The following is a 57,671-nucleotide window of genomic DNA, read 5'->3' as shown; positions in this document are numbered from 1 at the left end:
ACTTATAAATTCGGAAAAGCTTTTAATACAAGGCCTGAAAGAGCCCGCAGGAATATTGAAGGGCTTTAGGGTCTTATCACTACAGGAGTACCTACTTTCACAACATCATATAACTCATTCACATCTCCATTCTTCAGGCTAACGCAACCCAGCGTCCAGTTAATACGTTGTTCCACATAACTATCGCGGATACCGGATGCGTATTCCACACCATGGATGCCGATGCCGCCGCCAATGTCTGCTCCTCTTTGAATGAGGCCCTGGGCCTGGCGTTGCTGGAATTTTTCGCGTGATTCAATGTTGGGGTAATCCAATAGCAGGAAGCGGCTCCAGCGATTGTCGTAACGTTTGGCGAGGATGCGGAATGTTCCATCCGGCGTGCGGCGATCGCCCTGTACATATTTATCCCTTGTATCCCCGTTGCCGAATACTACTTTATAGATCTTAATCAAAGTAGCATCTTCATACAGATACATGCGGTAATCACTTTTGTCTACGAGCAGAAACACTTTGTCTACATCTATCCGCGCGGGGTTGAGCCTAACGCTATACAGATCATTATTATTGTGCTCAAAGGCAAACAGGGGCAATAAGAAAAATAAAAAGCAATAACGCCACATTGTAGTTACAGGATTTCAGAATAGATTAACGGCAGGCAGAATGCGAATATTGTGTTAAAAAAAATAGAGACGCAATATTTGCGTCTCTATTCCTATTGTTTATATCAACAAATTAATATCCGAATATTTCTTCCAGCGTTACTTTCTGTACATCACCATACTTTTTCAGGTCATCCAGTTTAATGCGTTTCTCAGACGCCAGGATGCAGTATGAATAAGGCTTTCCGGCAATATTCTGATCATGCAGGCGTTTCACATCATCAAAGCTCAGTTTGTCCACGCTTTCGTATACTGATTTACGGATATCCGTATCCAGCCCCAGTTTCTGAGCACCCAGGTAGCTGAAGATAATACCATCCTGCGTGATACGTTCTGTTTCAATATCTTTTTTCATACTGCTGCGCGCAGTTTCAAAAGATTTGTCTGCTTTAGGGATGGTGGTCAGCAGTTCATTCATGCCTGCAATGGCTTCATTCACTTTATCTGCCTGGCTGCCTACATAAGCCAGTACCGCATAACGGTCTGTTTTTTTGTTAGGTGCTGCATAGAAAGCATAAGTAGAATAAGCCAGTGCTTTAGATTCACGGATGGTCTGGAACACAATAGATCCCATGCCTCCTCCGAAATAAGAGTTGAAGAGGTTCACTACAGCTGTATTGGAGGGATTGAACACATCTCCGTTACGCACCCAGTTCACTTCTGCCTGCACCATATCATAATCTGCAAACAATACCTTATTGCTGGCCTGTACCGTTTTCTCAAACTGTTTTGCCGGCATGTCTGCCTTAAATGCAGCAGGTTGCTGATGCAGTTTCTGCACAGCAGTTGAGGCTGTTGCCAGGTCCTTAGGCCCGTAGTAAATGATGGTGTGTTTATAGTTCGGCAGTTCGTGCAGCAGGTCTGTGAGTTCCTGTGCTGTTAACGCATCCAGTTCTTCTTTGCTTAGCTGATTATTGAACGGGTTTTTTGCCCCATATGTTGCGTAAGACCGCAAACCGCTCATGATCTGCCCTTTATTCAGCTTCATATCTGAACGGGACTTCGCGATCCTGTTCTTGAAACCGGCCAGTGCTTTTTCATCCGGCTTGCAATTAGTGATCAGGTGATCAAACAATTGTACCGCCTTGTCGAAGTTCTCCTGTAAACCGGTGATGGTAACGGTTGTTTCTTCTGATCCGGCAGAGAGGTTAAAGGAACAGGCAATATTGTAGAATTGCTTGCTGATCTCTTCGGAGGAATATTTGTCCGTACCCAGGAATTGCAGGTATTGCGCGGCTATCGGGAGTTTTTTGTTGCTCCAGCTGCCCATGTTGAAACGATAGTAAAGACGGAACAGGCCATTGTCTTTATTCTGCACATATAACAGGTCTGCATTGCCAACCTTTCCTTTCTGGATGTCTTTATCATAATCCAGCCAGAGCGGCTTTACAGGTGTTTCAGGAAGAGCGGCTACACTCTTCAGGAATTCGGACTGTGCATCGCGGTTCACTTCTACAGGTGTGATCGGCGGTTTCTCTACCTTTTCAATATTCTTATCTTCCCCTTTACGTTTGTACAGCAGTACGTAGCTGTTGTTCATGTACTTATTCGCAAAATCAACGATCTGTTGTTTGGTGACTTTGCCCATATCTTCTACATAAGAAACATCATACAGCCAGTTTTTACCGGCGTGTTTAATGTAACCATCCATGAGGCTGTTAGCACGGTTGCCGTTGCTTTCCAGGCCTTGTATCTCGTAGAGTTTGAAGTTATTAACGATAGCGGTGATGAGGGATTCATCAAATTCACCTTTCCGGAGGATGTCCAGCTGGCCCAGCAGCAGGTCTTTTACTTCATCCAGTGTTTGCCCTTCTTTGGCGCGGCCGCTTAAAGAAAATACGGTATAGTCTTTCCAGGGCAGTGTGCTTACACTGGCACCCAGTACTTTTTGTTGTTTGTTCAGGTTGAGGTCCATCAGACCTGCTTTACCGTTGGAAAGGATCTGTGAGAGAACGGTGAGCACAACTGCGGATTTTGTATCCAGTGCACCGGGCATGCGATAAGCCAGGTTTACATTTTCCGCATCCGGGCCAAATACTTCCTTCACGACCGGTTTGGTGATCGGCGCTTCGGCAGGAGCTTTGTATTCCTTCACGGGTTTGGTTTTCATATAGCCAAACTGCTGGTCGATACGTTTGATCACGTAATCAGGATCAAAGTCGCCAGCGAAAACGATCGCCATGTTATTAGGCACGTAAAATTCATTATAGAACTGCCGGATGGCCTTCAGGGAAGGGTTCTTCAGATGTTCTACGGTTCCGATGGTGGATTGCTGCCCGTAATTGTGGGTTGGGAATAAATTGAACAGCATGGCCTCATACATTTTGCGGCCATCATTGTCCAGCCCACGGTTCTTTTCTTCATACACGGCTTCCAGCTCAGTATGGAAGATCCGGAAAACGGGATCGCGGAAACGCTCTGCCTGCACTGCCAGGAACTTATCTACTGCAGTGGAGGGAATATCTTCTTCATACACAGTTTCCTCTACCCAGGTATGGGCATTGGTTCCCTGTGCGCCCATATTCGTCATCATCTTATCGTACTCATTGGCAATGGCGAATTTGGCTGCAGCGCCGGACATGCTGTCTATTTGTTTGTAGATGGCTTTACGCTTTTCTACATCTGTGGTTTTGTTGTAAGTGTCGTACAGGCCTTCCACCTTATCAAGCAGGGGTTTTTCTTTAGCCCAGTCCAGGGAGCCGAACTTTGTGGTGCCCTTAAATAACAAGTGTTCCAGATAGTGTGCAAGGCCGGTATGGTCTTTAGGATCACTGTTGCTACCTGCGCGTACACCTATGAGGGTTTGAATGCGGGGGTCCTTTTTGTTGACACTCAGAATAACGGTAAGGCCATTCTTCAAAGTGTAAAAGCGTGCCTGCATTGGATCTCCGGTAATGTACCGGTAGGTATAGCCGCCAGATGTGGCGTCTTTCCACTGGTGCTTTTCCTGGGCTGACATTTGCAGCGTTGCGGATAGCAACAGCAATAAAATAAGGGAGGTTACTCTCATACAGTTGGTTTAAAAATTGATCATACCAAATATAAAAAATGCCAGAGGACATTCAACGGCCTGAACGTAATTTTTCTGCACCCGAAAGGATGAGCGGAGGAATTTGGGGATGGGGGATATTATCTTAAGATCATATTTCCTGCATAAACACGGCTGTTGTGTACAGGCCCGGGAGTGGTCAGAAACAGGGTATCTGTTTTTACATATAATACATGGTAATGGTTTGTTACATATAGGTTGTGATCTCCGCGGTAAGACTGGAACAGGCTGTCCGGGAGATATACCAATGCTTCGGAGGCTTCAGGAACAGGAAGTTGTGCTTTGCTGCCGGGGATGGACGCAGCAAGGTTTTCCACGGGTGTGGGGTTTTCCGGTAACCTTAGATTAGTGGCATGCATGAACACGATGAAAATCACTACAGCTACAAACGTCAGGATAGATCGCATACTTTTTTGGATTTGGTTGTGTACAGTTTTATAGGATAAAGGAAATGAGGAGAATGTTACCCCCTGCCTTTCAAAATTCATCCAGGTAATAAATAAATAGAATATGCTCGTTACTTTTTGCTCATTAAAATCCGTTGAACCGGAACCCTACAGAAAAGGGATATTGTTCCAGTCCATAGTCATGTAAGGGCGTGAGGGCAAAGTTACTATATAGTTTAATAGGACCATATGCTAATTCACCGGTCAGGCCTAAACGCCATTTATTCAGGCTGAAATCGTCTGTGTGCCTCACTTTGCCTCTTTCAGCACTCACTTGTTTGGTGCGTGATTTGAGCAAATATCCGCCGGAAAAGCCCAGGCTCATTTCAAAAGAGCGGCCGGGACGGGCAGGATTAGAGTTAAAATTCAGCATCACGGGGATGGTCAGGTACTGTGCAAACAGCTTGTTTTTGGAAAACCCTACTGAATCACGGATGATAGTGGTGGGATAACCAGCTACATAGGTGATATTCCGGGCAAACCGATAGTTATTCATTTCTACACCTAAAGCATAGATAAGGTTCAGTTTATGTTTATGAATATTCAGGCGTTGCATCAACACCCAGATATTAAAATTGATCGATTTACCAGTGATGAGTTTAAACTCTGAAGGTGTTAATGGCTGACTGGCACTACGTGGCGCGAATTTATTGAGTGCAAGGCCGGAATAGTCATAACTGCCATCCGCAGCAGAAAGATTGGGATAATATTGTTGCTGGTTCTGCGGGTAGAGGGACATTACCATGGCGCCGGGATAATTACTCTTGTCCCTGTAATTATTAAATCCCACATCAAATACCAGCCATTTGGTATGGAGGTTCTTTTTCAGTTTCTGACGGGCATACCCAGTATCCTGGTAAGCTCTGAAAATGCTTTTTCCTCTGGCGTCTTTCCCCTTCACAATAACCAAACCCTTGATCTGTATGGTATCTATAGATTCATGCTGAGCAAAAGCGCTGCCCATTGCAAGGATCATTGTAAGAATGGTGAGTAAAAATTTTTGCTTCATATGACTGTGCCGTTTTACCGGTTCGTTATTTATTTCTCTTTTTGGCAAATAACCTTGCCACGTTGGTTACCTTGTCCAGCACTTTGCTTTCCAGCCCGTTACCGGTAACGGACATGATCAGCTCGCCGGGCTCAGCAGCTGCCGGTGCCGGGGTTGCCAGGGGAGCGGATGTACCTACTTCTATGGAAGGGCGGTTTACTGCTACCTCATTACCCGGGATCTGTTTCAACTGTTTTGAGATGTCTGCTGCAATTACTGCATTATTATCGTGCTGTTCTGTTGGAACGTTTGTAAGGTCTATTGTTTTGTTCGCAGCCGGGGCAGTGTTTGCAGCCGGAGCTTTACTTATAGTTGCCCTGGCTGTGTTTGCGGCTGCCAGAACGGGCGCTTTTGCCGGAGTTGTGTTTGCCGTTGTTTTTTCCAGCACTTTTTCCTGCTTAGCTGCCTGTGGTGTTTCTTTAGGCGTTTCTCTTGGAACTGTAGCCGCAATTACGGGTTCCGTAGTTGTTTCCACAGCTGCTGGCGGCGTTTTTTGTGTTCCCGTTTGTTTAACGGCTGCTACGTCTGTTTTTGTTGCATCTGATAATGTAATGAAGAATAATGCCCCGGCCATAACAGCTGCTGCTGCTCCCCACCAGTAGGCAGGGCGGATCACTGTGCGGTGGCTGGTTTTGCGGTACAGTACAGACTTGTTCTCAAAACGTACTGCGGTATCTGCCTGTAATTTAGTGGCCTGCCATACCTTTAAGTCCTTTTCTACAGCCGGGTGCCTGGAAACAAATTGTTCAAAAGCATCCTTTTCCTGCTGATTCAACTCCCCATCTATATAACTTAAGAGATGGCTTTCGTAATTCTGCAGGCTTATTTCACTACCACGGTAAAGAGAAGCTTTGCTATCGAACACAATGGCTTCCGGCTGAAGGCGGGTGGACAATAAAATTTCCAGTTCTGCCCGGAACTGGGGGTACTTCTCCAGGAAGTTTTCCAGTGCCAGCACCTCTTCGGCCTGCAGTTCACCGTCTACATAACTGTAGAGGTAATCTTCGTAGTTTGATATGTTGATGTCTGTTGACATAAAATGCTGATTTTGAATACCTTTTACCTAAATCACGTTTTCCATCTTAACCAGGTATTCCTTCAGATGCGCCCTTGCGCGGTGCAGATAAACCTTTACCTGTGAAGGGTTTAAGTGCATAATTTCTCCAATCTCCTCGTAGCTGTATCCCTCATAATCTTTTAGCAGGATCAGGGAACGCTGTACATCACTTAGCCGGTCCAGCGCTTTTTCTATGATACTACGGGCATTATGTATCTTTTGTTCAGAAACCTTTGCTTCTTCTTTGAATTCCTCCACCAGCGTGATCCGCTTCACTTTCCGCACATGATCTATCATATTATGGTACGCTACGGTAAACAAATAGCTCTTGGCCTTCTCAAAAGGCACATCACTGCAATGTTTCCATAATATTTCAAACGCGTTCTGTACTACATCCCGGGCATCTTCCGTGTGCTCAAGATTTTTGACAATGAACCGGAAGAGGTTATCGCTATACAGATCTACGCATTTGTTGTACTCCTTTTCCGTCATCCGGCGCTATGGCTTTTGAGTGCGAATTTCCGACATTTTGTTTAAAGTGCTCCTTCCCGGAGCTCCGGAAAGCAAAAAAGCCCTTTTATAGCCAGCTCCATGACAATATTTCCACTATTGGCAGCCTTCTGATAACCTCCAGGGCAGAGTGGCCTTCGCCATTCTCCCAAGGGGTCCCTAAACCGGGCGAAAACGCTGTAATAGCCACTACGGCCATTATCAGCAATCCAAAGCAGGTCAGGGGTATCCAACGGATCAGTGAGCGTACAGTACCTTTCGTCATATTTTACCGTCTATGATAATTGTATGACGCTGGGCGACTGATAAATGTTACACATCGGTCAAACTTTTTATCATTGCGGAGATTCCCCCTTTTTACCGCTGAATTACTAGATACATTTAAACCCCTAACTTTGTTAGGTACAGCTAAAAACACTCGCTAACATGAACCAAAATTTCATCAAACGATTACAACAGGAGCTGGATGAAATACAAACCGCCGGCCTGTTCAAGAACGAGCGGATCATTACTTCCGAGCAGGGCGCCGAGATTAAGGTGGGCGGCAAAACTGTTATTAACCTTTGCGCCAACAACTATCTTGGCCTCTCATCCCACCCTAAAGTAGTGTCTGCCGCCAAAAAAGCGATAGACACACATGGTTACGGGATGAGCAGTGTACGTTTCATTTGCGGTACCCAGGATATTCACCGGGAACTGGAAGAAAAGATCTCCAAATTCCTGGGCACAGAAGATACCATCCTCTATGTAGCAGCTTTTGATGCAAACGGCGGGGTGTTTGAACCCCTGTTCTCAGAACAGGATGCCATCATTTCCGATGCTTTGAACCATGCTTCCATTATTGACGGGGTACGCCTCTGTAAAGCGCAGCGTTTCCGTTATGAACATAATAACATGGCAGACCTGGAAGCAAAACTGCAGGAATCCCAGGGAGCGCGCAGCCGTGTGATCGTTACGGATGGCTCTTTCAGCATGGACGGTACCATTGCACAATTAGATAAGATCTGCGACCTCGCCGATAAATATAATGCCATTGTGATGTCAGACGAAAGCCATTCTTCCGGTTTCCTTGGCAAAACCGGCCGTGGCACACATGAATACCGTGGTGTGATGGGCCGTGTGGATATTATCACAGGCACACTGGGTAAAGCTTTGGGTGGAGCATCCGGAGGTTTTACCAGCGGCAGCAAAGAAATGGTAGATATGCTGCGTCAGCGCAGCCGGCCATATCTCTTCTCTAATTCCGTAGCCCCCAGTATTGTTGGCGCCTCCATTGCTGTATTGGATATGCTCAGCGAAACCACTGAACTGAGGGACAAACTGGAGTTCAACACTAAATACTTCCGTGAAAAAATGACGGCAGCAGGCTTCGACATCAAACCAGGCGATCACCCGATCGTTCCGGTAATGCTCTACGATGCCAAACTCAGTAAAGAGTTTGCCGACAAACTTTTACAGGAAGGCATTTATGTGATCGGATTCTTCTACCCCGTGGTGCCAAAAGGCCAGGCCCGGATCCGTGTGCAGCTCAGCGCAGCACACAGCCAGGAACATCTCGACAAAGCGATTACCGCCTTCACCAAGATCGGACGGGAACTCGGTGTTATCAAAGAACCTGTGGCCATATAAGATTTATTGAACAGAAAAGGCTCCGATCTGATCGGGGCCTTTTTTTATTCCCTTCATCGCTTACTTTTGCAGGACTTAAAAACAGAAACAGATGAAAACGTTCGGCCTGCTATTGCTTTCTGCTACCTTATGGCTCAGTGCCTGCTCCCCTAACAATGTGGAAGATGTCAAAAGCTGGGAGAAATATTTTACACAACACAAGCTGGAAGGCTGCTTTATGCTGTTCGACAATGGCCAGGGTACTTTCAAAGTCTACAATATTGACCGTGCTAAGGAACGCTTCCTGCCGGCCTCCACTTTTAAAATCTTCAATTCCCTGGTAGGACTGCAAACCGGTGTGATCAGTGATACCAGCATGGTTATACAATTGGATAGTGTTCAGCTCACTATGGCAGAGGCTTTCAGAGCTTCTTCCGTTCCCTATTACCAGGAAGTAGCCCGCCGCATCGGAAAAGATACCATGCAGCGCTGGCTGGATTCTGTACAATATGGTAATCGCAAGATCAGCCGCATAGATTCTTTCTGGCTGGATAATTCCCTGCAAATATCCCCTGATGAGGAACTGGGTTTTGTAAAACAATTGTATTTCAATCAACTCCCCTTCCAGCAGAGGGTACAGGAACTGGTGAGTGCAGTAATGCTGCAGGAAGTAACGCCTAAATATAAACTGGCCTATAAAACCGGCCTGGGCACATCAGGAGCTAAGAACATTGCCTGGATCGCCGGCTGGATCGAGGAAAACAAACACCCCTGTTTCTTTGTGCTGAACTTTGAAACAGAAGATAAGAGCCTGGATATCCGCAAAGTAAGGATGGAAATACTCCGAAACATCCTGAAGGAAGAAGGTTTTTTTGAAGGCAAAAAATAAAGGCCCTGTTAAAAAACTCCTAAATCCTTTTATAACATCCTTGTAATACGTTATAAAAAAATTATTTTTGACTACTTGCCCCGGCAATGACCGGGGTAAGTTATTTTAACCATGTTAAGATTTCAACATACAGAATACCTCTGGGCATTTGTGCTCCTGATAGTACTGGTTCTGGCTTTTGCCTGGGTTACCTGGTGGAAACGCAGGTCTGTACGCCGTTTAGGTGATCCCGTAATGGTGGAAAAGCTCTTCAGTGGCTATTCCCGCCGCCTGTTTACAGTCAAATTCCTATTGCTTTTCATTGCATTCTTCTTTGGCGTGATAGGCCTGGCCAACCTCCAGAAGGGGAGCCGTGTTGAAAAGATCACCCGCAAAGGGGTGGATGTGATCATTGCACTGGATGTGAGCAAAAGCATGCTGGCCACGGATGCCAAGCCGGACAGGCTTACCCGTGCTAAACAACTGGTGATCAAACTCATGGAGAAGTTGGATAACGACCGCGTGGGGATTGTGGTGTTTGCCGGGAATGCATATCTGCAAATGCCACTGACAATAGATTATTCTGCTGCACGGATGTACCTGGGCAGTATTTCTCCTGACCTCATTCCCAAACAGGGCACTGAAATAAACGAAGCCATCCGTGTAAGCGATGAGGCTTTCAATAAAAAAGAACGCAAACACAAAGCCCTCATTATTATTTCTGATGGGGAAGATCATAATGAAGGCGCTATCGCCGAAGCCAGGAAGGCCTTGGAAAATGGTGTGGTGATCAATACCGTGGGTATTGGTTCCCCTACAGGATCTCCATTGCCAGACCCTGAAAACGGTGGTGTTAAAAAAGACCGTGAAGGTAATACCGTGATCTCCAAACTGAATGAAGATGCGCTTAAATCCCTTGCTGCTGAAGGAAAGGGAATGTACCTCCACATGATGAACAATACAGATGAAGTGGTGGACGCCCTGGCTACCAAAATAGACAGGATGGAGCAGAAAGAATTTGGAGAAAATGTGTTCACCGATTATAACAGCTACTTTCAATATTTCCTGGGCATCAGCCTCGTCCTGATCCTGCTGGAATTCTTTATACCGGAAGGCAAAAAGAAAAAAGCAGAAGAACTGCCCGGACTTAAAACTGCGCAAGCCAAATGAAACAGCACTTTTTTCATATAGCAGTTGCCGTGCTTTTATTCAGCACAGGGGCAACATTTGCTCAGGAAGGCACCAATAAACTGATCCGTAAAGGGAACGATCAATATAAAAAGCAGCAATACGCTGATGCGGAAGCCAGCTATAAAAAAGCGCTGGAGAGAAATAATAAATCGGTTGAAGGGAACTACAACCTCGGCAACTCTTTATACGAACAAAAAAGGTTTGATGCTGCCCGCGCACAATATGCCAATACCTTAAAGGTAGGTGGAAAGAAAGAAGTGAAAGCGGACGCCAATTACAACATCGGCAACACATTCATGGAAGACAAAAAGTGGGAGGAAAGCATCAAGAGTTATAAAAATGCCCTGAAAGCCAACCCGGCTGATGAACAGGCCCGTTATAACCTTGCTTACGCACAGGCCATGCTGAAGAAGCAACAGCAGGAAGGCGGCGGAGACGATAAAAAAGATAATAAGGACAAACAGAAAGACAAGCAGAAAGAGAATAAAGAAAATAAAGACGACCAGAAGAAGGACCAGGATAAAAAAGAACAGGAGAAGAAGGAGCAGGAGAAAAAGCAACAGGAAAAAGAACAACAGCAGCAACCTCAGCCTAAACCCAGTAAACTAACGCCGGAAGAAGCAAAACGTTTGCTGCAGGCCCTGGCACAGCAGGAAAAGAAACTGCAGGAAGATAAAATGAAGAAAGTGAAGGCCAGCCCGGGAACAGTGGAAAAGGACTGGTAATTGATCGGGCGCATTTAAAAAGGCCTGGTGATTATTATTTCATTGTGAACAGATTACTGCCATAAACCGCCCAGGCATAACTAACAGCAGGCTGCCTCCGTAATAGAAATCCCCCATACACAAAGCAGTATGGCATCACCTCATAAAAAAACCGCCCAGTACAAAACAGGGCGGATTCTCTTACTTTCCTTTCCTTTTTAAATAAAAAACGCGTTTGATAAACGCGCCCTAAAAGCTTGGTTTCCTTTTAACGAGATGTAAAAGTAGTGACCATTTAGGCGCTATGTTTGGACAAACAGACGATTGGCTGGTACTATTTGAACATTGTGTCCCTGAACTCATGGGGAGAGGTGGAAGTATGCTGCCGGAAAAAGCGGCTGAAATAAGCCGGATCCTCAAACCCCAGTTCATAACAGATCTCTTTTACGCTCCTGTGGCTAAATGCCAGTTGCCGCTTGGCCTCCAGGATCAACCTCGCACGGATCATATCTGTAATGGTTTTACCAATTGCCTCCCTTGTTATCTCATTTAACCGCTTGGCAGTAAGCGCAAAATGTTTTGCATAAAAAGCCGCCTGATGCTCCTTGCGGAAATGCTTTTCCACCACCCTCCGCAACTCTATGATCCGGGCATCATGATGTAACAGCGCAGGGGAATTTGCCACATTATGTTTTTTCTCCCGCTCTGCCAGTAAGAGAAAGGCATTCAATAAGTGTTTGATCACACTACTGCTGCTCCCTTCCAGCTGAATGGATAATTCCTCCCGCATTAAGGTGATCAGCATGGAAAAATTGGCTGCCGTGGCATTACTAATGCGTATGGGCGCATACTCCTGTGTATCATCGAACAAAGTGGTAAAATCGTACAAGGATTCACGGTCGTGTTTATTGCTGAAGTAGAATTTCTCTGTGAAAGTGATGCTGAAACCAAACATGCCATTCTCCGGCAATTGATGGATCTGGCCGGGACGGAGCAGAAAGATCATTTGATCCTCCATATCATATGTCACAAAATCCACCACATGCTCCCCTTTGGCTTTGGTCAGCCAGAGGATCTGAAAATCGTGATGCCGGTGCGGCTGGCCTGCCAGGTCGCTATGGAAGTGTTCCACTTCAAAGATACTGAATTGGCCTTTTAGTGGTAATTTCTGATAGGGTATGGTATCCACGGTTTTGTTATGGTGCATCATATGCTGTTAAAAAAGCCGGTTACAAACATACTGAGAGGTTAAAACTAGGCATAATAACGACATATCCTTTACCGTTCATATAAAACCTGTTATCCGGGAAGGGGTTATACCGTAAAAGATTCCGGGAATCTTTCTCAATATATTAACCCTCTGCCGCTGAATCTTTCCTAATTTTGCGTTACATCTATATTCTATTTTCATGCAATTGTATTGCCATTCGCTGACTCAGTATAAACGTTTAGCCACTCTGGAAGTAAAAGTGGGAGACCTTACCATCGGAAACTTTAACCCTATCCGTATCCAAACCATGACCACCACGGATACCATGGATACCCAGGGAACCGTAGCACAGGCCATCCGTTGTATTGAAGCAGGAGCAGAACTGGTGCGCATTACAGCTCCCAGCAAAAAAGAAGCGGAAAACCTGCTTCCCATCAAAAATGAATTACGCCGCCTGGGTTATAACACCCCGCTGGTAGCAGATATACACTTTACTCCCAATGCGGCAGAAATAGCTGCCCGCATCGTGGAAAAAGTACGGGTAAACCCGGGTAACTATGTAGATAAAAAGAAATTTGAACTGCTGGAATATACCGATGCGGAATACCTGGAGGAAATAGACCGTATCCGCGAACGCTTCACCCCATTAGTGAACATCTGCAAAGAATACGGCACCGCCATGCGGATCGGCACTAACCATGGTTCCCTCAGTGACCGTATCATGAGCCGTTATGGCGATACGCCAATGGGAATGGTGGAAAGCGCAATGGAATTCCTCCGCATTGCGGAAGACCTTCATTACCGGAACATTGTACTCAGCATGAAATCCAGTAACCCGCAGGTGATGGTGCAGGCCTATCGTTTACTGGTGCAGACCATGCAGCAGGAACTGGGTCATTGTTATCCCCTCCACCTGGGTGTAACTGAAGCCGGCGATGGAGAAGACGGACGGATCAAATCCGCAGCCGGTATCGGCACATTGCTGGAAGATGGTGTAGGAGATACTATCCGGGTTTCCCTCACGGAAGATCCTGAATTTGAACTACCCGTTTGCCGCGATCTGGTAAAACGTTATACACACCGTATTTCTCATACACCCATCCTCCCGCTTAAAGATCCGGAAAAGCTTCCCTACTCCCCCTTTGCCTTCAAACGCAGGGATACTGGGGAGGTAGATAACATCGGAGGCAAACAGGTTCCGGTAGTAGTAGCTGATCTTAGTCATCTGCACCACATTTCCTCTAAAGAACTGCAAGGCATCGGGTATAACTATGATGCAGATACGGATAAATGGAACATCGGTGATGCCGCAGCAGATTACATCTTCACCGGCAACCAGGAACTGAACTTTGCTTTGCCCGGTACGCTGAAAGTGATCGTACAATATCATACCTGGCTGCAGGCAGCTGATAAAGAAAAATACTTCCCTTACTTTGACATACAGGGATATCTCGCAGCCCGCCGGGAAAAACGTTTGGCCCAGATCAACTTCGTTCATGCAAATGCAGACGAGCTGGGCACTACAGACTTTACAGCATTCCTGGAAAATCTGGAAAACAACGTAGTTCCTGTGCTGCATTCCTCCTCTGCCCATGCCATGGCCGCTATCAGAAGGGCCATGGTGGACCTGATGGAAAGAAAGATCACACAACCGGTGATCCTGCTATGCAACAGCGGACATAATAATCCGGAAGAGGACCTTATCCATTATGCTACAGAAACCGGTGCGCTCCTGCTCGATGGTTTTGGGGACGGACTTTGGCTGAAAGCCTTGCCAGACCTTTCTGTTAGCCGGCAGCCCTCTCCTGTAACAGAACCCCTGGGCCTGATCAACAATGTGGCCTTTGGCATTCTGCAGGCTACCCGTTCCAGGATCTCTAAAACAGAATATATCTCCTGCCCCTCCTGCGGCCGTACCCTGTTTGACTTACAGGAAACCACTGCCCGCATCCGCGCAGTCACCAATCATTTAAAAGGGGTGAAAATTGCCATCATGGGATGTATCGTAAACGGTCCCGGTGAAATGGCTGATGCCGACTTTGGATATGTTGGCAGCGGCGTAGGCAAGATCACGCTTTACCGTGGCAAAGAAGTTGTGAAACGCGGGCTCAGCAGTGATGTGGCCGTGGATGAGCTGATCGATCTGATCAGGGATAACGGGATGTGGGTAGATGTGAAGTAATGAAATAAAAAGAAGAGAGGCGCATTGCCATACGCCTCTCTAAAACTGTAACTGGGGTTAACAAAAGCAGTGTACCTTAACTTGATTTCAAATTCTGAACTTTTTTGGGGTTAAATGCGATTCTTAAGCACGTGATAAAGGTACTACCCTCAAGAGGGTAGATCAAGCGTATTTTTACGCAAATTTTAACGTGGTTTCCCTGAACATCAGTCTGTTATTATCATTATCTTTAAATTAAACCCGTGTTATGAAAAATATCTTCGTTATTGGATGCCTGCTGCTTATGGCTTGTGGCAGCGGCAATAAACAAACCAATACTACGGATACGCTCAAAACAGATAGCACCAGTGCCCCTCCGGCTACCAATATTCCTATTCATTTCAGGCAGATCAATGGATACTTTGTAAAGAATACACTCAATCAGAAGGATAGTATCGCCTGCTGGGTGATCCAGTCCCAGCCTATCTTTGACAATATCTTCGGGGCAGCAAAGACCATGAACAATACGGTGGACACGATCAATTTTGATCGCGAGGTACTCCTGGCAGCTACACTTCCGGCCTCTTTTGAGAAAAGAACGCTGGGACTCACCAACTATAAACTGGATGGCCCCGTTCTGCATGTACAGCTATCCGTTAACGGCGGCAAGAAGGAAAGTTATAGTTCTACAGCAGCCTGGCTGGGTGCTGTACAGGATATAGCAGGCCTGAAAGAGATCAAGTTCTACAACGGGGACCTGCTGATAGCAACTATTCCCCTGTTAAAATAAAAAAGCCCTTCACAATGTGAAGGGCTTTTCGTTTATGCATTGACTTTATTACATATCATATTCCAGGTTCGGACGCAGCCATTTCTCTGCTTCTTCCAAAGGCCATCCTTTCCTCTTCGCATAATCTTCCACCTGATCTTTTTCAATCTTACCTAATCCGAAGTATTTGGATTCGGGGTTGGCTAAGTACCAGCCACTCACACTGGATGCAGGGTACATGGCCAGTGATTCCGTAAGGATGATCCCCGTTTCTTCTGTTGCATTCAACAGATCAAAGAGTTTATACTTCTCTGTATGTTCCGGGCAGGCAGGATAACCTGGCGCAGGGCGGATACCCAGGTACTCCTCCTTGATCAGCTGTTCGTTGCTCAAATGTTCTTCCGTGGCATAACCCCAGAATTCCTTCCGCACTCTTTCATGCAGCAATTCCGTAAATGCCTCTGCAAAGCGGTCTGCCAGTGCTTTCAGCATGATACTGCTATAATCATCGTGTTCTTTTCTGAACTCTTCCAGCTTTTCTTCAATACCTTCTCCCGTGGTAACTGCAAAACCTCCTATATAATCCTGCTTACCTGTTGATTTAGGCGCAATGTAATCTGCTAGGCTGAAGTTAGGCTGGCCAGGCGCTTTCTTGATCTGCTGCCGCAGGAACTCCAATGGGAACTCAGCCCCATCAGGAGCGGTTACCATAACAGAGTCTGCACCATTTGAATTTGCAGGGAACATACCTATCACCGCTCTTGCACGTAACCATTTTTCATCAATGATCTTCTTCAGCATATCCTGCGCGTCCTTATACAAACGGGTAGCTTCCACACCCACCACACTGTCTTCCAGGATCTGGGGGAATTTACCATGCAGTTCCCATGCAATAAAGAATGGCTGCCAGTCTATATACTTAGCGATCTCTGCAAGATCATAATCTGTAAATGTTTTAGTGCCCAGCAATGCAGGTTTCACCGGGTTGAAATTGTTCCAGTCAACCGGCACTTTATTTTGCCTGGCCTGGTCAACAGTGAGGTATTGTTTAACCGGGCGCTTATTGCGGAATGCCTCATTCAGTTTCACATATTCCGTATTCACCTCTTGCAGGAAATTCTTATTTAATGCTTTGTTCAGGAGGTTACCGGTAACGGTTACACTCCGGGATGCATCCAATACGTGCACTACACCATTTTCATATTCAGGTGCGATCTTCACGGCTGTATGCGTACGGGATGTGGTAGCACCGCCTATCAGCAAAGGAATATTGAATTTCTGCCGTTTTAGTTCCCGGGCAATGTGTACCATTTCATCCAGGCTGGGTGTGATCAAACCACTAAGACCTATAATATCTACCTGGTGTTCTTTTGCTGCCTGCAGTATCTTGTCAGCAGGCACCATCACTCCCAGGTCTATGATATCATAACCATTACAACCCAGTACCACACCAACAATATTCTTACCGATATCGTGTACATCTCCTTTTACGGTGGCCAGTAATATTCTACCGGCAGATTTGATCTGCCCGCCATTCAGTCTTACATACTCTGCTTTCTCTTCTTCAATGAATGGCGTCAGTACCGCAACGGACTTTTTCATCACCCGTGCACTCTTCACCACCTGCGGCAGGAACATTTTACCAGCGCCAAAAAGATCTCCTACCACATTCATCCCATCCATCAGCGGACCTTCGATCACCTGTAAGGGACGGTCGTATTTCTGACGGGCTTCTTCTGTATCTGCTTCAATATAATCTGTGATACCATTTACCAATGCATGGCTCAATCTTGCTTCCACTGTACCTTCTCTCCATGCCTGGCTCTTCTCTTCCACCTTTCCTTTTGCTTTCACCGTTTCTGCAAAAGTGATCAGGCGTTCCGTTGCATCTTCTCTGCGGTTGAGGATAGCATCTTCACATAATTCGCGGAGCTGAGGTTCTATCTCATCATAGATCTGGATCATACCGGCGTTCACAATACCCATATCCAGACCAGCTTTGATGGCATGGAGCAGGAATACGGAGTGCATGGCCTCCCGCACCGTATCATTCCCACGGAAAGAGAAAGAAACGTTACTCACACCACCACTGATCTTTGTGAGCGGCATCAGTTTTTTGATCTGGCGGCAGGCTTCGATGAACTCAACTGCATAGTTGTTGTGTTCTTCAATACCAGTAGCTATCGCAAAGATATTCGGATCGAAAATGATGTCCTGGGGATCGTAGCCTACTTTTTCCGTAAGGATCTTATAAGCACGATGACAGAAATCCACCCGTTTCTGCAAAGTATCTGCCTGGCCGTTTTCATCGAAAGCCATTACAACAACAGAAGCACCATAGCTCTGGCAGATGATGGCATGTTCTATGAACTTCTCCTCACCTTCTTTTAAGCTGATGGAGTTAACGATACATTTACCCTGCAGGCATTTAAGTCCCGCCTCGATCACACTGAACTTACTGGAATCGATCATCACGGGTATGCGGGAGATATCAGGTTCTGAAGCCAGCAGGTTAAGGAAAGTGGTCATGGCCTTCTCACCGTCAAGCAACGCATCGTCCATGTTCACATCTAATACCTGCGCACCGCTTTCTACCTGTTGGCGTGCAACAGACAATGCCTCCTCGAATAATCCTTCACGGATCAGTCTTGCAAATTTCTTGGAGCCTGTTACGTTGGTACGTTCACCTACGTTAAGAAAGTTAGTTTCCGGCCTTACAACCAGTGGTTCGAGACCACTTAACCGCAAATACGGTTTAATAATATGTGGAGTATTCATGCTAATTTTTCCTCTTATTCAGATGCTTTATTACAATGTTGCTTCCAACACTGGCAATGGACGTGGGGCAATGGAGCTTACATTCTGCGCCATATGACGGATGTGATCAGGTGTGGTACCGCAACAGCCGCCAACAATGTTCACAAAACCTTCCTTTGCAAAATCTTCAATGATGTGGGCAGTTTCATGTGGCTCTTCATCGTATTCACCAAATGTATTGGGTAAACCGGCGTTAGGATAACAGCTCACATAACAACCTGCTATCTGTGAAAGCTCCTCTATATATGGCCTCATCTGCTCGCCTCCCAATGCACAGTTCAAACCGATAGAAAATGGTTTTGCGTGCATCACGGAGATATAGAAAGCCTCGAGCGTTTGACCACTCAACGTTCTGCCGGAAGCATCTGTAATAGTACCGGAGATCATAATAGGCAATTCCGGTTTACCGGTATCGCGGAAGTATTTCTTAATAGCAAAGATGGCACCTTTACAATTGAGCGTGTCAAAGATGGTTTCGATCAGCAGGATATCCGCACCAGCTTCAGACAGTGCTTTCACCTGTTGGTAATAAGCATCCACCACTTCATCAAAGGTCACTGAACGGAACCCGGGGTTGTTCACATCCGGAGAAATAGACAATGTTTTATTCAAAGGGCCTATGGCGCCGGCAACAAAACGAGGTTTATCAGGATTGCGGCGGGTGTAATCATCCGCTGCGCGCCTGGCCACCTGTACGGAAGCCACGTTCATTTCATATGCCAGGTCCTGCATATCGTAATCAGCCTGTGCAATTACAGTGCTGCTGAATGTATTGGTTTCAATAATGTCTGCCCCCGCTTCCAGGTATTCCCTGTGTATGGCTTCAATAATGCCGGGCTGGGTGATAGACAAAAGGTCGCTGTTACCTTTCACATCTGAATGGTAATCTTTAAATCGTTCCCCCCTGTAATCAGATTCCTGGAGTTTGTAGCGCTGGATCATGGTGCCCATTGCACCATCAATGATGAGGATACGCTCTGAGGCGCATTGTTGTAATGATTTCATGGCAATAACGTTTATTAGTTACGGTTTACAATACAACCCGGGGGTCGAACAATAAACAAATCTACCTTCGGGCATTTGCAAAGATAGATAACTCCTGAATAATAACAGCATAAGCATTGCCTATGAGCCGATTGCAAGGCCTTATAAGAATCCTAAAGACACAATATTCTAATTTTCAGCCAGTTACGCAGAATATGATATAAATCATAAAAAATAATTTTTGTTAGAATGAAAAGTCCACTAAATTTGTAGGGTAATAGCAACGAAACAGAAACCAACCGTTCAATATTTTAAAACTATGCTTTTAAAGGAGCCGTTTGAAGATCATGTTCACCTGCAGGCAGCTGTATCCTACCACCACCGCGCTGCCGCCGGATGTTGTTATATGTGATGCTGATAGCATTGACCCGATCAGTTAGAAAACATATTAATAACCCGGAAAATTTATTCGAGATGACGATCAAAGACGATATCGGACAATTGAGCCGCAACCTGGAAAAGCTGGGATTGCAACAGGTGATTGTTGAGAACTCCCTGGCGGATGATTCCTTCAGAGTAGTGTACATCAACAAGAACGTAAAACAGGGATCTAAAGAAAATACTCCAGGAAAAGGAAAAAATAAAAATCTTCCTCATAAGCTGTAGTTGACATAATGCAACAATTGCGTATTCATAACGTGGAATAGTTACCAGAGACAGGTGTTTTCGAACACCTGTATTTTTTTGCCCCTACCTGTTGGCATAAGCAAGGCTGCAGATACTTAACGTAACATCTCCTGCATCCAGTAATGCATGCCCACAGGCTTCAAGAGTAGCACCGGTGGTCAATACATCATCCACCAGCAGCACATGGCTGTTCTTTACTTTCTCCTGGTTGTTCAGCAGAAAAACTTCCGCTACATTCTCCCATCTTTCCAGCCTGGTTTTATGGGTTTGGGTAACGGCATGCGCTTTACGGCTGAGGCCATCTTCCGCTAGATCACAACCCAATATGTCAGCAATGCCATTCGCAAGCATTGCCGCCTGGTTGTATCCTCTGTGCCGCAACTTCACTTTATTCAGGGGAACAGGTATGATCAATGAAATATGCTGCCACCAGCTGCTTTGCTTTAATTGTAAGCCAAGCTGGCGGCCCAGGTAAACAGCAATATCTTTTCTCCCCTTGTATTTAAACTGATGAATCAGCTGCTGCAAACAACCGTCCCTTGCAAAGTAATAACCAGCCATGGCATGCTGCACCGGCACCCGTCCCCAAAAGACCTTCTCTACAGGATTATTGGCTGTTAATTGAAAAGAGGTAGCCGGCATTTTTCTCATGCAGCTGATACATAACACTTCTTCCGTACGGGTAAGATCATGTCCGCAATTTTCGCAGACATGCGGATATAACAAGTGAAGCAATGATCGGATCATTACACTTCGTTTTAAGGTTAACAAAACAATGCCGGTTCCGATGATCAGAATAAGAAACGATATACTTCTTCTACCCTGCCCAGGGGAACCACTTCGATATTCAATTTACTGAAATCAAGCCCTTTCTTATGATATTTAGAGATAAATATTTTATCGAATCCCAGCTTCTCCGCTTCTGCTATACGTTGCTCAATCCTGTTAACAGCGCGGATCTCACCACTCAATCCAACTTCACCCGCAAAGCAATATTTATGCGATACGCCGGTATCTTCGTAGGAAGATAACAACGCACATAACACGGCAAGATCAATAGAAGGATCTTCTACCCGGATGCCGCCGGCTATATTCAGGAATACATCCTTTACCCCAAAATGGAAACCACCTCTTTTCTCCAATACCGCCAGTAACATTTGCAAACGGCGCAGATCAAAACCCGTAGCTGTCCGTTGCGGTGTTCCATATACAGATTGTGTTACCAATGCCTGTACTTCCACTAACATAGGACGCAACCCTTCAATAGTAGATGCAATGGCTACGCCGCTTAAAAGATCATCTCTCTGGGATATCAGTATCTCGGAAGGATTACTTACCTGCCGGAGTCCTTCTCCGGACATCTCATATATACCCAATTCTGCTGTTGAACCAAATCTGTTCTTGATAGTACGGAGTATCCTATAGGCATAATGCTGATCGCCCTCAAACTGCAAAACCGTATCCACCATGTGTTCCAGGATCTTTGGGCCTGCTATGGAGCCATCTTTTGTGATATGGCCTATCAGAAAAACCGGGGTGTTGGTCTCTTTAGCAAAGCGTTGCATCTCTGCGGCAGTTTCCCTTATCTGAGATACACTTCCCGGAGCAGATTCTATCAGGGGAGATTGTAACGTTTGAATGGAATCGATGATCACCAACTGAGGTTCCAGTTTTTTGATCTCCTGGAAGATAACCTGTGTAGATGTTTCCGTAAGCAGATAAAATTGATCATTCTGTATCTTCAATCTGTCTGCCCGCATTTTGATCTGTTGCTCACTTTCTTCTCCACTGATATACAGTGTTTTAATTCCTTTCAGCAACAATGCATTCTGCAGGAATAAAGTAGATTTACCAATGCCCGGCTCACCACCTACCAATACCAGCGAACCCGCTACTATGCCTCCTCCCAGCACTCTGTTCAACTCTGCATCAGGGGTTAACCATCTTCTTTCTTCAAGTCCTTCCACTGCATCAAGACTTACTACTTTGGGTGCCTTTGGAGATTCTGTTTTCCATTCCTGTTGACGTAGCGGTATATCCTTCTGAACTTTTTCTTCTACAAAAGTGTTCCATTGATTACAAGAAGGACATTTACCTGTCCACTTTGCTGTTTCATAACCGCAATTCTGACAAAAAAATGCTGTTTTGATTTTACTCATGCAGCAAAGTAAGATGAAAAAAAGGAGAAGAATAAATCAACGATCTTATCATCGCATTTTGATGCGAAAAATTGAAAATCGATTCTAAAAAAAGAGAAAATCGGGGATAAGAATGCCTTAAATGAGAAAAGAGCCAACGGAGGATTCCGCTGACTCTTTCTACTTACTAACCCATTAAATTCACGACTAAATTACTAAATGGCTCGAGAATAAAAAAGTTTATTTAAAGGATGTTAATAACTTTTAAAGTGTTAACTCTGGTGGCAGCCTGTCGGCTGGAAGCCTCTATTGTAGCCTATTTCGCCCTCAAGTAATTTTCAGCAACTACTCGTAAAATATTGATAGAGAAGGGTGGTAATACAAGCATTCATATATTAATATTCGAACATATTACAAATATATATAACCACACAAAATGACCTTTCGGCTGGCCTTAAAACCCCTCTTTCAGACAAAGTGACAGTGTTAATTTTTTGCTGCTGACAAATCCTTCTGCTTTTTCAAATGGTAAGAGTTTTGATAGTAATTGAGGGTCAAATTAAGACAACACATTAAAAACAATTATGATGCTAACACCAGGAGTGACTATCATTTCATTGATCTTCTTTGGCATCAGTATGCTGGTAAGCTACAGATTAAGAAATAAATTCAAGCAATACAGCGCTGTGCCAACCTCTTCAGGCCTTACCGGGCGGGAGATAGCTGAAAAAATGCTGAAGGATAATGGTATTTATGACGTAAAAGTTATATCTGTGGACGGACACCTGAGCGACCACTATAACCCGGCTAATAAAACCGTGAACCTCAGCCCGGATGTATATAATAACAACAGTGTGGCCGCAGCTGCAGTAGCGGCTCACGAATGCGGCCATGCTGTACAGCACAGTAAAGGCTATCAATGGCTGACCTTAAGATCCAAACTGGTACCGGCCGTGCAGTTCAGTTCCACCATTATGCCCTGGGTGCTTTTAGGGGGGGTGCTGATGCTCAAGGTTTTTCCGGGCCTGTTGCTGGGCGGGATTATTCTCTTTGCCATTACTACCTTATTCTCTCTGATCACCCTGCCGGTAGAGTTTGATGCTTCAAAAAGAGCGCTCCAGTGGCTGGATAGTACAGGAATAACTTATCAAAAGGAGCATGCCATGGCCAAAGATGCGCTTTGGTGGGCTGCCATGACTTATGTAGTGGCCGCTGTATCCTCCCTGGTTCTCCTGTTCCATTATGTATTAATGTACCTGGGGGCGCGGGATCGTAACTAACAGCTATAATAACTCCATATAAAAAGCAGAAAGGGCCGGGTTTTCGGTCCTTTCTGCTGTAAAAGACCCTGTAAAACCGGGCATTTAATAACCTGTTGATAACTCCTCGTCAAATTCTTTATTGAATATCAATACATTATGAGCATGCCCTGAAAAAAAGAGGCTCAAACTGATGGTTATTTTATTTTTACAACTTAGCTTTGCACTCCCAAATAGGGCGAGAAATAAATCTTATTTTATTAAGCAATGAATACTTTAAGCTACAGAACGAAATCTGCCAATGACGCTTACGTAAAGCGCGACTGGCATATCGTGGATGCTACCAACCTGACCGTAGGTAGAATGTCCGCGAAAATTGCAGCCATCCTGAGAGGTAAGAATAAGCCTTACTATACTCCTCACACTGACTGTGGTGACAATGTTATTGTGATAAACGCTGATAAAGTTGTTTTCACAGGTAACAAACTGAACGATAAGGAGTACCTGACTTATTCCGGTTACCCCGGTGGTCAAAAAGCAGAGGTTGCTAAAGACCTGCTGCGCCGTCGTCCTGAAGTTGTGATCGAAAGGGCAGTAAAAGGTATGTTACCTAAAAACCGCCTGGGTCGTGCGATGTACAAAAAACTTTTTGTTTACGCCGGTGCAGAACATCCTCATGGCGCACAGAAACCGCAACCTTTAACTTTCTAATCACACCTGAATAATGGAAAAACAAAAAAATACTATCGGTCGTCGTAAGGAAGCAGTTGCCCGCGTTTACGTGAGCAAAGGTACCGGCACCATTCTGGTGAACGACAAGGATTATAAAACATATTTCGCGCTGATCTATCTGCAAAATCAGGTAGAAGCGCCTTTCAAAACCATTGACGCGCTGGATAAATTCGATGTTAAGGTGAATGCGCAAGGTGGCGGTATCAAAGGTCAGGCTGAAGCTGTAAAGCTGGGTATTGCTCGTGCACTGTGCGAGATCAATCCTGAATTCCGTCCTGCACTGAAAGCTGCCGGCTTGTTGAAACGTGATCCGAGATCAGTTGAACGTAAGAAACCAGGTAAAGCTAAAGCTAGAAGAAGCTTCCAGTTCTCTAAACGTTAATGATTGTATCATTCAATTCTTGACCATCAATTTGATTAAAACAACATGGAAAATAATACTTCATTACAGCAGCAGTTACTGGAAGCCGGTGTACACTTCGGTCACCTGAAGAAGAAATGGAACCCGAAGATGCTGCCTTATATTTTCGCAGAAAAGAAAGGTATTCATATCATTGACCTCAACAAAACTGTTGAAGGTTTACAGGAAACAGCAGCAGCGCTGAAATCCATCGCAAAAAGCGGTAAAAAGATCATGTTCGTAGCTACAAAAAAGCAAGCGAAAGAAATCGTTGCCGAAGCTGCAAAACGCGTGAACATGCCTTATGTTACCGAAAGGTGGTTAGGTGGTATGTTGACCAACTTTGCTACCATCCGTAAGAGCGTTAAGAAAATGCAGAGCATTGAAAAGATGCTGGCTGATGGTACCTTTGATAACATTACCAAGAAAGAGCGTCTCACGCTCTCCCGTGATAAGGATAAAATGGAAAAAGTACTGGGTGGTATCTCCCAACTGGCACGTGTTCCATCTGCCCTGTTCATCGTAGACATCAGCCACGAGCACATTGCTTTGGCAGAGGCAAAACGCCTTGGTGTTTCTACTTTCGGTATGGTGGATACTAACTCCGACCCTACTAAAGTTGACTTCGCAATCCCTGCGAACGATGACGCAACTAAATCTATCGCTATCATCGTAAGCTACATTGCTGCTGCAATCGCTGAAGGTCTTGCTGAAAGAGCTGTTGAAAAAACTGACGAAGTTTCTGAAGAAGAAGAAGCAGACAACCGCATCCGCAAATTTGAGCTGGAAGGTGGTGATGAAAAAGGTGAAAGAGGTCGTAAACCTGGTGGTCCCGGACGTGGTCCTGGTGGCCCGGGCGGTCGCGGTCCTGGTGGTCCCGGACGTGGTCCTGGAGGCCCTGGTGGTAACCGCGGTGGCGGTGGCGGCAGAAGCGGCGGCGGTAATCGTCCCGGTGGTGGCGGCAACCGTCCTGGTGGCGGTGGTGGCAATCGCCCAGGTGGCGGTGGCGGCGGATTCCGTCCTTCCGGTGCAGGCAGACCTGGTCCTTCCAGATAATTTAATGCTAACATAACTTTCGTGAATCGTGAATGGTACCTAATCGTTCACGATTCACTTTATAAAGATTCCCTGAACCATTTGTTCCCGCAAATGCGTCCATTCAAATTTTCAACATATAAACTGATTATATACCATGGCAACAATTACAGCAGCTGATGTAAACAAACTGCGTCAGCAAACAGGAGCTGGCATGATGGATTGCAGAAAGGCACTGGTTGAAACTGACGGTGACTTTGAAAAAGCAGTTGATTATCTCCGTAAAAAAGGTCAAAAAGTAGCTGCGCTGCGTTCTGACCGTGAAACAAAAGAAGGTGTTGTGATCGCTAAAACTACTGCAGACGGTAAAGCTGGTGTGGTAGTACTGCTGAGCTGCGAAACCGACTTCGTAGCCAAAAACGATGATTTTATCAAATTTGCCCAATCAATCGCTGATCTGGCGCTGGCTAATAACAGCCAGTCTGCTGAAGAACTGAACGCTGCCCAACTGGATGGCGCTACAGTAGCTGATAAAGTAAACGACCAGGTTGCTAAAATCGGTGAAAAGATCACCCTGAGCAAATTCGAAAGAATAGAAGCTGCTTCCGTTATTGCTTACATTCATGGTAACTACCGTATGGGCGTACTGGTTGGCTTCAGCAAACCAGTATCTGAAGAAGTAGGTAAAGACGTTGCTATGCAGATTGCAGCGATGAACCCGATTGCTGTTGATGCAGACGGCGTACCTGCTGAACTGATCGCCAGAGAGAAAGAGATCGCTATCGAACAGATCAAAGCTGAAGGCAAACCTGCTGAAATGGCTGAAAAGATCGCTGCCGGTAAGATCAACAAGTTCTTTAAAGAAAGCACCCTGTTACAGCAGATCTTCGTAAAAGATGATAAAAAATCTGTGGCAGACTACCTGAAATCCGTAGACGGAGATTTGAAGGTGGCTTCCTTTAAGCGCGTTGCATTAGGATAATCTAACCAGATAATACAAAAGGAGAGAATGTAAAAATTCTCTCCTTTTTTTTGCATATAGCATTCCAGGGAATATTTTTGAGGATGGAATTGTATATTTATTAGTAGAATCTTACAATAATCATAGCTGACATGTTGCCAAAGTACAAAAGAATTTTGCTCAAACTGAGTGGAGAATCCCTGATGGGAACTAGTAATTATGGAATTGATCCGAAGGTGATCACTCAGTATGCGCACGACATCAAAACCGTTACAGACCTGGGCGTGCAAGTGGCTGTAGTAATTGGCGGAGGTAATATCTACCGTGGAATGAATGAAGCAGAAACCGGTATTGAACGGGCCCAGGGAGACTACATGGGTATGCTGGCAACCGTGATTAATGGAATGGCCCTGCAAAGTGGCCTTGAAAAGGCTGGTATGTATACCCGTCTGCAATCAGCCATCAAAATGGAGCAGATCGCAGAACCTTATATTCGCCGCCGCGCCATCCGCCACCTTGAAAAAGGCCGCGTGGTGATCTTTGGGGCTGGTACCGGTAATCCTTATTTCACAACAGATACGGCCGCCTCTTTGCGTGCTATTGAGATCCAGGCTGATGTGATCCTGAAAGGAACCCGTGTGGACGGTATTTACACTGCCGACCCGGAAAAGGACCCTTCTGCCACCAAATATGAAACCATCACTTTCTCCGAAGTTTATCAGAAATCACTGAATGTAATGGATATGACAGCCTTTACACTCTGCCAGGAGAACAAACTGCCGATCATCGTATTTGATATGAATAAGACCGGTAACCTGTTACAAGTGATCATGGGCAGAAATGTAGGTACGCTCGTTAAAGGATAATAAAACGCATTATTGATATAAAAAGCCGGCCGGACTCCCTTGATGGATGTCCGGCCGGCTTTTTTAATGGATCTTAATATCCGGAGAGGAATCCCCGGATCACTATCATTCAACCATATTCTAATGAGAAAACATGTACAAATGTTCGCTATCCGCTAAAGAGGAAAAAAACACCGGGGAAGAATCCCCGGATCGCATGAGCTATGTTCGCTATACTCCTATGAGAGTGAGTTATGTTTTTAGTTAAAGGGATAAACATCAGGGAAAGGAATTTAGCACCCCTCACAGCCCTTCTGAGGCATTAACAGCATCATCCATGCCCTCTGAGGAGAAACACATCCGGAGAAGACTCCCCGGACCCTCTTATGGTTATGCTTATGAAACGTACTTGTGATCTTAATAATCCTGCTTTGAAAACAAAGAATAAGGAAGAAGATATCCGGAGAAGACTCTCCGGACCCTTTGTTTACAAAACCATACCCGTTTTACTCAACAATTTTCAGACAGTTCAGGAAAACAATGGTGATAATGCGTCATTATACCTTCCGGATCATATCCCTCCTGATAAAAAGCAGCGGAAGAGAAAGTATAGTCTGTTACACCACTACAAAACCCTGCGGAAACAGGCACTTCATGTAACTGTCCTAACTTTTCTTCCGCTGCATCTGCATCAGGGATAACAGCAGAAAAAGAAGTTTTCTCCCAGAACTGGAACTGCCGGTCATGCAACTGACTCCTGTAAAGCTCCAGTTCTTTCCTGTCCACGGCCCAAAGGCGCCGCTTGATCTGCTGCGCTGTAAATTTTAGCAGCATCTGCCGGATATTTCTATGCTCCCACTCCGGTTGCTTCTTCCACAACAGATGAAATTCATCTTCCATGATCACATACCCATATAGCCATATCCGTTCCTCTCTTACCATGAATGCGAGACTGTTCATCACAATCTCTTTATGTTCATCCTTTCTTAATAACAGCCTGTTATTACTACAGCTGGCAGTAAAAAGTTCCATATCGTTCTTTTAAAAATATATGTAGAATGCAGATACCTGAAATGCAGACCGGGAGGCCTCCCCCTGAACATCCACTCCGGATACAACCCTATACTCATCCAGTAATACAGGCCGGCGAAATGTATTTCATCTGAACCCCAAATCCGTAGGGGGAGGTGTTATTGCAGAGATCTAGAATAACCCGGTCATAAAGTGCAAAAGCTTCTCTATACGCAGATACCTCATCCGCATGTTTGCCTCGGCATATCATTTAACTCCTGCGTATTGCGTGAATAATACTATTTGTTCTTATTGAATGGTGGTGAAGGAAGTGGCCAGTCATTTCCCTTAAAATGTACGGCCAGCATAAGCAACAATTTACTTAACCCTTTTTCCGGCAAACTTTCGGCAGGAATATCACCCAGATAGAAAGATTCGGATAATCTACCTGTGATAAAGGTCTTTCCTGTTTTTTTCATGATAGGTGTTTTTTATTTTTGGTTACAGTACAATGGTTACCGGGTAACAAATGCAAATCGTTTATGCATGCAATTTAGGATGCAGAAATGAGAAAATGATCGTTCAGTTTATTCATTAATTCAGGTGGTGTTAAGACCTGTTAACGATAAATTATGCAGTTATACAGATGAAATATCAGGGTAGTTTATATCGTGTACTCAAAGGTAGTATAGTGTGTGCCATCGCTTTTAACACTGATGGTGCCTCCCATCTTTTCAATAAAATCTTTGCAGATGATCAACGCTAATCCTGCCCCACGGCCTGTTTCACGGGCTATCTTGCCCGGTGTTTTATAATCAAAGATATACGGCTGGTCATTCGCAGAAATGCCGCTGCCTTCATTTGTAATGGAAACGAATGTATGATCTGCTTCCCTTGCCGCAAAAATGGTGATACGGCTGCCTCTCAAAGAAAACTTCACAGCGTTGTGGAGAAGGTTGCGATGTACAAATTGCAGCATTTCATGATCGGCCTGTATCTTCAGCTCCGGCGGAATATGCACTTCCACTATCAGTTCCTTATCACTGATCTCCTGCGAAAGCGGCTCCCTTACTTCATTCCAGAGGTCTTTCAACACATGCACCTGGGGTGCATATTCAAAGCCCGCCAGCTGCGATTTTATCCAGCGCAGCACGGTTTCAAACAACGCTAATGTTTCTGTTGCCCTGGAGGCAATATTCACAGCTATCTCACGGAATTGCTCTGCCTGTATGTCTTTCTGCGTGAACAGTTCCGTCACCTTTATAATATGCCCTAAGGGCAGACGGAAATCATGGGCCAGGATACTTAACAGTTTGTTCTTAAAATCATCATGGCGTTGCAATTCTTTATTCTGCATGTGCACCAGCTTCGCCGCTTCCCTGAAGTGTTTCGTCTTTTGCCTGGAATTCCTGAAAGAGCGGTAATAAGAGGCCAGCAAACCTCCCAGCAACACACTGCATACCGTCAGGAAAATGATCAGCATGATCCTTTTATTCTTCTCCAGCCTGTCTGTTTCAATGGTTTGTTCCTGTAAAGCATTATTCAACCGCAGTGCTTTCAGTTCCTGTTCATGCAGGAATGATTCCGTGTAATCCAATTCTCCCTGCGTGCGCAACTCCTCCTGGTGAGCCGCTATCTCGCTCATCACATCTGCATAAGGAATTGCGGCAGCGGCGTTAATGGCTTTATAATGACGATAGAGGGCCGTAACCGGACGGGTCATTAATTTCTTATATCCCCCCATTACGGCAGCATCCAGCATTTTCTGCTTATAGCTGATACTATCCGGCATACCGGCAGAAGTGGAATAGAGGTCCAGTTGCGCATTGGCATATACAGCCAGGTACATCATACCTTCTTCTATTGCATGGGCAGATAACTTCTTCAGGTCTTCCATGGCCTGCAGCAGTTCCTTATTCCGGAATCTTTCATTTGCCATAAAAAGGCCGGTATAGGTGATCATCCTGTCATCATGATACCGGATGGCAATGTCCCTTGCTTTGTGTAATGCCCAACGCGCTGAATCCTGGCGGAGGCTGTCTTCCGCAAACATCCTGTAATAATTGGCCAGCATGGGAGACCATGCAGAATCACTCAAAAGCCGGCTGCCGATTGCTAGTGCTTCTGTTATATAAGGAGTAGCTATTGCCGGACGCCCTTCATAATGATAGTAACTGCCAATATTGTAGGTGGCCTGGCAGATCCCCGCAGAATCACCCATGCTTTTAAAACGTTGCAGCGCCTCCATGTAAAAACGATGCGCAAGCCGGCTGTTGTTGAGGAAAGTAAAACAGGAACCAAGGTTCATATAAGCATCCGCCAGCCCTTTAGGATAATGTATCCGGTCTGATAACACCTGTGCCTCTTTTGCATATTTATAACTACTGTCCAGCTGCCCGGCAATATATAATGAACTGATCCGGTTCAGCGCATCCGCATAACGCATGCTGTCACTCAGCCGGGGAAGTTTTTCCTTGACCGCATTTATCAATCTGGTTTGTGTATAAGCCTGCCGGGGAATACAAAACAGCAGGAAAAGGCAAAAGGGAACGGAGCACAGAATTGTGCGCTGCCAGAGGGAGAGGGGTGATTTTGTCATGCTTCAAACGTGTATCAGGCCAATACGGTGGCAGTTCTCAATATCAAGGCTAATTTCCGATTATTTTGTTAACCGTTTGCTAATTGCCCATTGTTCAAGCCCTGTTCAAAGAATGAACAGAGACCCTCTTATCTGCCTGATAATGAACAAAATGAACAGTTGCCGATCGATTGCACTGCCTTAATTTAGAGGTTGTCATAGAAAAATGATCACGGAAGTCCCCGCCACACGTTTCGCCAAGCGTTTGGTCCTTTTCCTGTAAACTACTGGTGTTAATGAATAGTGGCCATCACTCTCTGGCCAGGAAAAAACGGCGACCCTCAAAGTGTTTTTAACCAAAAATCCTATCATATGGAAAATTTACAAGCACACAACTATGGTTGCCAGGAATTGAACGCAGCCGATGAAAAAGACGTTAACGGTGGTTTCTTTTTGCTCAGCCTTACCAACACCAATGGTAAGATCACTGCCGGCACACAACTGGATACCAACGCCCTCACTTCCGGACTGCCTTTACCAGGCGGTGGTGGTGGATTGCCAGGCCTGGGTGGCTTAGGCAATTTACTGGCTCCCGTTACCAACCTGCTTAACAGTTTGTTAGGTGGCCTCGGTGGCGGTCTTCTGGGACTGTAATCAGAAAACTTCAGTGACGCTCCATTTAGCGGGCGTCACTGCCTTTTACCTTTCACTCAAACCCTGTTATATGCAAAAATTAGAATCAAACAATTACGGCTGCCAGGAACTGGACCTTCAAACTGCCAGTGATGTAAACGGCGGTTTAATTGATCTCGGTTTCCTCAAACTTGATTTTGCAAACACCAATGGTAAGATCAACGTAGGTATCACAGTAGATCCTAATGGCCTCACCAACCTTCCGGGTGGTGGCGGAACAGGCGGCCTCGGTAACCTGCTTTCACCTGTTACCAGTCTCCTGAACAGTTTGCTCGGCGGATTAGGCGGTATTGCTTTACCTATATAATCCCCCACAACGAATTTTAACAGTTAAAAGGTTGTCTGTAAAGACAGCCTTTTTTATTTGTGTACACTGAATCCTTACTTTTGCCTAAACTATTAACCATGAGGATCGTCACCTACAATGTTAATGGCCTTCGCTCTGCCATGACAAAAGGATTCACAGAATGGCTCAAAACCGACCCCGCAGATGTTATTTGCCTGCAGGAAGTAAAAGCACACCGGGACAATGTAGATTTCCAGCAATTTGAACAGCTCGGTTACCAGGATTACTGGTTTCCCGCTCAAAAGAAAGGATATAGCGGTGTGGCCATACTCACCAAAATAAAACCTGACCACTTACAATACGGCAATGGCTATATGCAAAGCGATGCGGAAGGAAGAGTAATAAGGGCCGATTTTGGCGACATCTCCATTATTAACACCTACATCCCCTCCGGCACCACCGGCGATGAAAGACAGACCTATAAATACCAATGGCTGGATGAATTCTATGAGTACCTCCAGCTGTTAAGAAAAGAAAGACCAAACCTGATTGTGGTGGGCGACTATAATATTGCACATAAACCTATTGATATTCACAACCCGGTGGCCAATAAAGACTCCTCAGGATACCTTCCTGAAGAAAGGGCCTGGATGAGCAAACTCTTTGATAATGGTTTTGTGGATACTTTCCGCCACTTCAACCCGGGACCTGATCAATACAGCTGGTGGAGCTTCCGGGCTAACGCACGTAATAATAATAAGGGATGGCGCATTGACTATATAAATGTAACCACTCCATTACAGGAACGGTTGGCCAATGCCGCTATCTGGCAAGATGTAAAACATTCTGACCACTGCCCCGTATACCTTCAATTAAAATAAACATGATCATACATAATGTAACCACTAAGGTTTCTCCTCTTATTAAGGACAGGTGGCTGGAATGGATGAAACAGGAACATATCCCTGAGATCATGGCCAGCGGCCTTTTTCACGATTACCGTATGGCCCGTTTGCTGGAACAGGATGATTCCGATGGACCTACTTATACTGTTCAGTACTTCACAGATACCCTGGAAAACTATTATACCTACCTCCAGGAATATGCTCCTGCACTTCGTCAAAAAGCTTTTAACGCTTTCGGAGACCAGTTTGTAGGCTTCGGAACGGTAATGCAGGTAGTATAGCTTATCAAACTTATCCACAGGAAATTCACTATTTTCAGGCACTTCAGGCTTTGGTACAATAGTTGAAGTAAGGGGGTGTTTTGATGCCAGATGTATTAAAACTCAATGCAGTAGCGCGTTTCGTTCTGAACATACTATATGTTCATCCGGTACGTTATTATAGGCAATCAGCTGTAAACGTTACCTGTAGGGTTTTTCAGCCTGTAAAAAAAAGTTTTAAAAATTTGGTAATCTTATAAAACGCGCTATATTTGCTCACATCAAACATTTTCTCACTAGTTAAATCTTAACTAACTATGAACAAAGCCGAATTGATCGACAAACTCGCCAAAGATGCTGGCGTTACTAAAACTCAAGCTAACGATGCTTTGGATTCTTTCACTAAAGCTGTTGCTGACACACTGAAAAAAGGTGGTAAAGTAACTTTAGTTGGTTTCGGTACTTTCTCTGTTTCCAAACGTGCTGCACGTAACGGTAGAAACCCCCAAACCGGCCAGATCATCAAGATCAAAGCAAAAAAAGTTGCTAAATTCAAAGCTGGTAAAGCGTTGTCTGACAAACTCTAAGAGTTGGCGACCCAACTTATTTAAGCAAGGAACATTATTTGTTTCTTGCTTTTTTTATTTTTGCTGTGCTGAAGCGCCCAAAAAGACGCACTTTTGCGAAAGATCATTCATCAATTAAATACTTAAAATCATGGGTAGAGGAGATATCAAAACCAAGAAGGGTAAGATTTCCAACGGTTCATTCGGTAAAGTTCGTCCTGCAAGGACCAAGAAGAACGCTGCTCCAAAAGCAGAAAAGAAAGCTTAATTTATTAGCAGCTCCGGGCCTGCAAATAGCCCGGAGCCGTTATTTTAAGGGGCCAGCCGGCTTATTTTCCAGCTGCCATTTGCCCCCTGTGTATATAATATACGGTCATGTAACCGGCTGCTCCTCCCCTGCCAGAACTCTACCTGCAAAGGTTTTACAAGATATCCGCCCCAATGTTCCGGTCGTTTTAACGTTTTCCCTTCCAGCGCTTTCACCCTCTCTTCCAGAAATGACCTCCCCGGGATCTCCTGGCTCTGTGGAGAAACAATCGCCCCGATCTGGCTGCCAACAGGCCTGGAGCTGAAATACTCATCACTGATGGTTACCGCCGCCTGGCTAACGGTACCTTCTATACGAACCTGCCGCTGTAACTCTTTCCAGAAGAATAATAAGGTCACCTGCGGATTTGCCGCCAGCTCCTGCCCCTTACGGCTATCATAATTTGTAAAGAACAGAAAGCCTTCTTCGTCAAAACTCTTCAATAACACTATCCGGGCAGATGGTTTACCGTCCGGCGTACTGGTGGCCAGGGTCATGGCATTAGGCTCTTCCAGCTCACTCTGCATCACTTCCAGCCACCAGCGTTCAAACTGCTGCACGGGCCCTGCCGCCATATCCTGCTCATTAAGTGTGGCCAGTTTATAATCCAGCCGCAGATCTGCTATCTTTTGATTGATCATCTGGTTGCTTTTTTGCAAAATTAAGACATATATACCCACACCTGCTGACCCGTATCTCTATAAATGGTAATTTACATCAGTTTAAAATCGGCATCCATGATTAAATACCTTTGGTTACTGGTCTCCGTAGTACTATTGGGAGCCTGCCAGCAACCTGAAAAGAAACCCGCCGCGCAAAAAGACAGTACTGCTGCCGTAACACCAACAGCCACAGCCACCAATTTCTATAAACAACTCAAAGGCTCGCTGGCAGGGCAGCCTGTAACCATGCATTTGATCCGTACCGGAGAACTGGCATACCAGGGATGGTATGTGTATGATAAAATAGGCGATCCCATTCAGCTCCTCAACGAACCGGATTCCGCCAGTAAGATCACGCTCCTGGAATATTCCAGCCAGGACGAAGCCAACACTTTTTACGGACAACTTTCCCCGGACGGCCATTTTACCGGTACCTGGAAAAGTGCAAAGGGTGAATACAATTTCGACCTGAAAGAAGATTATACACAAGCTGTTCAATTCAACATTTTCACTTTCTCAGATACCGTCACGCTTTTTTATAATAATCCAAAATCCCCCATGGGTATAGCTTCCGCCAGTATTGTATGGCCGGTGAGTGGTGCGGATGAAGCTACGCTGAACGTCATAAAACAAGTGATTGCAGCCTCTTCCAACAACCTGAACAATCCTGAAATGCTGGTAAAAGCACCCGTCGATACTTTCCTTCAGTTCTATAAAAACAGTCGTGATGATGCAGATACAAATGCTTTAGGCGCCTCCTGGGACTGGAGTACGCAAACGGATACACGTGTTGTATGGAACCAATATCCTTTACTGGTCCTTGAAAATGCAGAATATGCATATACCGGTGGCGCACATGGTAACTGGGGCAGCGGATTTCATGTAATAGACCTTTCTAAAAAGAAGGAACTGAAGGTAACGGATGTATTCAAGCCCGGTTACAAAACCCAACTGAGCAATGCGCTGGCAAAGGCCTTCCGCAAAAAGTACAACCTCCCGGCCAATGAGCCGCTGGATAAAAGGTTCCTTTTTTCCAAAACCATCGCTCCGAACGACAACTTTTTCCTGACCAGCAAAGGGGTAGTATTCAATTATACTCCTTATGAAATTGCAGCGTATGCAGTAGGGCAGATCACTTTATTCATCCCTTTTGAGGATGTGAAAACAATCGTTAATGAAGCATACCTTCCCTGAAGATGAACCCATCCTGGTATTTACAGGTTTAACTATACATACCGTCCATTCTTTTTGTGAGAGAGTGATGCGGGAGCATCCTGCACTTTTTGACACAAAAGGGCTAATTACCCCTCTGGAAAAGATCCGTTTGATCAAAAGCATCATAGACGGCTTTTCAAAAGACAATCCGCTCAAAAGGTACCGCGGCGATGTGTACGCGGCCTTACATCCACTCACACATCTTTTTTCACGGATAAAAAGCGGGCAGGAAGAAACAGCCACTCCGGAATTTCACACCTATCAGCAAATGCTGCTGGCTGCCGGAAAATACGATATGGATGACATCATCTCCCTGTTGGAGCAAACCCCTGAACTCCTTTTAAAATATAAGGAACAGCTGCAATACGCCACAGGCACAACAAACAGGCTCACGGAATTATTGGGGGCCAGGATGGAACCTCCTAAACAGGAAGATACTCCAGGCTCCAGGCATACACTCAACATCCTGCGATACATTGCTGCCGAACAGGAAATTCCGGGCAGCGGAGAAGATCTTCTTTTTGAGATCATGCATGATGCCAATTTCCAGATCCCTCCTGTTGAAGCAGCAAAGATCTGCCGGCAGGCAGCAGATCAAAGAACGACCATACGGGCATACCTACAGCAACCCCGCATTCCTTCTCTGTTCTCAACAGGGCCGCATGAAAATGCCCTGCAGCTGAGTAACCTGCTGGAAAAGTGGATGAAACTCCCCCTGCCTGAATTATTACAGGCGCTCCCACAAAGCGGGGTCTTAAAGGAAGAAGTACGCCGTAACCCGGATCTCACTTTATCTGCTTTAATGGAAAGTGTAGATCTGGCAGAAAAACTACCCATAACCAACCAAAGGATAGCCCCGGAAATTGAAAAGATGGACCCGCTCTTCATTGATCCTTTACTAAAGGACTTTACAATGAGCGCCACCATCCTGAATAATTATCTCCGCTGCCCGCTGGCCTTCTTTTATCAGCAGCTTATAAAAGCCCCCATGGGCAGGCAGGAAAACCTGGCCTTTGGCTCTGCCGCTCACCACGCGCTGGAAAAGCTTTTCCAGAAGATGCAGATAACGGATGTTTTTCCTTCTTTAGAAGTATTCCTCCAGGATTTTGATACTTATATGCTGGATAACCGGGCTGCCTTTACCTCGGAAGCTTTTGAAAGAAGAATGGAATATGGTCACCGGATCCTGAGCAGTTATTATACCCGTTATATTCATGAATGGAACCCTATTGTAAGCGTAGAGCGTACTTTCCGTAACATTTCAGTGAATGGCGTGCCGGTGAAAGGGAAAATAGACAAATTGGAATTTGATGGCAAACGGGTGAATATCGTGGATTATAAAACGGGAGATTATGAAAGAACGAAGTTCGACTGGAAGAAGTTTGCCCCACCGGAAGAAAAATTACCCAGGGGAGGAGACTATTGGCGGCAGGGGGTATTTTATAAAATTTTGTTAGATAATTATAAACAGAAGGATTGGCTGGTAGTTAGCACAGAATTTGATTTCATAGAGCCCGGCCGGAACGGGGAATATTTTAAGGAAAAGATCAACATCACGCCGGCGGATATTACAACCGTTACTCAGCAGATCACGGAAAGCTGGGAGCGCATACAACAAAGGGATTTCTACACCGGATGCGGGAAGCCGTATTGCGAATGGTGCAATTTTGTAAAGAACAATCACCTCCAGGTGGCCTTACATACTTTGGCTGCCCCGGAAGAAGAAGAATAATGTAAGTTTGCAAATATTTTAATTTTCAGGTTAGGAACATGAATCAGAACTTCCGGGGCTGGATAGGCTCACTGCTCATATTGGCTTTGTGCAGCTTTTTTACTCAATGCGCTAATATTGTGCCTCCAGGCGGCGGTTCCAGAGACACTTTGCCTCCCAGGCTCATCTATGTTGACCCGGAAGACTCCACGCTGAACTTCAACAGCCAAAGGGTGGTGTTCCATTTTAATGAATATGTGGAACTGGATAACGTGATCGAAAAGATGATCGTTTCCCCTACCCTGAAACGTACGCCCACCGTTACTGCCAAATTACGCACCATCACACTGCTGGTGAAAGATACCCTGCAGCCCAATACCACCTATACTTTCAATTTCGGAGATGCGGTAAAAGATGTAAATGAACGCAACCCCATCGAAGATTTTCAGTATGTGGTATCTACCGGTAAATACCTGGATTCCCTGCAGATCACCGGCAAACTTTTAATAGCAGAAACCGGCAGAGTAGATAGTAATGTGGCAGTGATGCTGTACTCCAACCTGGAGGATTCCGCTGTTTCAAAGGAGAAACCGCTTTACCTCGCCAAAACAAAAGGGGATGGTACCTATCGTTTTAAGAACCTGAAACCCGGCACCTACCGCATCTTTGCCTTAAAAGAAGAGGACCGGGATTTTCAATATACCAACAAAAAGGAAATGATCGCCTTCTCTGATGAGCTGATTGAACTAAAAGAGAACATGGCGAATGTGAACATGGCCCTTTTCACTGAAATAGATACGGTGAAAGCGGAAGAAGAAGCCCCGCCCGCAGAACCGGCACCAGCTGCGAAACTGCCCAAGAAACCAAAGCTACTGGCTGCGGCGGAATTGAATGGCGGCAAACAGGAACTGGGCGATTCCCTTTCCCTCGTTTTTAGTGCTCCCCTCAAATCATTGGATACGGCTAAGATCCTCTTACTGGAAGACACCACCCACAAGCAGGTAGCTTTTACCCTGCATCCGGCGGATACCACTTCCAAAAAGTTCAAAATGGCATATAACTGGAAACCAGGCAAACCCTATCAGTTGATCCTCCCACAGGGTTTTGCCACAGATACAATGGGCATTACCACTTTAAAAGCAGACACCATTTCCTTCGATGCCAAAAGCATAGACGATTATGGCATCATTAAACTAAGCCTCTCCGTGGGAGACAGTGCCCACCTGGTACTGCCAACTGATACCGGCTACCAGTTTGTGGTTCAACTGGTTTCTAATAAAGAGATCAAATACCAGGGCGTGATCAATAATGGAAAATGGGAAAGAGGATTGATACAGCCCGGTGAATATGAAATAAGGGTGCTGGTGGATGAAAACCGCAACGGGATCTGGGATACAGGGGTTTATTATGGTAAGCCCAAAAGACAACCGGAGAAAGTGTTCCCTTATAAAGAAAACCTCATCGTTAAAAAGAACTGGACTTTGTCCCCCACGGTCAAACTCTAACCACCCGTATAATTCGTATTTTTGCAGTATGATCTTCTCCTCCGCACTCATTGAAAATGCTGTTAATGAATTTGCGCGCTTGCCCGGTGTGGGCAAGAAAACAGCTTTGCGGCTGGTACTGCATCTGCTCAAACAGGATACCGCACAGGTAGAACTGTTTTCCGAAACTATTGCCCGTATGCGGCGGCAGATCAGGTTCTGTCAGCAATGCCATAATGTTTCCGATGATGATACCTGCAGCATTTGCGCCAACCCCTCCCGTCACAACCATACCGTTTGTGTAGTAGAGAGTATCCGGGATGTGATCGCCATTGAAAATACACAGCAGTTCAATGGTGTATACCACGTACTGGGTGGCATCATTTCTCCTATTGACGGCATCGGCCCTGACCAGTTGAACATTCAAACGCTGGTGGAAAGAGTGAAAACGCAGAACATCGAAGAAGTGATTATGGCGCTGAGCCCTACTATTGAAGGGGACACTACTATTTATTACCTCTCCAAAAAACTGAAGGAAAGCCCGGTAAAGATCACTACCATTGCCCGCGGGATCTCCTTTGGAGGAGAGCTGGAATATGCAGATGAAATGACGCTGGCCCGTTCCCTCACAAACCGTTTACCCCTTGAAAACTACCTCCAGCAGGGAAAATAGCCTTCACTTTAGATTAACATGGATTTTTCCTGCAGGTTAATTAACTTTATACAGTAATCATCTGACTGATCCTGAAAACATTATACACATGTTCAAATTAATGCTCCTCTCCGCTTTTTTCTCTGTAGCTTTCGGCAATATCTACGATTTTAAAGTAGACGCCCTGGATGGCGGAAAAATAGATTTCTCCAAATACAAAGGCAAAAAGATCATGGTGGTAAATACTGCCTCCATGTGCGGTAATACCCCGCAGTATGCAGAGCTCGAAAAACTTGCGAAAAAATATAAGAACAAACTGGTGATCATTGGTTTCCCCGCTAATAATTTCGGCGGTCAGGAGCCAGGCTCCAATGCAGAGATCAAAGCTTTTTGCACTAAAGAGTATGCAGTGACTTTTCCAATGGCAGCAAAAATTTCTGTAAAGGGATCAGACATTCACCCCCTTTACCAGTATCTGCTGGCTGAAAGCAAAAAGAAACAATTTGAACCAGAAGAAGTAACCTGGAATTTTCAAAAGTACCTGCTGGATGAAAAAGGTGAATTGGTAGCCGTTTTCAAACCGCGGACTTCCCCAACGTCGCCCGAAGTGATCGCGGCGATCGAAAAATAGATGTCAATGACCAAACACCTAGTGAACAGCCTCGCGGTGATCTGCTGCGGATTCTTTTTTATGCCTGCCTGTACAGATTATAACGCTGCAGAGCTGATCAATTGCGAAAAGGCGGCCATCGACCTCAGGGTTGATAACCGGATAATCTCCATGAAAATCCTCAGTTCCACACTGCTCCGCACCACCAATGCTACCGGCAGTTTTAAAGTATTAAGTCTGGAGGCATCTGTGGATACAATGAAAGTAGTGATGAACATAAAGGACGGTGTTTATAACAACAGTGTTCAGTTACTTTCTGATAGTTTAAAAGTAAAAACCTACTCCTACTCCCGCAAAACCGGGCAGGATACTACCGGATTGGTTTTGGCAGGTATTAAAGTGGGCCAGGATTATAAATTCTATACCACAGATTCTGCCGCCTTCACTATTACAGAGATAGACCCCGTCAACAAGAATATTACCGGGGTTTATTATCTCCAGACCACCAACCCCGTTTTGAAAATAAGTGGCGCATTTACCAAAGTGTGTTTTCTTTCCATCAAATAATATGAAGTATTTTTACGCCCATGTATTTTTCTCAGATCATCGGGCAGGATGCTGCCAGGCATCAGTTATTGCATGCCGTACAGCATAACCGCCTCAGTCATGCTATGATTATGCTGGCGCCGGAAGGCGCGGGAGGATTACCTGTTGGCTTAGCCTTTGCACAATACCTCGTTTGTGAGGACCGTCAGGAACAAGATGCCTGCGGCCAATGCCAGGCCTGCAAAAAAGCTGCACAATATATTCATCCGGATATTCATTTCTCCTATCCCGTGATCCCACGCAAACCAGGGGATAAACCCATTAGTACAGATTATGCAGCTGAATGGCGGGAGTTTATTGCCCAACAGCCATATGGGAATGCGTACGACTGGCTGCAATTTATTGGCGCGGAGAACAAACAGGGCAATATCACGGCGCATGAATGCAACGATATCATCCGGAAGCTCAACCTCAAGAGTTTTGAGAGTCAATATAAGATCCTCTTCATGTGGATGCCGGAATACCTCGGCAATGAAGGGAACCGGCTGTTGAAGCTGATAGAAGAGCCTCCCCTGAACACCGTTTTCATTCTTGTGGCAGAAAACCAGGAACAGATCCTGGCCACCATCCTTTCCCGCACACAGCTGATCAAGATCAACCCGCTATCCAAAGCAGAGGTGGTGAAAGCCCTGGTGGAAAGAAATCAGGCGCCGGAAACCCGGGCCCGCCAGATTGCCACTATCGCTTCCGGCAATTACCGGGAGGCCCTGCAATTGCTGCAACATAACGATAACGATTACCATGAATTGTTGCGCAACTGGCTGAACTGCATTTTTATGCAAAACCGGGCCGGGTTGCAGGAATGGGTAGATCATATTTCCAGCCCCAAAATGGGCCGGGAAAACCAGAAACAATTCCTCCGGTATTTCATCAATGTGCTGGAACACAGCATCCGCGTACAATATATGGATAAAAGCCAGCTGGCCTTTTCAGACGAAGAAGTGGATTTTGCGGAAAAGCTGAAAAAACTGGCCAACCTGGGGCAAATGCAGCAACTCACAGAAGAGCTGGATAATGCCTGTTACCATATAGAAAGGAATGCTAACGGCAAGATCCTTTTCCATGCACTGTCTATCCGGCTTCAATATGTATTTAAAGGAAAGCCCCTCCCGGTATAGCTGTCAACAATTTACCTTACCTTTGAGCTTATTCCCTGTACAATCTTCAGATTCTGAAAGGAAATATGTATTTTAGTCACCGGAGAATGCAGGGATAATTATTTCTTAATATTATAAACCGTAATATATGGCTTGTGCCGGATGTGGTACGGGTGTGGATGGGAAGCCGTCGGGATGCAAGAGTAATGGAGGATGCAGTACAGGAGGATGTAACAGATTAAACGTGTTTGACTGGCTGTCCAATATACCCTTGAGTGATAGTTTAGCACCATTTGACATCTTAGAAGTTAGTTTTAATAACGGCAGTCGCAAGGATTTCTTTCGTAATTCCACCAAACAGATCTTCGATAAAGGAGACATGGTAGCTGTGGAAGGAATCAGCGGGTTTGATGTTGGCACGGTAAGCCTTACCGGGGAACTGGTTAGGCTGCAAATGAAAAAACGACGGGTGGAAGATACCCCCGAAGTAAAAAAGTTGCTCCGCCGCGCCTCTACAGATGATATGCACCGCATGTCTGAAAACAAACAACGCGAAGCGGAAGCCCTCATCAAAGCCCGGGTAATTGCCCGTAGCATTGGCCTGGAAATGAAACTGGCCGAAGTGGAAATTCAGGCCGATGGCCGGAAAGCCACCTTCTTCTACACGGCAGACGACCGTGTGGATTTCCGTGAACTCATTAAAATGTATGCCTCCGAATTCCGGGTGAAGGTGGAAATGCGCCAGATAGGTGCCCGCCAGGAAGCTGGGAAAGTAGGTGGTATTGGTAGCTGCGGCCGTGAACTTTGCTGCTCTACCTGGCTCACGGACTTCAAATCAGTAAACACTACTGCAGCCCGTTATCAGAATCTTTCCATCAATCAGGCTAAATTATCCGGTCAGTGCGGCCGCCTCAAATGCTGCCTCAACTATGAGCTGGATACTTACCTGGATGCCCTGAAAGATTTCCCTGATGACTGCGATGTGATAGAAACCACCAACGGCAATGCCTCCCTCCAAAAGCGGGATATCTTTAAAAGCCTCATGTGGTATTCCTTCGATGGCAGTAACAAACAATATCCGCTCACCATTACCCGCGTGAAAGAGATCCGCCAGATGAATAAACAAGGCATCAAGGCGGAAGAACTGAAACCGGTGGAAGTGGTTAGCACCAAACCAGAATTAGAAGCGGACCTTGGGTTTGCAGATGTGGTTGGCCAGATCAGCTTACGCTCCCTGGAAAAAGCATCACAGAAACGCAAACAAAAGAACCGGGACAATAAACAGAAAGAAGGAAAGGATACCAGATCCAAAGGTGCTCCGCAAGGACAGGGTCAGCCACAACAGCAAGCCCGTCCGCAAAAAGACCAACGCCAGAAAGGAGGGGAACAAAAACCTGATCAGCAAAAAGGCCCACGTCCGGATCAAAGACCACGCGGTGAAAATCGCGGAGGTGGAGAGAACCGCGAAAACCGTGGTGGCGGCGAAAATCGCCAACAACAAAACCGCAGCCAACAGCGGGAAGGCCAACAACAAGCTGGCCAGCAGCCTGGAAACCAACAAGGCAACCAGCCACGCAATCCGCAGGGACAAGGTCAGCCACGGAGTAACGAAAACCGTCCTCCAAGACCTGATCAGAAACCCCGCCAGGAAAATCAAAACCGCGGCAGTGGTGAACAGGGAAAACCAAAAGAGCAAGGCCCCAGACCACAAAACCCTGGCGGTCAAGGTGGTAACCATCGCCACAAAAATCGTCCCCCACGTAAACCGGACGATAAACAATAAATAGTATTTACTGCACGTATTATAGAAGAGACGCACATTGCGTCTCTTCGTATATTCGTCCTATAATGATCGGATTCCCTCCCAGATATGGAACCACCTACCGCCTGGAAAACCGCACATCCGCTGAACAGCTGATGATCGCGTGGATGGCTGTTGAAAAAATGGGCTGGGAGATCAGTACAGTAAGCCCGGATAGCATCACAGCCTTTACCAATTTTAGCCTCCGCTCCTGGAATGAACAGGTTAGCATCCGGATCACCGAAGAAGAAATTGAACTTTTCAGCGTATCTACCGGCGTGCAGGTACTGGACTTTTTCAGGAACCGCCAGAACATCCGCCGGCTGCTGAAAGAAATGGCCACTATAAATACGGATATATCCGCTGAATTACTTCTCTCACAATACGAAGAAAGGAAAGCACAGTTCAGCCAGGCAGAAAATTTCGTTCATCTCACACATAACACCCGCATGGTCAGCGGGTTCATGAATGTATTCAGGCCGGTAAAGGGATATTTCATCACTCCCATCCTGATCACCTTACAGGTACTGCTCTTTCTAGTCCTCACCAATAAATGGCTGTTCCCCCAAAGCACCTGGTGGACAATTGACCCGCAGGCACTATTGGATGTTGGCGCTAACTACAAACCCCTCACACTTTTCGGGGAACCCTGGCGTTTGCTGACAGCCAACTTTTTGCATGCGGATGTATTACACCTGTTCTTTAATATGTATGGCCTGATGGTCTGTGGCATCTACCTGGAATCCCTCCTGGGCAGATGGCGCTTCCTGCTGATCTATCTGCTTTGCGGCATCGGAGGAGGTATGGCCAGCTTATGGTGGCACGACAGGCTTGTTTCTGTTGGAGCCTCGGGAGCGGTATTCGGTTTATTCGGATTCATCCTCATGCTGCTGTTGCATCGTTTCCTGCAACCGGGAGAAAGGAAAGCACTCCTCATCAGCATTGGCATCTACCTCGTTTTTAGTATGTCTGCCGTTTTCTTTGTGGACAATTTTGATCATGCCTGGCATATCGGCGGATTGATCACCGGCGCTATCCTGGCCTGGATAATATATCCCGGGCTAAGAACATCCACCTTTACCCGCACAGCTTGGGCTGCAGGCATCATGAGTTCATTGTTCATCGGCATCTATTTCCTGCTGCCAAGGGATGTAAATATCTATATTGAAAAACTGGAAAAGATGGACGAGAACTTTGTGCTGGCAGCCGTGGTGTATAACAACCAGCACTCCGGGGAAGAACGAAAAAAATTACTGAAGGACTTTGGCATCTATTACATGAATGAAAACCTGCGCATCATGGATGAGATAGATCAGTTGTCCCTCAGCGCAGATTCCCGCAATCATAATAAACTACTGCGCAGATTGATCACCACGCAAAAGAGCATGTATAACTATAGTTATAAAACATTGGAAGAAGGGAAAAACCGGTATGACAAGGAGATCCTCGAAGCCATCCATGAATTAGGTAAAATGCAAAAGCTGCTGTCGGATTAAACGCCCATGCAACAGCATTAAGCAAAACCTCTTAAAAAGAAAAACATCCGCCCTCTGTTGCGCGGCAAGGTCTCTGCAAATACTTACTTCTCCTCCTCAAAATACAGCTTGTAAAAATGCATCGTCCTTTCCTCATCATATCCCCTTTCGATCATTTCCCGGTTACCGTGAATATATACATGGAAGTTCCTGTCCAGCTTTAAAATACTCTTAAACACGCGCTGCTGCTTCTTTACCGCCGCACCGGAAATATCAAATTCATCCGGCACATCCAGTTTAAATTCCTCTCTGAAATGCTCCCTGTAATTCTTGAAAGCATCCACTGCATCCGGATGCCCCAGCACTTCTTCCGCAAACTCATTCAGTTTGAATTCTTCCCTGTCTTTGAAATAAGCGGCTGATTTATTCAGCAGCTCTATCTGGTCCACCCGGTTCATTTCAAATTCTTCCGGTAATTTTTTCTGGATGAACTGCTGGCAAATGCTCACCATGGTTTCCGTCTGATGATAACTGTCTTCTCTACGCTGTACCTGCAGGAAAGCATCTTTCCAGTAAACGGCTTCATTCTGTTTACTGATGCTGTCTACAATACTTACTTTATATCCTTCCTCCTGTTCCACATTAAAAACCAGGCAGCCTTTATCCAGTTTATTGATATTGATCCCGTCATCATAATTCACTTCATAATTATCATTACTGAGATAAACTTTCAGATAGGTATCCCTGTTCTCTGATTTAAAAATACCGATCGCTTCCACTTCTTCCCCATCCACCTGGCATTTGGAAAAATGCACAATGTACAATTCCCCGCCTTTGATCTTTGGATGCGTGGAATGTTTATAAAGATGTTTGGCGATATTCACAGACTGTTCCTGGAAATTCTCTTTATTCTCAAAGATCAGGCTGCAGTATTTGAAAACCTCATTCAGATGAAGGTCTGCCTCATGCGTGAACCTGAAATATTCCGCATTATTGGTGAACGGCTGAATGAAATAACTCAGCAACAGGGTACCGATTGTTTCATCCGTCAGCTCCAGCGGCTGCTGAGACAGTACCAACGGATCTTCATTGGTTGCGTTACCCACTTTATGAATGGTGAGCCTTTCCAGGTCTTTTATATCAGATACATGAATCATACGGGCTGCAAATTAGGCGCATTTGTACTTTTACACTAAAAAATTTAATTTCAGGGCATGAAACGCATCCTCTACCCCATCAGCCTCCTCTTAAGCATGGCAGGTTTCGCGCAGGAACCACTTTATACCGCCAAAGATCTGACCCCTGAAAATATGTTCTCTTCTAACATTGAAGGCCCCAATTTCGACAAAGCCGGCAATTTATTCGTAGTGAATTTTATTAAAGACGGTGTGATCGGCAAGATCAATTCCTCCAATGGAAAGGGGGAGATCTTTGTTATACTGCCGGATAGCAGTATCGCCAACAGCATTCAGTTCACCAGCAAAGGCAATATGCTCCTGGCTGATTTCAAAGGCCACAATGTATTGCAGGTAAGCATGCCCTCCAAAAAAGTGAGTGTGTATGTGCACTCTTCAAAGTTCAATCAGCCCAATGATCTCTGCATCAATAAAAAGGACCAGGTATTTGCCTCGGATCCTAACTGGAAAGAGCAGACAGGTCAGATCTGGCGGATAGACCCGGGAGGAAAAGCTGTGCTGCTGACTGCGAACATGGGTACCACCAATGGAATTGAATTAAGCCCGAATGAAAAAATACTGTACGTGAATGAAAGCGTACAACGGAAAATATGGAAGTTTGATGTGGACGCCAAAGGCAATATCTCCAATAAAACCCTCTTTGCGGAGTTTCCGGATCATGGATTTGATGGCATGAAATGCGATAAAGCGGGTAATCTTTATGTAACGCGTTATGGCAAAGGTACCATCGTTGTGCTCAGCCCTGCCGGAGAACAGGTCCGGGAAATTCAGATGAAAGGCAAATCCACCAGCAACCTCGTGTTCGGCGGGAAAGACGGTAAAACGGTTTTCGTTACCCTGCAGGACAGGAAATGTATGGAAACCTTCCGTGTGGAGATCCCCGGCAAGCGATTCTGATACTATCTTAACAGAGACTGCAAACTTCATTTGTATACCACAGGTTCGCTACGTGTTTTACATTCCTTCTCCTGAGGTATAGGTGAATATTATATCATAAAAAAGGCTGGCGTTATAACGCCAGCCTTTTTCAATTATTTAAAAGGATCAGGTATTTAACCCGCCGCAAACACTCAGTACCTGCCCGGTAACATAAGCGCTCATGTCTGAAGCCAGGAAGAGGCATACATTTGCAATGTCTTCCGGCGAACCGAATTTGCCTAAAGGAATTTGATCCAGGTAGTTTTTTGCACCTTCCCCATCTTTCAGATAATGGGTCATATCCGTTTCCACAAAACCCGGTGCTACTGCATTCACCCGGATGTTGCGGCTGCCTATTTCCTGGGCAATGGATTTGGAGAATCCGATGATACCGGCTTTGGAAGCAGCATAGCTACTCTGGCCTGCGTTACCTTTCATACCAATAATAGAGCTCATATTAATGATGCTGCCGCTTTTGGCTTTCATCATCGGGCGCATCACCAGCTTGGTCATATTGAAAACACTCTTCAGGTTCACATCCATCACCTCATCCCATTGTTCAGCACTCATACGCAACAGCAGGTTATCTTTAGAGATGCCGGCATTATTTACACAAATATCCACCGTACCAAATTCCTTCAACACATCCGTTACCAGCGCATCACATTCTTCAAATACACCGGCATTACTTTTATATGCTTTGGCTTTCACTCCTTTTGCGATCAGTTTAGCTTCCAGGGCTTTTGCTTTCTCGTCAGAACTTACGTACGTAAACGCAACATTAGCTCCTTCATCTGCAAATTTCAACGCGATCGCTTCTCCGATCCCACGGCTTGCTCCAGTTACGATGGCTACTTTGTTGTTGAGTAATTTCATTTTAAACAGATAGGTTTTAGCTTTAGTTTGAATTAGTGTTTTTCTACGAACCGGAGGATCTCCTCCAATATATGCCGCTCGTTATTGAGTCGTGGAACTTTATGCTGCCCGCCGAGTTTACCTTTACTCTTCAGCCATTCCGTGAAACAACCCTGGGCCATTACACGAACAGTGGGGCGTTGCAATGCCATATCCTTATGGCGTTTAGCTTCGTAATCGGAATTGATCGTCTTAAGTGTATTGTCTAATACGTCAATAAATGCTTCCAGGTTTGCCGGCATGGTTTCAAATTCAATCAGCCACTCATGCCCGCCACTACCACTTTCACTGAAATAAATTGGTGCCGCCGTATAGTCATTCACAATAGCACCGGTTATCTCACATGCCTTTCCAATGGCTTTATCTGTATTGTCTACGATCAGCTCTTCCCCAAACGCGTTGATAAAAGATTTAGTACGTCCGCTTACACGAATGCGGTAAGGTGCCAGGGATACGAATTGTACGGTATCGCCTACAAGATAACGCCAGAGGCCTCCGTTAGTACTGATCACCAGCGCATAATTCTTTCCCGTCTCCACTTCATGTAATTGCAGCGTGCGGGGGAACTCTTTGCCATATTCTTCCATCGGCATAAATTCATAGAAGATGCCATGGTTCAGGAAAAGCAGCAAGCCTTCTTCTCCCAGGATATCCTGTGCAGCAAAGAAACCTTCGGATGCATTATAGGATTCCAGGTAATTCATGTTCGGCTTGCGGATCAGCTTTTTGAACTGTTCCCGGTAAGGCGTGAAGCTCACACCGCCATGCATATACAGTTCCAGGTTAGGCCATACATCCGCAAGATTGTCTGTACCCGTTAGTTCAAATATCCGTTTGATCAATACGATCGTCCAGGTAGGTACCCCTGCAATAGAGGTCACATTTTCATGGATCACCGCATTGGCCATGCGTTCTATCTTTTCTTCCCACTCATCCATTAAAGCAATGGAGAGGTCCGGCGTGCGGATCATGTTTCCATAAAATGGCATGTTCTGCAACATCACGGCGCTAAGGTCTCCGGCATAGCTGTCGCTGTCTGGAGCCAGTTTATTCACCTGGTGGCTGCCGCCGATCACTAATGATTTACCGGTAAGCACATCAGAATCCGGCAGGTTATTATAATAAAGGGATAACACATCCCGTCCTGCGCGGTAATGGCAATCGTCCAGGCTTTCTACGGAAACAGGAATGAATTTGCTTTTATCTGCAGTAGTACCGCTTGATTTGGCGAACCACTTTATGGGAGTGTTCCAGATCACATTCTGCTGCCCTTCCATCACACGCTGGATGTAGGGTTTAATGGATTCATAGTTATGAACGGGAACGCGTTGTTTAAATTCGTCGATCTTAAAAATATTTGAGAAGCCATACTGTTTGCCGAATTCCGTGTACTGCGCAGCGCTAAGCAGATTCTGAAATACCTGCTGCTGTACCTGCAGCGGATATTGCATAAAATGCTCAATACGGCCCATACGTATTCTGGCCAATTGTGATAAAGCTGGACTTAAAATCTTCATACCAGGTTTTAACTAGGGTTGTGATAGTAGTTATTGTTTCGCAGCTTCGTCCAGGTAATCTTTCCGGCGAAGTACGAAATTTTGGCCAAGATACACTTTTCTTACCTGTTCATCTTCAGCTAGTTCTTCGGCCGTACCGGCTTTGAGGATCTTACCTTCAAACAATAAATAGGCTCTGTCTGTAATGGAAAGGGTTTCCTGTACGTTGTGGTCCGTGATCAGGATGCCAATGTTCCGGTATTTAAGTTTAGCTACTATGGCTTGGATATCTTCCACGGCAATAGGGTCAATCCCTGCAAAAGGTTCATCCAGCAGGATGAATTTAGGGTCCACTGCCAGGGCTCGGGCAATTTCCGTTCTACGGCGTTCCCCCCCACTGAGCACATCTCCGGGGCTTTTCCTTACGTGTTGTAAACGGAATTCCGTTAACAGCTGTTCCAGTTTCTCTTTCTGGTCCGCCTTGTTCAGCTTCGTCATTTCCAATACAGCGGCAATATTATCCTCTACGCTCAGCTTACGGAAAATGCTGGCTTCCTGCGGAAGGTAGCCAATTCCCATCTGCGCTCTTTTGTACATCGGCAGCTTGGTGATATTCTGATCATTCAGGAAAACCTCTCCCTCATCCGGCTTGATAAGCCCTACCACCATATAAAAGGTAGTGGTCTTTCCCGCACCATTGGGCCCTAAAAGCCCCACGATCTCTCCCTGCGTAACTTCCACAGATACGTGATTTACCACGGTCCTTGCCCGGTATCTCTTAACCAATTGTTGTGTATGTATTCTTAGCGCCATAAACTGAATCTCAGCAAAAATAGTAAAATAGGGGAATGAACCACGGTTTAGGACGATAGATAAACATTTTTAACCATTTATTGGCTATTAGTTAATTAATATCCTAAATAATATCTTTGCGTGGTTTTATAATTACCGCTTTAAAATATGAAAGTTACTGAACATATTTCCCAGGCAAAAGATACATTGATCTCCTTTGAGATATTGCCGCCCCTGAAAGGGAAAAGTATTGAATCCATCTACGACCATCTGGACCCCCTCATGGAATTCAAGCCTTCTTTTATCAATGTTACTTATCACCGTAGTGAACATATGTTCAAAAAACGCGCGGATGGCTCTTTTGATAAAGTAGAGATCCGTAAACGCCCCGGAACGGTTGGTATCTGTGCGGCCATCATGAACCACTACCAGGTAGATGCGGTTCCGCACCTGATCTGTGGTGGTTTCAGCAAAGAAGAAACGGAAAACGCCCTCATAGACCTGAACTTCCTGGGTATAGACAATGTACTGGTACTCCGTGGAGACGCGCCGAAAAATGAAACTTTCTTTGAAGCCCACCCTAATGGTCACCGTTACGCCATTGATCTCCTCCAGCAGGTAGCCCAGATGAACAATGGTATCTACCTGGAAGAAGACCTTATGGGAGGCCTCAAAACCAAATTCTGCATCGGCATCGCAGCCTATCCGGAAAAACATTTCGAGGCGCCTAATATGCAAACGGATTTGATGTACCTCCAGCGCAAAGTAGAAGCCGGGGCCGATTACATCGTTACCCAGATGTTCTTTGATAATAAAAAGTATTTCGACTTTGTAGCAAAATGCCGGGAAATGGGCATCACCATTCCTATCATTCCGGGGCTGAAACCCCTCAGCACAAAGAAACAAATGACCATATTACCCCGTACTTTCCATGTGGATATGCCGGAAGATCTGTACACAGAAGTGAATAAATGCAAAACAGATAAAGAGGTGGAACTGGTAGGTACTGAATGGCTGATCCAGCAATCAAAAGAACTGAAAGCTGCCGGTGTCCCTGTATTGCATTACTACACCCTGGGCAAACCTCATGTAGTACGCAAAGTAGTGGAAACAGTAATGTAGGCACAAAAAAATAGCCATTACGTAGATACGCGATGGCCTTTTTTCCCTATAACTGTCACACCTTTGTTTTTGTTAAAAAACTTATTGGTGATGTATTGCTAATATTAAGACGTAGGTAAATAGCTTTACCCCCACGTAAAAAATAAAAAAAGAAGCCGCCCACATGGACGGCTTCTTTTATAAAATATAGTTTTATAGGCGATCAGTAATCTTCCCGGTTAAACAAAAAGCCAACACTGATTCCCAGGTATTGGTTCTTACTGCTCATTTTATCTATCCGGTCAATATCCGTAAGCCCCATGCTGTAATTGGCGCCTACCATTAAGCCATTATCAAATTCATATCCCAGTGCAAAATTAGCCCCTGCATCCCATGGATACATCCGTACAACTGCCAGGTTATTATCTGAGCGGCGGGAAAACTGCACCTGCTTTGAATTCTGTGTAATGCTCCGGCCATTCTGGGTAATATCAAAATCATACCGGCCACGCAAGCCATATCCCACATAAGGTCCAAATCCGGCAGCAACATTCCCTGTTCCTAACGGAAACTTATATACGAGATTAACCGGTAACTCCAGGTAGTTCAGTTTCATCCGGCTTCCATTAGGAATGTATACCCCATCCAATTCTGCCTTGGGGATCCGCGATGCCTGAAAACCCGTTCCCTTAGTGATATAACGGACTACGGGCTGAAGGTAAAATCCATTGCTCAGCGGCATATTGATCACCAGATCAAGATGCCAGCCATGGAATGTTTTCATGTTACCGGTCACATCTCCCAATTCACTGCGCACATCTCCGGAAATTTTCATATTCGCCGCCGTGTAGCCGGATCTGATGCCAACGCTCACTTGCGCCTGTACACCCAATACGAATGAGGTCAAAAAAATGGTCAGCAGACCTGTTTTTTTCATAAAATACGTGTTTAGATAGGGGCTTCTTATTACTTAGGGGATAGTACGTGCTCAATAATAGAACTATGCTAAATGTGTGCTCTCACTGTTATTGGGATCAAACTTAATACATTCTTTCACAACTTTATAACAGCGGGGAGCCCAGGTGGTCAAATTTGTGGTTAAATAATCGTGAACTATCAGTTTTTACATAGTGAAACAGTCCTTCTTCTCTCTGCCTGAAAGCAAGAGAGATAACAAAAGGGGTGCCGAATTGTTTAAAAAAGGGCAAAAAAAACGGCAGGCCAAGCATTGCAATGTTTCGTAATGCTTAACCTGCCTGTTTATGAACAGGAATGTGTTCTCTCTCTTAACGGCGCATCATGCTGCCGAACTTGTATCCAACAGAAACACCAAAGGAGGTGTTCTTTACCCTGTTGTCGTCATCACCGGCACCATTGATGTTTACCAGGCCAAGGTCTGTATGAAGACCAAAGTTCAGGCCCATCGGCAACTCATATCCCACCTGGAAGTTGGCACCCGCATCCATTCTTTTGGTCTGCAAAGCGTTGTCGCTTCCGAAGTCGATATCATTGTCTCCCACTTTACCGCCTAATGCATAAGAGAAGTAAGGGCCAAGGCCAATGAACAGGTTACCTGCTCCTACTTCCGGTTTGTACATAAAGTTGAGGGGGAGTTCCAGGTAATGTAGCCGGGTTTTAATGTCTGCTCCCAGGGCATTTTCCTGTTTACCGCCTTTGCCTACATATAAAAGGCTGGGCTGAATAAAGAATTCATCTGCCAGCGGAAGGTCTACGGTCACCCCTGCACGGAGCCCCGTTAACATATCACTGGTCTTTTTGTTCCCGTTGTTCACCAACGGATTCTTGTAGGTGGTACTTGAAAAGCTCGGTCCTGCTGTTATGCCAAACTTAACCTGTGCAAAAGAAGCACCCGCCACCAACATAACTGCAAAGGATAACAATACTTTTTTCATTGTTTTTATATTTATCGTTAGGATGAAAATGGTGTATTCAGACTAAATAATGCTTTAGCCTCAAAAATGTTTACTATTCAACTTTGTTTTTACCGCTTCCGCTACCTCCAAAAAGGTAACCGACTGAAAAACTCCATACCCTGTTCTTGCTTTTATCATCACGGGAATCATCCGCTCCGGAGAGGATCTTGGCAAAACCTAAACCATACTGCGCGGAAATAAGGAAGTTGCCCACCTCAACACCGGCCAGCAAATTACCGCCGTAGTCAAAACGTTTGTACTTGTCATACCCCTGGTTAGGATCTGTATTGTCAAACGGGGTATCATCATCCCATTTGATCTTGGATTCACCACTTACAGGGCCAAGCGCATACTTGTTCTTACCGCCTACACCGAAAGCGGCATAAGGACCGGCACCAAAGAAGATGCGGGTATCTTCACCCACGGGGATCTTACCCACAAGGTTTACGGGAATTTCAATGTATTGAGGATTGGTGGAGGTTTTGAAGTAAGTAGCATCTCCAGGTTCTCCCCTTTCCAGTTTAGAACCTTTACCGGTATAGAATACACCGGGTTGAAGTGAAAGAACGGGGGAAAGCGGAAAATCCGCGATAACGCCTACGTTGAAAGAGCTTTTAAACTTGTTTTCTTCTACATTCCCGCCGCTTCCGGTAGTAATATTAGCAAGGTTATACCCGCCTTTAATACCTACCCTTGCCTGAGCCATGGCAGCTACGGATAATCCTATAGCCACACATGAGAGAACAATCTTTTTCGTCATAACCTAGTAGTTTGATTATGACCGGTAATTCCAAAGAACGTGCCAAAGGAGCTTCTTGCTGTTATATATGATTATAAATCAACGTTTTGCGGCAGTACCTTTTGCTTCCCTGTCCAGGAATTCCTCCAATTGTTCCACCCCAAGGCGTTTGGCAAGGATCTTTTTATTCTCGTCCAGCAGATAAACAAGCGGCGTGCTGTATACATCATAGAACTTACGGTAATTACTCTTATAACCGGGGTCCCATACATGCGTCCAGCCAACGAGGTTTTTGTCTTTAATGAATTGGGTCCACTCAGCCTGTGTACCTTCTGTTTTAACGCCATACATAGCTACCCCTTTCTTTTTCCAGCTTGCCTTGTAAGCAGAATCCAGCCTGGGTACCTCTGTAATACAATGCCCGCAGGTAGGGTCCCAGAAAACCAATACCGTATATTTTGATTTGATATCGTAGAGGGCTTTAGGCCTGCCTGCTGTATCTACCAATGGCAGCGCAGCTGCCTTCTGGCCGATCAGGTTAGGTGCAATGGTAAAAGCCCTGTCGATGATCTTTTGATTTTGCTCCTCCGTTACCCAGTAAGCCTGTTTTGTGACGTAATACTTTTCCACCAGGTGTACAAAAACCGCATCCATGCCCATGATCGGAGAACCTTCATAGGTATGCGTAAGCCACCATACCACATACTTAAAGCTCTCTTTATCTTTCCTGGTTTTAGCGATCAGCCTGTCCCCTTCCAGGATCACGGAATCCGGGATAGGCGCCACCAACTGGTTAAAATACCTCGTAAGACGGTTTTCAATAATAGGGGTCCTTACCAGCCTTCCGTCACTAAGGTCCACATCATCCCAGTAATGCGCTTTAAAATACAGGTAGGGATAGGTGGAATCCAGGCTGCCGTCTTTTTTCCGCGGCATAGGAGGCACCTCTGTTTCCCGCATCGCCTTAAAGATACTGGCCAGGAGGGTTTGCGGCTGCTGCCGGATGATGTTATCCCTGTATGCCAGCAACTTTTTACCCAGCCCTTCAGAAAGGGGGCGGACTTTTGCAGTGTCTTCCGCAGTGCGGGCTGCTGCCAGCTTCTGCTGAATATCATTCATGATATCAGACTGGGAAGAAAGGAATTTATTGTACGCGGAAAACATATCGTTATCCGGAGAATTCTTATAAACTGTTTTGCCGGAAAGATCGCTGGTATCTATTGAAACGGAAAAGGTCTGCACCTTGTCCATCAGCATTTCAACATAGCGGGTTTTTCCTGGAAGTACCACCATATAAATACCTCCGGGCTGTTTCTCAGGGCCTTTTAATACCGCAATGCCTTCATTACTGATCTGTGCGGAATCCATTACATACGTGGTTTTACCCATGTAATGCCCCAGGTACACCGTACCCGATTGATATCCTTTCAATTGAACCGTGATATTGTATCCCTGTGCATGGAGGGAAAAAGTGCTGCAAAGGCAGATAAGGAAGTATAGCAGTTTTTGCATAGGTAGGATAAAAGTAAAGAAATTTCTTATAGCCTGATGCGAAAACCATCCTACCTTTGCACCCGTGAGGAAAAAAAATGTAGTTCTGGAAAATGTGCCCGTAACTGCTTATGCCGCAGAAGGTAAAGCGCTTGCACGGGTAGACGGTAAAGTGATCTTTATTGAAGGCGGCGTGGTGCCGGGAGATGTGGTAGATGTAAGGCTCAGTAAAAATAAAAAGGACTGGGCAGAAGGAAAAGCCACGCAGATACATACGTATTCACCGGACCGGGTAACGCCTTTCTGTGACCACTTTGGTCTTTGTGGCGGATGCAAATGGCAGATGCTCCCTTACGAGCGTCAGTTAGCCTACAAACAACAACAGGTGGAAGATCACCTGCGGCGGATAGGGCACCTGCAATTTCCTGCCCTGCCCCCCATCCTGGGAGCTGTTAAAACAAGGCACTACCGGAATAAACTGGAATTCACCTTCTCCAATAAAGCCTACCTCACAGACGAAGAGATCCGGGAAGCCGGGGAAGATTGGCCCCGCCGCAACGCTTTGGGGTTCCATATCCCCAAACTGTTTGATAAAGTGCTGGATATCCAAACCTGCTATTTACAGGAAGAACCCGCTAACCTTATCAAGAACACCATCCGCGACTGGGCAGAAAAACACAAATTGTCCTTTTACGATATCCGCCGCCAGGAAGGCTGGCTGCGTAACCTTGTTTTACGCATCTGTACAACCGGCGAAGTGATGGTGAACCTGGTGATCCACCACGAAGCAAAAGAACAGCGGGAAGCATTGCTGAACCACCTGCTGGCAACCGTACCGGGTATTACCACTTTGTTATATACCATTAATCCCAAAAAGAATGATAGTATCTTTGACCTGGAACCCAAAGTGTTCTTCGGTAAAGGTTATGTAGAGGAAAAACTGGAAGATTTCAGCTTTAAGATCGGCCCCAAATCTTTCTTTCAAACAAACACTTACCAGGGAGAAGCGTTATATAAGGTTACACGTGATTTTGCAGGATTAACCGGCAAAGAAACAGTGTACGATCTTTATTGCGGCACCGGCAGCATCGGCATATTTGTGTCCCGTATGGCCGGAAAAGTTGTAGGGATAGAATTGATCAAAGAAGCCATCGATGATGCGCGTGAAAATGCAGCCGCCAACAAAGTAGAAAACGCTACGTTTTTTGCAGGTGATGTGATAGATATTTGTGATGATGCCTTTTTTGCCGAACACGGCGCCCCCGATGTGATCATTACAGATCCGCCAAGGGCAGGGATGCATGAAAAACTAACCGCTAAACTGCTGGAAGTAGCAGCGCCGCGGATTGTTTATGTGAGTTGTAATCCGGCAACGCAGGCAAGAGACCTGGCGCTGCTCAATGAAAAATACAGTGTGGAAAAAGTGCAGGCCGTTGATATGTTCCCGCATACACACCACATTGAAAATGTAGTTTTACTGCAACGCAGATATTAATTTAACTTAACAGAATAAGCATTAACGCAATGAGTGAGTTCAGACCCGGCAGATTCCAGATGTTGCCCCTGGTAATCAAGAACCTTCTGATCATAAATGGATTGGTATTTCTGGCACAGGTCACCCTGGAAAACATGTATGGCTACCGTATGGAGGACCTTTTTGGTCTGCACTACTGGGGCTCTGAACTTTTCAAACCTCACCAACTGGTCACTCACCTGTTCATGCATGGCGGATTCGGCCACGTTTTCTTCAACATGTTTGCGCTGTGGATGTTTGGTAGTGCACTCGAAAATATCTGGGGGCCAAAACGTTTCCTCGTTTTTTACATCATCTGTGGCATAGGCGCCGCACTTTGCCATATGGTGGTACTCACGTACGACAATATGCAGGTGGTAAAAGCTGTTCAGCATTTTAATGCGGACCCTGCCTTTGATACTTTTAATGTTATCTACGAAAAATACGGTTTAGGTAACTATGTGATCAGCGAAGGCAATCAGCAGGTTAGCCTGCAAAGTTTCCGGGATGCCTGGAGCA

General features: G+C 45.5%; 57 protein-coding genes (2 of these 57 only partly in view). 33 read left to right on the top strand and 24 right to left on the bottom strand.

The window, feature by feature from the left end; all coding sequences use genetic code 11:
* Positions 1 to 69: the end of a TonB-dependent receptor gene (locus tag AAHN97_RS25765; RefSeq protein WP_343304956.1), read on the top strand. The gene continues 2,211 nt to the left of window position 1, outside the view; the window shows 69 of its 2,280 coding nt (coding positions 2,212-2,280); its start codon lies beyond the left edge, outside the window; the stop codon is at positions 67 to 69.
* Here AAHN97_RS25765 and AAHN97_RS25760 read toward each other — a convergent pair.
* The 7 genes from AAHN97_RS25760 to AAHN97_RS25730 all read right to left on the bottom strand — a co-directional run bounded on the left by AAHN97_RS25760 (position 66) and on the right by AAHN97_RS25730 (position 7,034).
* Positions 66 to 620 carry a L,D-transpeptidase family protein gene (locus AAHN97_RS25760; protein ID WP_343304955.1) on the bottom strand — a complete coding sequence of 185 codons (555 nt, stop codon included), beginning with the start codon at positions 618 to 620 and terminating at the stop codon, positions 66 to 68. The two genes, AAHN97_RS25765 and AAHN97_RS25760, sit on opposite strands and share 4 nt — an antisense overlap.
* Before the next feature lie 112 nt (positions 621 to 732).
* Positions 733 to 3,669, bottom strand: a complete 2,937-nt coding sequence (locus AAHN97_RS25755; RefSeq protein WP_343304954.1) for a M16 family metallopeptidase — start codon at positions 3,667 to 3,669, stop codon at positions 733 to 735.
* A 119-nt stretch (positions 3,670 to 3,788) separates the two neighbouring features.
* On the bottom strand, positions 3,789 to 4,115 hold the full coding sequence (locus AAHN97_RS25750) for a hypothetical protein (RefSeq protein WP_343304953.1): 327 nt from the start codon (positions 4,113 to 4,115) through the stop codon (positions 3,789 to 3,791).
* Positions 4,116 to 4,239: 124 nt separating this feature from the next.
* Positions 4,240 to 5,163: an outer membrane beta-barrel protein gene (locus AAHN97_RS25745; protein WP_343304952.1), complete on the bottom strand. Its 924-nt coding sequence runs from the start codon at positions 5,161 to 5,163 to the stop codon at positions 4,240 to 4,242.
* A 25-nt stretch (positions 5,164 to 5,188) separates the two neighbouring features.
* The gene (locus tag AAHN97_RS25740) at positions 5,189 to 6,238 is read right to left on the bottom strand and encodes a hypothetical protein (protein WP_343304951.1); all 1,050 of its coding nucleotides are present in this window, start codon (positions 6,236 to 6,238) and stop codon (positions 5,189 to 5,191) included.
* A gap of 27 nt (positions 6,239 to 6,265) precedes the next feature.
* Positions 6,266 to 6,751 carry an RNA polymerase sigma factor gene (locus tag AAHN97_RS25735; RefSeq protein WP_343304950.1) on the bottom strand — a complete coding sequence of 162 codons (486 nt, stop codon included), beginning with the start codon at positions 6,749 to 6,751 and terminating at the stop codon, positions 6,266 to 6,268.
* Positions 6,752 to 6,836: 85 nt separating this feature from the next.
* Positions 6,837 to 7,034 carry a hypothetical protein gene (locus AAHN97_RS25730; RefSeq protein WP_343304949.1) on the bottom strand — a complete coding sequence of 66 codons (198 nt, stop codon included), beginning with the start codon at positions 7,032 to 7,034 and terminating at the stop codon, positions 6,837 to 6,839.
* Positions 7,035 to 7,195: 161 nt separating this feature from the next.
* Between AAHN97_RS25730 and kbl the strand changes: the two genes are divergently transcribed.
* From kbl to AAHN97_RS25710, 4 genes are all read left to right on the top strand, one after another.
* The gene (kbl, locus tag AAHN97_RS25725) at positions 7,196 to 8,398 is read left to right on the top strand and encodes a glycine C-acetyltransferase (protein ID WP_343304948.1); all 1,203 of its coding nucleotides are present in this window, start codon (positions 7,196 to 7,198) and stop codon (positions 8,396 to 8,398) included.
* A 91-nt stretch (positions 8,399 to 8,489) separates the two neighbouring features.
* Complete coding sequence (locus AAHN97_RS25720; RefSeq protein WP_343304947.1) at positions 8,490 to 9,266, top strand: penicillin-binding transpeptidase domain-containing protein; 777 nt, start codon at positions 8,490 to 8,492, stop codon at positions 9,264 to 9,266.
* A gap of 111 nt (positions 9,267 to 9,377) precedes the next feature.
* Positions 9,378 to 10,415, top strand: a complete 1,038-nt coding sequence (locus AAHN97_RS25715) for a VWA domain-containing protein (protein WP_343304946.1) — start codon at positions 9,378 to 9,380, stop codon at positions 10,413 to 10,415.
* Positions 10,412 to 11,161, top strand: coding sequence for a tetratricopeptide repeat protein (locus AAHN97_RS25710; protein WP_343304945.1), 750 nt, complete (start codon positions 10,412 to 10,414; stop codon positions 11,159 to 11,161). The genes AAHN97_RS25715 and AAHN97_RS25710 overlap by 4 nt, the downstream gene beginning before the upstream one ends.
* Positions 11,162 to 11,474: 313 nt before the next feature.
* Here AAHN97_RS25710 and AAHN97_RS25705 read toward each other — a convergent pair whose 3' ends face one another.
* Positions 11,475 to 12,347, bottom strand: a complete 873-nt coding sequence (locus AAHN97_RS25705; RefSeq protein WP_343304944.1) for a helix-turn-helix domain-containing protein — start codon at positions 12,345 to 12,347, stop codon at positions 11,475 to 11,477.
* A gap of 202 nt (positions 12,348 to 12,549) precedes the next feature.
* Here AAHN97_RS25705 and ispG point away from each other — a divergent pair, with 202 nt between their 5' ends.
* Both ispG and AAHN97_RS25695 read left to right on the top strand, forming a co-directional pair.
* Positions 12,550 to 14,532, top strand: coding sequence for a (E)-4-hydroxy-3-methylbut-2-enyl-diphosphate synthase (ispG, locus tag AAHN97_RS25700; RefSeq protein ID WP_343304943.1), 1,983 nt, complete (start codon positions 12,550 to 12,552; stop codon positions 14,530 to 14,532).
* A gap of 247 nt (positions 14,533 to 14,779) precedes the next feature.
* Positions 14,780 to 15,301 carry a hypothetical protein gene (locus tag AAHN97_RS25695; protein WP_343304942.1) on the top strand — a complete coding sequence of 174 codons (522 nt, stop codon included), beginning with the start codon at positions 14,780 to 14,782 and terminating at the stop codon, positions 15,299 to 15,301.
* A gap of 48 nt (positions 15,302 to 15,349) precedes the next feature.
* On the opposite strand, the gene metH is transcribed toward AAHN97_RS25695, so the two are convergent.
* Both metH and AAHN97_RS29010 read right to left on the bottom strand, forming a co-directional pair.
* The gene (gene metH, locus AAHN97_RS25690) at positions 15,350 to 18,058 is read right to left on the bottom strand and encodes a methionine synthase (protein ID WP_430516955.1); all 2,709 of its coding nucleotides are present in this window, start codon (positions 18,056 to 18,058) and stop codon (positions 15,350 to 15,352) included.
* Between the two features lie 30 nt (positions 18,059 to 18,088).
* Complete coding sequence (locus tag AAHN97_RS29010; protein WP_430516954.1) at positions 18,089 to 19,102, bottom strand: homocysteine S-methyltransferase family protein; 1,014 nt, start codon at positions 19,100 to 19,102, stop codon at positions 18,089 to 18,091.
* Positions 19,103 to 19,555: 453 nt separating this feature from the next.
* Here AAHN97_RS29010 and AAHN97_RS25685 point away from each other — a divergent pair, with 453 nt between their 5' ends.
* Complete coding sequence (locus AAHN97_RS25685; RefSeq protein ID WP_343304941.1) at positions 19,556 to 19,747, top strand: hypothetical protein; 192 nt, start codon at positions 19,556 to 19,558, stop codon at positions 19,745 to 19,747.
* An 84-nt stretch (positions 19,748 to 19,831) separates the two neighbouring features.
* On the opposite strand, the gene AAHN97_RS25680 is transcribed toward AAHN97_RS25685, so the two are convergent.
* Together AAHN97_RS25680 and radA are read right to left on the bottom strand one after the other, a co-directional pair.
* On the bottom strand, positions 19,832 to 20,515 hold the full coding sequence (locus AAHN97_RS25680) for a ComF family protein (protein WP_343304940.1): 684 nt from the start codon (positions 20,513 to 20,515) through the stop codon (positions 19,832 to 19,834).
* Positions 20,516 to 20,559: 44 nt separating this feature from the next.
* Positions 20,560 to 21,927: a DNA repair protein RadA gene (gene radA / locus AAHN97_RS25675; protein WP_343304939.1), complete on the bottom strand. Its 1,368-nt coding sequence runs from the start codon at positions 21,925 to 21,927 to the stop codon at positions 20,560 to 20,562.
* A gap of 563 nt (positions 21,928 to 22,490) precedes the next feature.
* Here radA and AAHN97_RS25670 point away from each other — a divergent pair.
* The 6 genes from AAHN97_RS25670 to pyrH all read left to right on the top strand — a co-directional run bounded on the left by AAHN97_RS25670 (position 22,491) and on the right by pyrH (position 27,159).
* On the top strand, positions 22,491 to 23,186 hold the full coding sequence (locus AAHN97_RS25670; RefSeq protein ID WP_343304938.1) for a zinc metallopeptidase: 696 nt from the start codon (positions 22,491 to 22,493) through the stop codon (positions 23,184 to 23,186).
* 246 nt (positions 23,187 to 23,432) lie between these two features.
* A complete protein-coding gene (gene rplM / locus AAHN97_RS25665) occupies positions 23,433 to 23,876 on the top strand; it encodes a 50S ribosomal protein L13 (RefSeq protein WP_074241451.1) in 444 nt (147 codons plus the stop codon).
* Positions 23,877 to 23,889: 13 nt separating this feature from the next.
* On the top strand, positions 23,890 to 24,279 hold the full coding sequence (gene rpsI / locus AAHN97_RS25660) for a 30S ribosomal protein S9 (RefSeq protein ID WP_074241452.1): 390 nt from the start codon (positions 23,890 to 23,892) through the stop codon (positions 24,277 to 24,279).
* A gap of 45 nt (positions 24,280 to 24,324) precedes the next feature.
* The gene (gene rpsB, locus AAHN97_RS25655) at positions 24,325 to 25,353 is read left to right on the top strand and encodes a 30S ribosomal protein S2 (RefSeq protein WP_074241453.1); all 1,029 of its coding nucleotides are present in this window, start codon (positions 24,325 to 24,327) and stop codon (positions 25,351 to 25,353) included.
* Positions 25,354 to 25,489: 136 nt separating this feature from the next.
* Positions 25,490 to 26,314, top strand: a complete 825-nt coding sequence (gene tsf, locus AAHN97_RS25650) for a translation elongation factor Ts (protein WP_343304937.1) — start codon at positions 25,490 to 25,492, stop codon at positions 26,312 to 26,314.
* Positions 26,315 to 26,445: 131 nt separating this feature from the next.
* Positions 26,446 to 27,159, top strand: a complete 714-nt coding sequence (pyrH, locus tag AAHN97_RS25645) for a UMP kinase (protein WP_343304936.1) — start codon at positions 26,446 to 26,448, stop codon at positions 27,157 to 27,159.
* Between the two features lie 489 nt (positions 27,160 to 27,648).
* Here the strand turns inward: pyrH and AAHN97_RS25640 are convergent, their stop codons facing one another.
* The 3 genes from AAHN97_RS25640 to AAHN97_RS25630 form a co-directional block, all read right to left on the bottom strand.
* Positions 27,649 to 28,170 (bottom strand): hypothetical protein, encoded by a 522-nt coding sequence (locus AAHN97_RS25640; protein WP_343304935.1) that lies wholly within the window; start codon positions 28,168 to 28,170, stop codon positions 27,649 to 27,651.
* Between the two features lie 278 nt (positions 28,171 to 28,448).
* Positions 28,449 to 28,628: a hypothetical protein gene (locus AAHN97_RS25635; RefSeq protein ID WP_343304934.1), complete on the bottom strand. Its 180-nt coding sequence runs from the start codon at positions 28,626 to 28,628 to the stop codon at positions 28,449 to 28,451.
* A 185-nt stretch (positions 28,629 to 28,813) separates the two neighbouring features.
* Positions 28,814 to 30,748, bottom strand: a complete 1,935-nt coding sequence (locus AAHN97_RS25630; protein ID WP_343304933.1) for a tetratricopeptide repeat-containing sensor histidine kinase — start codon at positions 30,746 to 30,748, stop codon at positions 28,814 to 28,816.
* 351 nt (positions 30,749 to 31,099) lie between these two features.
* Here AAHN97_RS25630 and AAHN97_RS25625 point away from each other — a divergent pair, with 351 nt between their 5' ends.
* From AAHN97_RS25625 to AAHN97_RS25600, 6 genes are all read left to right on the top strand, one after another.
* Positions 31,100 to 31,381, top strand: coding sequence for a hypothetical protein (locus AAHN97_RS25625; protein ID WP_343304932.1), 282 nt, complete (start codon positions 31,100 to 31,102; stop codon positions 31,379 to 31,381).
* A 70-nt stretch (positions 31,382 to 31,451) separates the two neighbouring features.
* Positions 31,452 to 31,727 (top strand): hypothetical protein, encoded by a 276-nt coding sequence (locus AAHN97_RS25620; RefSeq protein ID WP_343304931.1) that lies wholly within the window; start codon positions 31,452 to 31,454, stop codon positions 31,725 to 31,727.
* A gap of 98 nt (positions 31,728 to 31,825) precedes the next feature.
* Positions 31,826 to 32,587, top strand: coding sequence for an exodeoxyribonuclease III (locus AAHN97_RS25615; protein ID WP_343304930.1), 762 nt, complete (start codon positions 31,826 to 31,828; stop codon positions 32,585 to 32,587).
* Between the two features lie 2 nt (positions 32,588 to 32,589).
* Positions 32,590 to 32,892, top strand: a complete 303-nt coding sequence (locus AAHN97_RS25610; RefSeq protein ID WP_074241462.1) for a DUF4286 family protein — start codon at positions 32,590 to 32,592, stop codon at positions 32,890 to 32,892.
* A gap of 296 nt (positions 32,893 to 33,188) precedes the next feature.
* On the top strand, positions 33,189 to 33,458 hold the full coding sequence (locus AAHN97_RS25605; protein WP_074241463.1) for an HU family DNA-binding protein: 270 nt from the start codon (positions 33,189 to 33,191) through the stop codon (positions 33,456 to 33,458).
* A gap of 130 nt (positions 33,459 to 33,588) precedes the next feature.
* Positions 33,589 to 33,705 (top strand): 30S ribosomal protein THX, encoded by a 117-nt coding sequence (locus AAHN97_RS25600; RefSeq protein WP_074241464.1) that lies wholly within the window; start codon positions 33,589 to 33,591, stop codon positions 33,703 to 33,705.
* A 44-nt stretch (positions 33,706 to 33,749) separates the two neighbouring features.
* On the opposite strand, the gene pdxH is transcribed toward AAHN97_RS25600, so the two are convergent.
* Positions 33,750 to 34,385 carry a pyridoxamine 5'-phosphate oxidase gene (gene pdxH / locus AAHN97_RS25595; protein ID WP_343304929.1) on the bottom strand — a complete coding sequence of 212 codons (636 nt, stop codon included), beginning with the start codon at positions 34,383 to 34,385 and terminating at the stop codon, positions 33,750 to 33,752.
* 96 nt (positions 34,386 to 34,481) lie between these two features.
* Between pdxH and AAHN97_RS25590 the strand changes: the two genes are divergently transcribed.
* The 9 genes from AAHN97_RS25590 (at position 34,482) to AAHN97_RS25550 (ending at position 45,078) form a co-directional block, all read left to right on the top strand.
* A complete protein-coding gene (locus AAHN97_RS25590; RefSeq protein ID WP_343304928.1) occupies positions 34,482 to 35,600 on the top strand; it encodes a DUF3298 and DUF4163 domain-containing protein in 1,119 nt (372 codons plus the stop codon).
* Positions 35,581 to 37,353, top strand: coding sequence for a RecB family exonuclease (locus AAHN97_RS25585; RefSeq protein WP_343304927.1), 1,773 nt, complete (start codon positions 35,581 to 35,583; stop codon positions 37,351 to 37,353). Before AAHN97_RS25590 ends, AAHN97_RS25585 begins: the two co-directional genes overlap by 20 nt.
* Positions 37,354 to 37,391: 38 nt before the next feature.
* Positions 37,392 to 38,837: an Ig-like domain-containing protein gene (locus AAHN97_RS25580; protein ID WP_343304926.1), complete on the top strand. Its 1,446-nt coding sequence runs from the start codon at positions 37,392 to 37,394 to the stop codon at positions 38,835 to 38,837.
* Positions 38,838 to 38,865: 28 nt separating this feature from the next.
* Complete coding sequence (recR, locus tag AAHN97_RS25575; RefSeq protein ID WP_343304925.1) at positions 38,866 to 39,489, top strand: recombination mediator RecR; 624 nt, start codon at positions 38,866 to 38,868, stop codon at positions 39,487 to 39,489.
* A gap of 88 nt (positions 39,490 to 39,577) precedes the next feature.
* Positions 39,578 to 40,099: a glutathione peroxidase gene (locus AAHN97_RS25570; RefSeq protein WP_343304924.1), complete on the top strand. Its 522-nt coding sequence runs from the start codon at positions 39,578 to 39,580 to the stop codon at positions 40,097 to 40,099.
* A gap of 6 nt (positions 40,100 to 40,105) precedes the next feature.
* On the top strand, positions 40,106 to 40,645 hold the full coding sequence (locus tag AAHN97_RS25565) for a hypothetical protein (RefSeq protein ID WP_343304923.1): 540 nt from the start codon (positions 40,106 to 40,108) through the stop codon (positions 40,643 to 40,645).
* Between the two features lie 20 nt (positions 40,646 to 40,665).
* Complete coding sequence (locus AAHN97_RS25560) at positions 40,666 to 41,802, top strand: ATP-binding protein (protein WP_343304922.1); 1,137 nt, start codon at positions 40,666 to 40,668, stop codon at positions 41,800 to 41,802.
* Positions 41,803 to 41,929: 127 nt separating this feature from the next.
* A complete protein-coding gene (gene ricT, locus AAHN97_RS25555; protein WP_343304921.1) occupies positions 41,930 to 43,564 on the top strand; it encodes a regulatory iron-sulfur-containing complex subunit RicT in 1,635 nt (544 codons plus the stop codon).
* A 65-nt stretch (positions 43,565 to 43,629) separates the two neighbouring features.
* Positions 43,630 to 45,078 carry a rhomboid family intramembrane serine protease gene (locus tag AAHN97_RS25550; protein WP_343304920.1) on the top strand — a complete coding sequence of 483 codons (1,449 nt, stop codon included), beginning with the start codon at positions 43,630 to 43,632 and terminating at the stop codon, positions 45,076 to 45,078.
* A gap of 83 nt (positions 45,079 to 45,161) precedes the next feature.
* Here AAHN97_RS25550 and AAHN97_RS25545 read toward each other — a convergent pair whose 3' ends face one another.
* Entirely contained in the window at positions 45,162 to 46,214 is a 1,053-nt protein-coding gene (locus tag AAHN97_RS25545) for a nucleoid-associated protein (protein ID WP_343304919.1), read from the bottom strand.
* A 57-nt stretch (positions 46,215 to 46,271) separates the two neighbouring features.
* On the opposite strand from AAHN97_RS25545, the gene AAHN97_RS25540 reads away from it, so the two are divergent.
* On the top strand, positions 46,272 to 47,150 hold the full coding sequence (locus tag AAHN97_RS25540) for an SMP-30/gluconolactonase/LRE family protein (protein WP_343304918.1): 879 nt from the start codon (positions 46,272 to 46,274) through the stop codon (positions 47,148 to 47,150).
* Positions 47,151 to 47,297: 147 nt separating this feature from the next.
* On the opposite strand, the gene fabG is transcribed toward AAHN97_RS25540, so the two are convergent.
* Genes fabG through lptB form a run of 3 tightly spaced genes read right to left on the bottom strand, consistent with a single transcriptional unit; the run spans position 47,298 to position 50,395 of the window.
* Positions 47,298 to 48,047, bottom strand: coding sequence for a 3-oxoacyl-[acyl-carrier-protein] reductase (fabG, locus tag AAHN97_RS25535; protein WP_074241476.1), 750 nt, complete (start codon positions 48,045 to 48,047; stop codon positions 47,298 to 47,300).
* Between the two features lie 32 nt (positions 48,048 to 48,079).
* Complete coding sequence (locus AAHN97_RS25530; protein ID WP_343304917.1) at positions 48,080 to 49,603, bottom strand: GH3 auxin-responsive promoter family protein; 1,524 nt, start codon at positions 49,601 to 49,603, stop codon at positions 48,080 to 48,082.
* A gap of 30 nt (positions 49,604 to 49,633) precedes the next feature.
* Entirely contained in the window at positions 49,634 to 50,395 is a 762-nt protein-coding gene (gene lptB / locus AAHN97_RS25525; protein WP_074241478.1) for an LPS export ABC transporter ATP-binding protein, read from the bottom strand.
* 147 nt (positions 50,396 to 50,542) lie between these two features.
* On the opposite strand from lptB, the gene metF reads away from it, so the two are divergent.
* On the top strand, positions 50,543 to 51,496 hold the full coding sequence (metF, locus tag AAHN97_RS25520; RefSeq protein ID WP_343304916.1) for a methylenetetrahydrofolate reductase [NAD(P)H]: 954 nt from the start codon (positions 50,543 to 50,545) through the stop codon (positions 51,494 to 51,496).
* A 202-nt stretch (positions 51,497 to 51,698) separates the two neighbouring features.
* Here metF and AAHN97_RS25515 read toward each other — a convergent pair whose 3' ends face one another.
* The 4 genes from AAHN97_RS25515 to AAHN97_RS25500 all read right to left on the bottom strand — a co-directional run bounded on the left by AAHN97_RS25515 (position 51,699) and on the right by AAHN97_RS25500 (position 55,660).
* Complete coding sequence (locus AAHN97_RS25515) at positions 51,699 to 52,412, bottom strand: porin family protein (protein ID WP_343304915.1); 714 nt, start codon at positions 52,410 to 52,412, stop codon at positions 51,699 to 51,701.
* A 349-nt stretch (positions 52,413 to 52,761) separates the two neighbouring features.
* Positions 52,762 to 53,388, bottom strand: a complete 627-nt coding sequence (locus AAHN97_RS25510) for a porin family protein (protein ID WP_343304914.1) — start codon at positions 53,386 to 53,388, stop codon at positions 52,762 to 52,764.
* A 73-nt stretch (positions 53,389 to 53,461) separates the two neighbouring features.
* The gene (locus tag AAHN97_RS25505; protein ID WP_343304913.1) at positions 53,462 to 54,169 is read right to left on the bottom strand and encodes a porin family protein; all 708 of its coding nucleotides are present in this window, start codon (positions 54,167 to 54,169) and stop codon (positions 53,462 to 53,464) included.
* A 78-nt stretch (positions 54,170 to 54,247) separates the two neighbouring features.
* Positions 54,248 to 55,660, bottom strand: a complete 1,413-nt coding sequence (locus tag AAHN97_RS25500) for a redoxin domain-containing protein (RefSeq protein ID WP_343304912.1) — start codon at positions 55,658 to 55,660, stop codon at positions 54,248 to 54,250.
* 64 nt (positions 55,661 to 55,724) lie between these two features.
* Between AAHN97_RS25500 and rlmD the strand changes: the two genes are divergently transcribed.
* The gene (gene rlmD, locus AAHN97_RS25495; protein ID WP_343304911.1) at positions 55,725 to 57,134 is read left to right on the top strand and encodes a 23S rRNA (uracil(1939)-C(5))-methyltransferase RlmD; all 1,410 of its coding nucleotides are present in this window, start codon (positions 55,725 to 55,727) and stop codon (positions 57,132 to 57,134) included.
* Positions 57,135 to 57,163: 29 nt separating this feature from the next.
* On the top strand, positions 57,164 to 57,671 hold the 5' portion of the coding sequence (locus AAHN97_RS25490; protein ID WP_343304910.1) for a rhomboid family intramembrane serine protease. It continues 347 nt past the right edge of the window; only the first 508 of its 855 coding nucleotides appear in the window; its start codon is at positions 57,164 to 57,166; its stop codon lies beyond the right edge, outside the window.

This window comes from Chitinophaga niabensis (genome assembly GCF_039545795.1).
Classification (GTDB): Bacteria; Bacteroidota; Bacteroidia; order Chitinophagales; family Chitinophagaceae; genus Chitinophaga; species Chitinophaga niabensis_B.
This window is presented reverse-complemented; position numbering and strand designations above follow the sequence as displayed.

Coding starts and splice junctions, on each gene's coding strand:
- AAHN97_RS25640 (WP_343304935.1), bottom strand. CDS start 28,170: ATGGAACTTTTTACTGCCAGCTGTAGTAATAACAGGCTGTTATTAAGA.
- AAHN97_RS25510 (WP_343304914.1), bottom strand. CDS start 53,388: ATGAAAAAAGTATTGTTATCCTTTGCAGTTATGTTGGTGGCGGGTGCT.
- AAHN97_RS25750 (WP_343304953.1), bottom strand. CDS start 4,115: ATGCGATCTATCCTGACGTTTGTAGCTGTAGTGATTTTCATCGTGTTC.
- rpsB (WP_074241453.1), top strand. CDS start 24,325: ATGGAAAATAATACTTCATTACAGCAGCAGTTACTGGAAGCCGGTGTA.
- AAHN97_RS25560 (WP_343304922.1), top strand. CDS start 40,666: ATGTATTTTTCTCAGATCATCGGGCAGGATGCTGCCAGGCATCAGTTA.
- AAHN97_RS25615 (WP_343304930.1), top strand. CDS start 31,826: ATGAGGATCGTCACCTACAATGTTAATGGCCTTCGCTCTGCCATGACA.
- AAHN97_RS25585 (WP_343304927.1), top strand. CDS start 35,581: ATGAAGCATACCTTCCCTGAAGATGAACCCATCCTGGTATTTACAGGT.
- AAHN97_RS25620 (WP_343304931.1), top strand. CDS start 31,452: ATGCAAAAATTAGAATCAAACAATTACGGCTGCCAGGAACTGGACCTT.
- AAHN97_RS25755 (WP_343304954.1), bottom strand. CDS start 3,669: ATGAGAGTAACCTCCCTTATTTTATTGCTGTTGCTATCCGCAACGCTG.
- AAHN97_RS25515 (WP_343304915.1), bottom strand. CDS start 52,412: ATGAAAAAAACAGGTCTGCTGACCATTTTTTTGACCTCATTCGTATTG.
- AAHN97_RS25625 (WP_343304932.1), top strand. CDS start 31,100: ATGGAAAATTTACAAGCACACAACTATGGTTGCCAGGAATTGAACGCA.
- tsf (WP_343304937.1), top strand. CDS start 25,490: ATGGCAACAATTACAGCAGCTGATGTAAACAAACTGCGTCAGCAAACA.
- pdxH (WP_343304929.1), bottom strand. CDS start 34,385: ATGATCAATCAAAAGATAGCAGATCTGCGGCTGGATTATAAACTGGCC.
- rpsI (WP_074241452.1), top strand. CDS start 23,890: ATGGAAAAACAAAAAAATACTATCGGTCGTCGTAAGGAAGCAGTTGCC.
- AAHN97_RS25545 (WP_343304919.1), bottom strand. CDS start 46,214: ATGATTCATGTATCTGATATAAAAGACCTGGAAAGGCTCACCATTCAT.
- AAHN97_RS25550 (WP_343304920.1), top strand. CDS start 43,630: ATGATCGGATTCCCTCCCAGATATGGAACCACCTACCGCCTGGAAAAC.
- recR (WP_343304925.1), top strand. CDS start 38,866: ATGATCTTCTCCTCCGCACTCATTGAAAATGCTGTTAATGAATTTGCG.
- AAHN97_RS25740 (WP_343304951.1), bottom strand. CDS start 6,238: ATGTCAACAGACATCAACATATCAAACTACGAAGATTACCTCTACAGT.
- AAHN97_RS25600 (WP_074241464.1), top strand. CDS start 33,589: ATGGGTAGAGGAGATATCAAAACCAAGAAGGGTAAGATTTCCAACGGT.
- AAHN97_RS25500 (WP_343304912.1), bottom strand. CDS start 55,660: ATGCAAAAACTGCTATACTTCCTTATCTGCCTTTGCAGCACTTTTTCC.
- AAHN97_RS25745 (WP_343304952.1), bottom strand. CDS start 5,163: ATGAAGCAAAAATTTTTACTCACCATTCTTACAATGATCCTTGCAATG.
- AAHN97_RS25505 (WP_343304913.1), bottom strand. CDS start 54,169: ATGACGAAAAAGATTGTTCTCTCATGTGTGGCTATAGGATTATCCGTA.
- kbl (WP_343304948.1), top strand. CDS start 7,196: ATGAACCAAAATTTCATCAAACGATTACAACAGGAGCTGGATGAAATA.
- ispG (WP_343304943.1), top strand. CDS start 12,550: ATGCAATTGTATTGCCATTCGCTGACTCAGTATAAACGTTTAGCCACT.
- AAHN97_RS25570 (WP_343304924.1), top strand. CDS start 39,578: ATGTTCAAATTAATGCTCCTCTCCGCTTTTTTCTCTGTAGCTTTCGGC.
- AAHN97_RS25610 (WP_074241462.1), top strand. CDS start 32,590: ATGATCATACATAATGTAACCACTAAGGTTTCTCCTCTTATTAAGGAC.
- radA (WP_343304939.1), bottom strand. CDS start 21,927: ATGAGTAAAATCAAAACAGCATTTTTTTGTCAGAATTGCGGTTATGAA.
- AAHN97_RS29010 (WP_430516954.1), bottom strand. CDS start 19,102: ATGAAATCATTACAACAATGCGCCTCAGAGCGTATCCTCATCATTGAT.
- metH (WP_430516955.1), bottom strand. CDS start 18,058: ATGAATACTCCACATATTATTAAACCGTATTTGCGGTTAAGTGGTCTC.
- AAHN97_RS25635 (WP_343304934.1), bottom strand. CDS start 28,628: ATGAAAAAAACAGGAAAGACCTTTATCACAGGTAGATTATCCGAATCT.
- metF (WP_343304916.1), top strand. CDS start 50,543: ATGAAAGTTACTGAACATATTTCCCAGGCAAAAGATACATTGATCTCC.
- AAHN97_RS25580 (WP_343304926.1), top strand. CDS start 37,392: ATGAATCAGAACTTCCGGGGCTGGATAGGCTCACTGCTCATATTGGCT.
- AAHN97_RS25605 (WP_074241463.1), top strand. CDS start 33,189: ATGAACAAAGCCGAATTGATCGACAAACTCGCCAAAGATGCTGGCGTT.
- lptB (WP_074241478.1), bottom strand. CDS start 50,395: ATGGCGCTAAGAATACATACACAACAATTGGTTAAGAGATACCGGGCA.
- AAHN97_RS25710 (WP_343304945.1), top strand. CDS start 10,412: ATGAAACAGCACTTTTTTCATATAGCAGTTGCCGTGCTTTTATTCAGC.
- rplM (WP_074241451.1), top strand. CDS start 23,433: ATGAATACTTTAAGCTACAGAACGAAATCTGCCAATGACGCTTACGTA.
- AAHN97_RS25680 (WP_343304940.1), bottom strand. CDS start 20,515: ATGATCCGATCATTGCTTCACTTGTTATATCCGCATGTCTGCGAAAAT.
- AAHN97_RS25695 (WP_343304942.1), top strand. CDS start 14,780: ATGAAAAATATCTTCGTTATTGGATGCCTGCTGCTTATGGCTTGTGGC.
- AAHN97_RS25720 (WP_343304947.1), top strand. CDS start 8,490: ATGAAAACGTTCGGCCTGCTATTGCTTTCTGCTACCTTATGGCTCAGT.
- AAHN97_RS25670 (WP_343304938.1), top strand. CDS start 22,491: ATGATGCTAACACCAGGAGTGACTATCATTTCATTGATCTTCTTTGGC.
- AAHN97_RS25705 (WP_343304944.1), bottom strand. CDS start 12,347: ATGCACCATAACAAAACCGTGGATACCATACCCTATCAGAAATTACCA.
- AAHN97_RS25565 (WP_343304923.1), top strand. CDS start 40,106: ATGACCAAACACCTAGTGAACAGCCTCGCGGTGATCTGCTGCGGATTC.
- AAHN97_RS25530 (WP_343304917.1), bottom strand. CDS start 49,603: ATGAAGATTTTAAGTCCAGCTTTATCACAATTGGCCAGAATACGTATG.
- pyrH (WP_343304936.1), top strand. CDS start 26,446: ATGTTGCCAAAGTACAAAAGAATTTTGCTCAAACTGAGTGGAGAATCC.
- AAHN97_RS25685 (WP_343304941.1), top strand. CDS start 19,556: ATGACGATCAAAGACGATATCGGACAATTGAGCCGCAACCTGGAAAAG.
- ricT (WP_343304921.1), top strand. CDS start 41,930: ATGGCTTGTGCCGGATGTGGTACGGGTGTGGATGGGAAGCCGTCGGGA.
- AAHN97_RS25590 (WP_343304928.1), top strand. CDS start 34,482: ATGATTAAATACCTTTGGTTACTGGTCTCCGTAGTACTATTGGGAGCC.
- fabG (WP_074241476.1), bottom strand. CDS start 48,047: ATGAAATTACTCAACAACAAAGTAGCCATCGTAACTGGAGCAAGCCGT.
- AAHN97_RS25540 (WP_343304918.1), top strand. CDS start 46,272: ATGAAACGCATCCTCTACCCCATCAGCCTCCTCTTAAGCATGGCAGGT.
- AAHN97_RS25735 (WP_343304950.1), bottom strand. CDS start 6,751: ATGACGGAAAAGGAGTACAACAAATGCGTAGATCTGTATAGCGATAAC.
- AAHN97_RS25730 (WP_343304949.1), bottom strand. CDS start 7,034: ATGACGAAAGGTACTGTACGCTCACTGATCCGTTGGATACCCCTGACC.
- AAHN97_RS25760 (WP_343304955.1), bottom strand. CDS start 620: ATGTGGCGTTATTGCTTTTTATTTTTCTTATTGCCCCTGTTTGCCTTT.
- AAHN97_RS25715 (WP_343304946.1), top strand. CDS start 9,378: ATGTTAAGATTTCAACATACAGAATACCTCTGGGCATTTGTGCTCCTG.
- AAHN97_RS25630 (WP_343304933.1), bottom strand. CDS start 30,748: ATGACAAAATCACCCCTCTCCCTCTGGCAGCGCACAATTCTGTGCTCC.